Raw genomic sequence first — 57671 nt, 5'->3', positions numbered from 1 at the left:
TCCACTTTTTGGCACTTGGATTTGGTAGCGGACTCGCCGCTAAAGCGCCCGGAACCTTTGGTACCTTAGCTGCTATTCCCCTCTATTTATTGATGGCGCCCTTACCACTTACTTGGTATATCGGCTTAACCTTAGTGGGTGTATTCGCAGGATTCTATATCTGTGGTAAAGCGGCGCAAGACATGGGGGTTCACGATCACGGTGCTATTGTGTGGGATGAAGTGGTTGGACTACTGATCACTATGCTAGCTGCACCAAGTGGTTGGGGTTGGTTGTTAGTGGGCTTTGGTTTATTTCGCTTTTTCGACATCATCAAACCTTGGCCTATTCGATGGCTCGATGCCAAAGTTCATGGTGGCTTTGGCATTATGATTGACGATGTGTTAGCGGGCGTGTTTTCGTTTATTTGCCTGCAAGGGCTAGTCTGGTGTGTTAGCTAACATTTTCGCTAGTCTGACATGATAGCTAATTTAACTTGTTAGTTAACATGGGCAACAACTAACCCTTACTCTTGATTTTGCATTTTTCTGATTGAAGCTTGATTGAAGGAATTCGCTGCTTATCCCTTTTCTGTTTGATTCTACTATTGCAGCAGTTCCCTTGCGTTCGCTAGGGTATTGCTGGTGATAGTATCGCCACCTAACAGCCTTGCCAGCTCTTGAATACGTTGCTCACGATCGAGCGATTTCATTGTGGTCTCAGTACTGCCCGCCTTATTAAATTTATCGACGAACATGTGTTGATGACCATTGCCCGCAACTTGCGGCAAGTGAGTCACGCACAGTACTTGGGTCGATTCCCCTAAGCTACGTAACATGCGGCCCACCACTGCGGCGGTGGGGCCGGAAATCCCAACATCCACCTCATCGAAAATTAATGTCGGCGTGGCAACTTTCTTCGCGGTAATCACTTGGATACCTAAGCCTATCCGTGAAAGTTCACCGCCAGATGCGACTTTCGAAATCGGTTGCAAGGGTTGGCCAGGGTTAGTGGTGACCATAAATTCGATATTGTCACTGCCATTGGCTGACATTTGCTCTGGGTTGAAATTGACTTCGATAGTAAATTTACCCTTTGGCATATTCAGTTCGTGGATTGACTGAGTCACGAGTTTGTCGAGTTCTTTGGCATATCGAGCGCGGCTTTGACTGAGCTTTTGTGCGTTGCTAAGGTAAGCGGCTCTGCTGGCATCGACCTGCAATTGAATTTCTTCGAGCTTGCTTTCGTCACTGTCTAAGGTGCTCAGTTCTGCCTTTAATGCTAAATGATGTTCGGCCAGTTTATTTGGACTGACATGGTGCTTACGCGCCAGTTGCATGGCTTTTGATAGCCGTTCTTCTAAATAGGCAAAATGAGCTGGATCGAGTTCAAGCTTACTCAAATAGTGCTGTAATTCGCCTGCGCTTTCTTGCACTTGAATTAATGCATCATTGAGCATAGTGTTGATATTGCTTAATGCAGGATCGTAGCTTTGCAGGTCTTCGGCGAGGGAAACCACTCGGTTGAGCAGTGACTCTATGTTGTTTTCTTCGCCCTCAGTGAGTATATCTAGACTCGCTTGACAGGTATCAATCAACTCAGTGCCATTGGCCAGACGTTTGTGCTCTTGCTCAATTTCATCGAACTCATCGACTTTAAGATCAAACTCATCGAGTTCTTCTACTTGATATTGCACTAATTGCTTACGGGCAATACGTTCATGTTGGGAGGCTTCGAGTTGCTTTAGATCGGCCTCAATTTGTTTGCAGCGTTGAAAACTGGCGGCAACCGTATCGATAAGCAATCTGTGGTTGGCATAACTGTCGAGCAATGTGAGTTGGTGTTCACTCTTCAACATTGCATGGTGCGCATGTTGGCCGTGAATACCGATGAGTAACTGACCCAGTAATTTGAGTTGCGTCAGCGGTACTGGATTACCATTGATGTATGCGCGTGAACGGCCATCGCTACCAATAGTTCGACGTAGGATACACTCATCATCGAGTTCAAGATCGTTATCTTCTAACCAACGTTTTGCCAGTGGAATATCGTCCAAGGAAAAGCGGGCGCTGACCTCGGTTTTATTGGCTCCGGGGCGAACACTGCTGGCATCGGCGCGATTGCCTAGGCACAGGCCTAACGCATCGATGGCGATCGATTTACCTGCACCGGTTTCACCTGTGATGCTGGTCATACCGGGGCGAAAATCCAGTTCTAAAAAACGGACGATAGCGAAGTTATTAATGCTGAGTTGGCAAAGCATAGTGAATTCCTGTCGAAAAACTTACCAAACCACTGTATTGATAAACAGTATATACTGATTTTATATACAGTAAAGTGGCTTGGGTAAATAATCGGCATTATTGGCAGTAAATATTTTTAATTAACTGATTATGCGTGGGTTCTTACTAAGCTTTCTAAGATAGGCAAACTAAAGAAAGTAACTAAGGTGCCAAATAGAATGCCCTGAGCGCTGGTTGAAGCCTGAGTGTTATAACGCTGGGCGAGTAAGTACACGCTAGCGGCTGTGGGCAGTGCGCTCAAGATCACGCCCATGATCAGGTAGTCACCACTGACTCCAAAACGGTTAAGCATAAAGTAGACGAGTGCCGGTTGGATAGCCAGCTTGAAGAGATTGATAAGGCTCAGTTCGATAAAATTCTTGGGGCTAAATACGCTGCTATCTTTCTGGTAGCGCATCGCTTTGGCGAGTACCATGCCGATAGCAAATAGGGCGCAGGGGCTTGAGGTATTGCCAATTTGCTGGATCATTAGCGCCAGCCCAGAAGGTAGTTTTATCTCTAGCGCCGAAATGCTGACACCAATTAAGCTACCAATAACGATAGGGTTTTTACCGACCGCCATCGCCATTATGACTAAGGCGTGGTGTTGTCTTTGGGTGTTTGTGGCCAGTTCCATCGAGACTAAGGCGACGGCAAACATCAGCACGGATAATAAGCTGGCAATCGCAGCGGCGACTAAGGCGCTTTGCTGCTGCGGAAAGAGGATGATGAGTAGTGGAATACCAATAAATGCGGTATTACCAAAGGTGGCATTGAGGGCTCGAATAGCGGCAACCGCATGCTGTTTAGGGTTAGCAAGCAGCGAGAGCCCAAGGCAGACAAGATAAGTGATCACCATAGCCGTGCTGTAGCCCGCAATAAATCCCCATTGCAAAATTTCATCAATCGGCTGCTGGGCGAGGGCGATAAGCATGATCGCAGGGAATGCAATATAGTACACATATTGGTTTAGCACTTGGTCCGTATCAACGGGCAAGAGTTTTAATTTTTGCACTAGTGTGCCGAGCAACATGATCCCGAAGACGGCAAACAGAGGGGTTAAAATGGTCATTTCCCTCACTCATCCTTACGATTAAATTTGAATAAACTCAGCCATTACCGTCATTTCTACTATCGCTATGATTTTAGGTGGGCGCTTGCCTTTTTTATGCCACGTTAGAACCAGAACTAGCGCCAGCGCAGTAAAACTCGCCACAAAATAACATATCATTTCAGTCTAAGGCTATTGCGCTATGGTCGTATAAGTGGATTAATTGATGTTTAAAACACAATGACTTAGCGTACGCTGTGATTGTTGATGACTTTATATAGTGCCTAACTTGGGCTGCTAGAACAGAATTAGGACATGCAATGAGTGATGATTTAGGCGCTGAACTACAACTTGTCTATCTTTTTGTGCATTTAGTCAATGCGGGCAGTTTTTCGCAGGCGGCGAAGGAGCTTGATATGCCCATTGCCACAGTGAGTCGCAAGTTAGCGAAGTTGGAAGAAAAGCTCGATAAACAGCTCTTTATGCGCAGCACCCGCAAGTTGCGACTGACAGAGGAAGGGCTGGCACTCTTCCAACGCTACCAGAGTGTGGTTGCTCAATTTGATGAACTGAGTGGTGCGGGCAGCGATAAACCCGAGGGTACCCTGCGCATCGCCGCGCCGATTTCGATTATTTCCATCGTGTTTATTCAAGCTTTAAATGAATTTGGCCGCCTGTATCCCGATATCCGTTTGCACATTTCCCAGAGCAATGAGTTAGTGGATTTGATCGACAAGGGCATAGATGTGGCGATTGTCGGCGGGGCTCAGCCTGATTCTTCTTGGGTGTCGAGTACCTTAGGCGAGCTGGATTATTGCCTGTTTGCCACGCCAGAATATTTGGCTCAGGCACCTAAACTTGAGCATCCCGATGATCTCGAAGCCCATCAACTGATAAAAGTCTGGCCGCTGTTTAATTGGCATTTAAAGCATCCGAGCGGTGAGTCTTTCTATTTTAATGGCCCAACTAAGCTGACCCTCACGGATTTGCACGGTGCGATTCAGGCGACCTTAGGCCATGGCGGGATCTTGTATGGTCCCGAACTATTTGTAAAACAGCAGATTAAAGAAGGGAAACTTAAAGTATTATTGCCAGAATGGATTGGCGAGCAGAGGCGGATTTCGATTTTATATCATCAACGCAGCCAGCAGCCGCTAAAGGTCAGAGTCTTTATTGAGTTTATGCAGTCAAAGGCGCCGGAGTTATTCTCTATGCGTTGATTTAACTAGGGGAACGAATGCTTAACGTCTTTTAGGTTTTACCGTGTTTTTGCTCATGGTATTTTGCGTTTGTTTCGCGTCTTGCAGGCTGGAGCGTGTCGCGGGTAATATGCCGAGTTCTAAGAAGTATCCAACTAAACGCCGCAGTTCGAATAAAGAACCGATACGCTGTTGATCTTTGATGGTCAGTTTCCAACTGTCGGTTCGTCCTTCGCTATTGGTTAAGACAAATCCTTGATAAACAATCTTTCTCATTGGAATAACTCAATATTGGCTGATAGAACTTGCTAGCTTTGGTCTTACTCGTTTTGGGGCTTGCTTGAGCGTGATTGCAGTCGAGACTAGAGGTTTATTGTTTAGAAACATTGTTTAGACATATTGTTTAGACGTACTGTTTAGGAAGAATAAGGGTGCTTGAGTTGCCCCAAGCACCCATCAATTAAGCGACGCTGATGCCGATATTTGATACGCCAGCTTCGATAATGTCTTTGCGTAAACCTTTAACCAGTTCCGCTGTGATCTTGGGATTTTCTTCGATAATTTCCAGCAGAGAATTTTGTAACTCTTTTTCTTCTTCCATAACTTCATGGGCAAAAACGAAATCATCTAATGCTTCATCGACTAATTCGACATCGCTGATGGCTTCGATATAGTTAGCCACAGTGCTCGATGACAGTTTGCTGATATTGACTATATCTTCTTCAATCTTACCTTGAATCGCACCCAACAAGGTTGATATGGCGACCACAGCATCCATGGCTGGATAGACGCCATAAGCTTCAAAATCAGCGGGTTCTGGGGTGTTATCTTCAAGACGTTGCAAATGCACATCGATATTGAATTTAAGCTTAGGATCGTACAGGGATTGCCACAGTAGCTCTAATGCAGTGCTCAATACAGCAGGGTCACCAAACTCACAGACTTCGGAAAACAGTTGATAGTTGGGCAACATGCGTTGGCAAAGTGCAGTGGCGAAGAGTTGTTTTTGTGGCAGTGTTAACGCCTTAAGACGTTTAAAGAAGCCCGTTTTTTTGGTCATCTGTTATTTCCGCTGATAGCTGTGATATCACTTGATTTGCCGCAGATTCTACCTTAGTTAACTCATCAAGTAACTCTAGTATTTCGGGTTCGAGATCTTCGACCGCTGTTTCACGTTTTAGCGCCGATTCAATTTCTTGGCATAGTCTTTGGGTTGTAGGCACGCCGCAGTAGCAGCTCGCACCATGTAGTTTATGGATTGTACTGAGCATGACGGGATGATCGTTTTGACTCAGCGCCGTCTGAATCGTCGAAACGGTTTGTGGCAAGGAGTCGAGCAACATTCTCAGCATGTCTAAGGCGAGATCGGCCTTATGATTAGCTTGGGTTAAGCATAAATCCCAGTTCAGCGTATGTAGGTCAAAATGGGTGAATTTGGGGCGAGTGATCCAGCGATGGATCACGTCTTTGAGCGCAGCCTCATCAATAGGTTTAGGCAAATATCCATCCATACCACTGCCTAAAATCAGCTCGCGTTCTTCAGCAATCGCATGGGCCGTTACGGCAATAATTGGCGTGTTACGGTTCATTGAGCCTTGGCGAATTTGCTTAGTGGCGCTGATGCCATCTGTGCCTGGCATCTGAATATCCATAAAAATCAAATCGAAGGTGCGCGTCTTCGCCTGTTTAACCGCTTCATCGCCACTGTTGACCGCGATAACCGTCGTCACTAACTCACTGAGCAAGGTGTCGATTAGCTTTAAGTTGGCAAAGTTATCATCCACCGCCAGTACGGTTAAGGATTGGCGCGCCGCCGGCGTGGCTATGGTCACTGGGGCTATGATGTCGTATTCCATCGGTGGATAGAGTAAGTTGCGGGCAAGCTGTTGCTCACTCACGGGCAGAGACAACACCACATCGGCATTCGGGCGGATGAATTGGGTTAAGGCATCCTGTTCTTGGCAATCGTATAGCACCACAAGGCAATCGGTTTTGGTCTTCGCCAAGTTAAGTGTGCTTACCAGTTGTCCTGCATCGCTAAACCCATGGCAACTCAAGAGAACATAGTCGTATGGCGCTTCGGCCGTGTTGAGCGTGGTCAGCAAACTTGGGATATGCTGATGGTGGGTGACTTTGGTATCCCATTGATTCAATTGGCGACTCAAGACAGCATGAGTCAGCACGCGTGGCTCGTAAAACAGTATGGTTTTGTCTTTGAGTTTTTCGAGCGGCAGTGAGTCACCAATTTGGAACTGACCTAAGCCGAGCGGCAAACTGAACCAGAAGTTTGAGCCTTTCTCTGGGGATGAGGTAAAGCCGATTTGGCCGCCCATTTGATTTACTAAACGCTTAGTGATCACTAAACCTAAGCCTGTGCCACCAAAGCGGCGGGAAATCGAAGAATCGGCTTGGCCAAAGGCTTGAAATAAAAAGTCTTGCTGGCTTTCATCGATACCAATACCGGTATCTACTACATCACAGCGCAGTACTACCTGTTCTTCCGACTGGCTTTGCAGTTCGATTTTGACCATCACGCTGCCGGAGTCGGTGAATTTAATCGCGTTACCGACCAAGTTATTGATGATTTGGCACACGCGCATGGCATCGCCATTCACATTGTCGGGCACGTTAGGGGCGATATCGACAACCAGTTCTAGGCCCTTGGCTTGAGCACTGCCCGAAATCAAGGTGATGGTATCGCCTATGGTTTCCCTCAGACCGAAGGGCATGTTTTCCAACACCATTTTACCGGCTTCGAGTTTAGAAAAATCGAGAATGTCGTTGATGATACCCAGCAGGTTAGTGGCGCTGCGCTCAATGGTTTTGATGTAATCCACTTGGCTCGAATGCAAAGGGGTTTTCACCAATTGCCGCGCAAAACCGATAACGCCATTGAGCGGCGTACGTAACTCATGTGACATGTTGGCTAAGAATTCTGATTTAATTCGGCTGGCTTCTAGAGCGCGTTTTTTCGCTAAATCTAACTCGACGTTTTGGATTTCAATCTGTTCTAAGGTTTCCCGCAGATCCGAAGTCGCTTGGTCGATATTTTGTTGCATTTCATCATGATATTCCGATAGCGAACCTGCCATGGCATTGATGCCGCGTTTGAGTAAGTCGAGCTCACCAATCAAGTTGCCATCTAAGCGGGCGTCCAATTTACCTTCACGGATTTTAGCAACGACGCGCACCATTTCAGTAATGGGCTGAGTGACGTTTTTCACCAGCCGGAAAGTGAACAGCAGGTTCAATTGCACCCCGATCAACACGATAATAAAGGCGGCGACGGCGGCTCTATGTTGCTCGAGTAGGGCGCGTTCTTTATTGATGATGATGGAGATATAACCTAACAGCTGACCATCGTCTGTTTGGATATCGTAATTAGCGGGAGCGGCGCTGGGCCCGGTGGAGAAAATCGGTGTCCGTAAAATCAGGCTGTCGCCCACATGCTCTATTTCGGTTTTATGCAGTGTGTTAAGCGCTTCTTTGTAGCGCATAATTTCAAAGTCTTTGTGGTAGTGCGAGGTCACAAAGAGCTGATTGTTGGCATCGAAAATCGCGATGGATTTCACTAAGGTGGACTTGTTGAGCTGCGCCGCGGCGAGTAAGCGTTTGGTCGCCTCGCGATCATTAGCCACTAAACCGATTTCACTGGCAATCGACAGCGGCTCGATAATATTGCTGCCCTGTTCGACGAGCGTATCTTCGAGCTCATAAAAACGGTTTATGGTAAAGTAGCTGCCCAGAAGGATACCGACCAAGATTGTTGGCGCGAGCGCCAGTACAAGAACCCAAGAACGTAGGCTGTATTTGGTCATGTTGTTAACTGGGTTCATAGCAGCGGCGGTGTTTCCTGTGACAGAGACTAAGATAATTTTATAAGACTGCCAGAAAGAGGGCGGTCTTTGCCAGTATTTTATTGATTTAGAGGCCGAAATGGCGCAATTTTTTAAAGCAAAACCAAATAGTTCCAAACAGTTGTCGGCTAAGTTATCGCTGAGCGTCAATCAGCTCGATCACTTAGGGGCCGGTATAGCACAACATCAAGGTAAAGTCGTGTTTATCCCCGGCGCTTTGCCCGATGAAACCGTGACGGTACAGCTCACTGAGCAAAAGAAAAATTATGCCCGCGCCAAGTTAATTAAAGTCGATACACCTAGCTCTGAGCGCGTCGAGCCTGAGTGTCCACACTATCACACCTGCGGCGGCTGCGACTTACAGCATATGTCATTAGCGGGCCAGCGTGAGCATAAAGAAGCGGCGCTGCTGGATATTATGGCTAAGTTTGCCGGCGCCGAAGGCGGCACGTTATCACCCGCATTAACGGGTGAAGGGTGGCATTATCGTCGCCGCGCCCGTCTTGCGACCTTATTTGATAAAAATACCAAGCACTTAAGCTTAGGTTTTCGTGCTGCCAGTAGCAGCAATGTGGTGCCTATCAGCCAGTGTCAGGTGTTAGCTAAGCCGTTATCTGACTTGATCGTCCCCTTTGCTAAGTTGTTGAACCAATTGTCGGCTAAATCGAGCTTAGGCCATCTTGAGTTAATTGCCGCCGATAATGGTCATTTCGCCGTGCTGCGTATCACTAAGGCGCTCAACGATAAAGATCTGGCTAAGTTGTCAGCCTTTGCCGAGCAGCATCAGATCCATATTTGTTTGCAGGACAACGAAGGCCAATTCCAAGGCGTTGGCGCCGAGTTAGTGTTACCTGTTTATCAGCTGCTAGATGACAAAGCGCAGTCGGATACGGTGAGTTTAAGCTTTACACCCGGTAACTTTGTGCAAGTGAACGGACAGATTAACAAGGCCATGGTCGCCCAAGCGATGGATTGGTTAGCGCCAGCGCCTGATGAGCGCATTTTGGATTTGTTCTGCGGTATGGGGAATTTCAGTTTGCCCTTAGCGAAAATGGGCGCGGATGTGATTGGCGTCGAAGGGGTTGCCGAGATGGTAACTCAGGCACGGGTGAACGCTAAAGCTAACAATTTGGATAAACTGACCTTTTATCACGGCGACTTGAGTGCGGATTTATCCCTTGAGCCTTGGATGGGCAAAATTGATAAATTACTGCTCGATCCTGCCCGTGCTGGGGCATTTGAAAGCTTGCAATGGCTGAAGAAAATGAAGCCGCGCAAAGTCGTGTATGTTTCTTGTAATCCTGCGAGCTTGGCCCGCGATAGCGCTGTACTGTTAGAGCGCGGTTACCGATTACAGCAATTGGGACTTATCGACATGTTCCCACAAACACACCATATCGAAGCCATGGCACTGTTTGAATTAACCCAGTAATTTGCGCTGGCAAAGTAAGCAAAGCGTTTGAATAACGTAAAAAATGTGATTATTACGTCGGTTGGGTTTGACAAGTTCGCGCCAATGCTGAAGATAGGAGAGCTGAAGTGGTGCCCACTTTCTCTCTGAGCACGGATAAGGAAATAAATTAGATGGTCTCTGTTCGCGAAGCGCACTTTAATGATCCCGATTTTCAGTTAGAAGATTGGGTGGCTCGCTATGTCGGTCATGCCGATGAAGCGCAGATGCTGCTCTCCTTGATAGGGCAGATTGACGCCTTACCCGCCAAGAGTCCTGCGGCGAAGACAGAACTGCTCGAACGTGCTCGAGAGATGATTGAAATCCTCGCACCGCTGAACATGGACATTGAAACCCTGCAAGCGGCGATTCTGTTTGTGGTATTCGATGCTGGGTTACTGACCGAAGAGGCCATCAAAGAAAAGTTTGGTGAGCCGCTGGCGCGTTTAGTGGCGAGCGTTGTGACCATGAATGCGATTGGCGCCTTAAAAATCAATCCCAATAGTCGCTCCACCGAGCCGCAAATCGACAATATCCGCCGCATGTTACTGGCTATGGTTGAAGATGTGCGCGCCGTGGTGATTAAGCTTGCTGAGCGTGTGTGTTTGCTGCGGGCGGTGAAAAATGCCGATGAAGAAACTCGCGTGCTGTTGGCCCGCGAAATTGCCGATATTTATGCGCCGCTGGCTAACCGTTTAGGGATTGGGCAATTGAAGTGGGAGCTGGAAGATATTTCTTTTCGCTATCTACATCCTGATACCTATAAAGACATTGCTAAGCAATTAGATGGCAAACGACTGGACCGTGAAGTCTTTATCGACAAGTTTGTTAGTCAATTGCAACAAAGATTAGATGAAGATCAAATTCGCGCTAAGGTCTACGGCCGGCCGAAACATATCTACAGTATCTGGCGCAAGATGAAGGGCAAGCACCTCAAATTTGATGAGTTGTTTGACGTGCGCGCCGTGCGTATCGTGACTGAGCGTTTGCAGGATTGTTATGGTGCATTAGGTGTTGTGCATACGCTTTGGCACCATATTCCGCGGGAATTTGACGACTATGTCGCTAACCCTAAACCTAACGGTTATCAATCGATTCATACCGTAGTGGTGGGGCCTGAGGGCAAAACCGTTGAAATTCAAATTCGTACCCAAGACATGCATGAAGATGCAGAACTGGGTGTGGCCGCGCACTGGAAATATAAAGAAGGCAATAATCATTCCGGTAAGCAAAGTGGCTATGAAGAAAAAATTAACTGGCTGCGTAAAATTCTGCAATGGCAGGAAGACGTGGTCGAAAGTGGTAACTTGGTCGAAGAAGTGCGCAGCCAAGTGTTTGAAGACAGAGTCTATGTGTTCACCCCAAGCGGTGAAGTCGTTGACTTGCCACTAGGCTCAACCGTGCTCGACTTTGCCTATTACATTCACTCACAAGTGGGTCATAAATGTATTGGTGCTAAGGTCGATGGCCGTATTGTGCCGTTCACTTATCAGGTTGAAACGGGCGAGCGTATCGAGATCATCACCTCGAAACAGCCCAACCCCAAGCGCGACTGGCTTAACCCTAACTTAGGTTATATCCGTACCTCGCGGGCGCGTTCGAAAATCCAGCATTGGTTTAAGCAGCAGGACAGAGACAAGAATATTGTCGCCGGCAAAGAAATGCTCGAATCTGAATTGGCGCGGGTGAGCCTTAAAATTAAAGACGCCGCCATCGCGGTCGAGCGCTTTAATATGGCGAGCATGGATGACTTACTGGCGGCCATTGGCGGCGGTGATGTGCGTCTGCATCAAGTGGTTAACCATATTCAGAGTCGTCTGCGACTAGACGAAGTGTCAGAAGAAGATGCGGTCGAAGAATTAGTCAAGAAAGGCCAACATAAACCGACCTCCAGTGGCCGTGGTCAGGTTGAAGTCAACGGTGTGGGTAACTTGCTTAACCATATCGCCCGTTGTTGTCAGCCCGTTCCCGGTGATGAAATCTTAGGTTTTATCACTAAAGGCCGTGGCATTTCTGTGCATCGCGCTGATTGTGAACAAGTTAAAGAGTTAATGCGGGTTCACCCAGAGCGTGGTGTCGATGTGGTCTGGGGCGAAAATTACTCCGGCGGTTATCGCATGCGTCTGCGGGTATTAGCCCACGATCGCAGTGGCTTATTGCGTGACTTAACCTCAGTGCTGGCGGCCGAAAAATCCAATGTATTGGCCATGAGCTCCTCATCGGATACTAAAAACCAGACAGCCGCAATTGAGTTGGAACTGGAGCTTTATAACCTCGATGGTTTATCGCGGGTGTTATCTAAACTGACCCAAGTCGATAGCGTGATAGAGGCAAGACGGCTTTAAGGCTAGCAACGCCTTTCGAAGCGAGCGATATCTAGAAGCCATCTAGAAGCCATCTAGAAGCAAGAGATAAAGGATTGGGGCGGTAGGGAGGCTGTTCATCGTTTTGAGTAATGTTTTGCCATGGCATTTGCTCCCCGACGCGCAGCCAGTCCATCCGTGGATGCTCGACCGCCCCGTCCATGGGGCGGATGGTCGTCTCGCTAATCACCATGGCTCACCTTTTTGGCATTAGCGTTACGCAGCACGCTTTTGGACATTTCCGAGTTAAAGACTTAATTTTAACTCGTCAGTTTTGGATTAAGATTTCTATGGGTAAAGCCCACTTAAGCGGACAAAAATTGTTGGCTATAATGTGGAGCAAAATGAAACGTAACCAACTGTTTTTTTTGTTCAGTTTAAAGTGCTTGCTAGGTGAATTACGCATAATCTACTATATGACGGTAACGAGCTAAAATATCCGGATATTTGCGTAACCGATCTTCAACATCAAAAGCATTCCACCAAAGTATTGCATTCTGCTCTTTTCTATCTCTTTGACGTTCTAACATTTCTGTTAAATCACGTGTAGTTTGGGTATTTACAACCAACATATAACCATCAGGTCGATAATCAAATAACGTACTTGGCATGTCTACACCTGATTTACCAATTGAAGTAGTCTTAGAGTGTTTTAAATTTGTTTTACACTGAATAATCATTTTCCCGAGTTTGATAGATTCAGCTCCTTTAGAAACTCGATTTTCATGGTGGAGCATATTGTATTCACAAATCAAATCTCGACCATTGTCACCCTGATTCGTGGGGGCTACTTTCTTAACAGAAAATACCCATGGTTCACGATCTAGAAGTTCAAGAATTAGATCCTCAAATTCTCCACTGGCTTGCCGATCAATAATGTTCCATTCAAACTTTTGGTCACCAAATAGTAGAGAAATCTCTTTTTGTTGACGAAGTCTAATCAATTCTTTTTCTTCTGCGACAGACTCTAAACCACAGTTAGTGTACTTAATTACCACATGATGGTTGCTAATAAACAGAAGCTGATTTTCTTGTGATATAACCTTTAAATCTGATGCATCCCCTAACTCCACAAGAAGATCTTTAGCAAATTCCTCATCTTTAAATGAAATGGTTGTGCGTATGTCATTTATGATTTCAACATTTGAGGTAACTCCGATTATCGTCTCCGCAGTATCATTTTTGGCAGCAATCTCCTTAAGTAATCCAGATATATGTGTACTTTTAAACACTGAAAACTCTCCAGAAAAGCTGCGAAAAAATAGCCAGTCAGGATTCATACGGATATTGGCTACGTAAGATTCATCCTCACCAATAAAATCTCTTATTTTGTCTACCCAAACACTGAGTTCAGGAGAGTCAAAAGAGAAATCATCTGGGCAATAGCTAACAGCACCCAAGATATTTCCTTGATACATATGGAACATATAGAGATCCATTAAGATATTGAAGAAACACTCAAAGTCTTGTTTACTTTTTTTCTGATTCGTTCATTTAAAGGTTGAGCTGGAAACCAATACATCCCATATAATTCGTCTTCGATTTCACTGAAATCATTATGTTCACCTAGAAATCGAAATGAACTCAGTCCTCTAGATTTTGCAATAGCGGTAAAGACTGTTGGCACAATTACATGTAAATCAGTAACTTCTTCTATTCGTCGCTGCCGATAGTAGAAAACTGGAAACAGTTTTTCATCATCAATATCCTCAAGGAATATTCTCCATTGAGGACAACAATCTAACCCTATGAAAATTTTATTTTTATTGCGCCTTGTAACGCTAAATCCAACTTCTTCAATTCGCTCTAAAAATTCTTCTATCATAATTATCCAATATCAGCAGAACTATAAGATTCACCTAATGCCCGCAGCACGGGTAAATTTGAAGCACAGCGGAAAATTTATCCCTGTACCTGCGCTTGTTATATTTTCACCGAAAGTCCGTATGGCCATCCGGGTTAATGACGTATTCAAAAGTTAATTCATCTATCGAATCACTTCTGGTGTTGTCCTTGATATCGATAATTTTTACCGCAGCAAAATTCCCATAGGAATTTTCAAATACAACTATATCCCCTTCTTGCGGTGTTCTACTTCTCGATGAAAAGTCATAGGACTTTGCGTTAGAGATAAGATTGATTGCAGGAACTCCTTTGACTAAAGCTACCCCTTTAATCGAAGCAGGATCGTTGTATACATGAATTGATTCATCGCTTGCTTTTGACCATGCAGTTTCAAATAGAAGCTCATTGCTCCCGATGACAAAGCGTCCATTATTATTGCTATAGTTGAAAGTATTCCTGCCTTTAAGGCGATTCGAAGCATACTTTTCAGGTTTCTTTGGCCAGTAATTAGCAGCTAAGGCACCAATGCTCACAATAAAGCCAATTGCGGGTTCAAATGAAGGCTCATTGTAAAACCACGCTCCAAAGCCAACCAATGCTGATACAGAGCAAAACCCCACTACCTTAGTTTGCACAAAAACTCCTTGAAAATATAACGTCTTAGTATTTATGCGCTGCGCTGTTTGCAGGGCATAAATCGCTTGTTGGACTTGGCCGCTGCCACATCCGTGTAAATGGGTATAAATGATGCTATAGGAGTTTGCTTTTTTGCGGTAGAAGTTTTTTATACAGTTCGATGGGTAATCACTTGATATCGTTTTAGCTTTCTCATTCTTTTACGCTCACTTTCGACTGATAGTTGACCTTGGTTGACAGCATTTGGGCCCCGCATTCAGGCTGATATTCGCACCACATTTTCTCATTGGCTAACGTAATTGCGGTTGGATAACGGAAAAAGCCAGAACTTTGTAGCATTACTAAAATTGGGTCAATGTTCTTATGTAGGATTTAGCTAGGTGCCATTTTGCTAACGCGCAATGGGGGAATAGCTTTTTAGCTAAACGAGCCGCGAGAGGGTTAGTTAAGATTGGCATTGTTGCACTAGTGACCTTCTAAAACAGGATATGTTTTAGTAGAGCCCTCAGGGACGCTTTTTGTTAAACAAAAAGGTGGTGAGTCACTAGGGAAGTAATGACAATGTATCGCGCAACAGGTAATGCAACGAGCTTTGGGAAAATATGTGTAATCGGCTATTACAAGCCGGCTCTTGGAGAGCAAGCTCGACAATAATTGCAGCCCCGCGCTTTTCCCAATCCCAAGTTCAGGTTAATCCACAAAGCCATGCTAATTGATCATGAATATGGCTCATGTTGTATGTGAAATAAAACCGTTTTTGTTCATGTGCCGAACCACGTATAAATGACCCCAAGCGAAATATTAGACAAGCTTGAAGTTGCACCCTAGCTAAGCCATCAGGACTTAAGTCATCGGCACTTAAGGTAAATAGAACCTCAGACAGAACACGAATGATGTCTATCAGAGTCCGGTCTAGAAGCGAGAAGCGCAGGGCATAAACTCAGGTTTGAAATCAGACAATGGGATACTGGATCACTATGAATAAGCATTTTACATTTACGATTAACAGCATTTGTCTTGATGAAAATTATCATCCCTCAGACAAGACGCGTATCACCACCAACTTTGCTAATTTGGCCAGAGGCAGTCATCGCCAAGCCAACTTACGCAATGCGTTAAAGATGATTGATAACAGTTTTAATGCCTTAGCGCACTGGGATAACCCTAAAGGCGATCGTTATAGCGTCGAGCTGGAAATCATCTCAGTTAATCTGGATATTGACGGCAGTGGTCAAACTTTTCCATCGATTGAAGTTTTGAAAACCAATATTGTTGATCATAAAACCAATAAACGTATTGAAGGCATTGTCGGTAATAATTTTTCATCTTATGTACGCGATTATGACTTTAGCGTATTACTTGCAGAACATAATAAGGGCCAAGCCAAATTTAGTATTCCAGATGATTTTGGTCGTCTACATGGCAAGCTATTTCAGTCTTTTGTTAATTCTGATGCTTACAAACAGAATTTTAATAAGCCACCTGTTATCTGTCTCAGTGTGTCGGATAATAAAACCTACCATAGAATTGAGAATCAGCATCCCGTATTAGGGGTTGAATATCAGCCAAATGAATCGTCTTTAACTGAGCAATATTTCAAAAAAATGGGCTTACAGGTGCGCTATTTTATGCCGCCCAATAGTGTGGCGCCGTTAGCTTTTTATTTCTTTGGTGATTTACTCAATGATTACACCCATCTTGAGTTGATAAGCACCATCAGCACTATGGGAACTTTTCAAAAAATCTATCGCCCTGAGATTTATAACGCCAATGCTGTTGCAGGGAAATGCTATCAACCCAATTTGAAAAACTTGGATCATTCACTGACTCAAATTGTTTATGACCGAGCAGAACGCAGTCAACTGGCGAATGAGCAAGGCAAATTTGCAGCGGAGCACTTTATCAAGCCCTACCAAACGTTTTTTGAACAATGGTCTGCTAATTCCGTTTAGTCGCTTTGCGTTTAATCACTTTTCTTCGCAGAACGGCTTTAAAGCCACGTCCAATAATTAATTCAATACGGCATCATTATCATGACAACAAGACTTAATAAAAACCTGATTAACAACGGACTGCTACCGACTTCAACTGCGGGCAGTTTGCCTAAACCTTTATGGCTTGCAGAGCCTGAAACACTTTGGTCTCCATGGAAATTGCAAGGAGAGGAATTAATTACAGGTAAGCACGATGCACTGCGTTTGTCATTACAGGATCAACTACACGCAGGGATTGATATTGTCAGTGATGGCGAGCAAACGCGGCAGCATTTTGTCACTACGTTTATTGAGCACCTCAACGGCGTTGATTTTTCAAAACGTAAAACCGTGAAAATTCGTGATCGCTATGATGCGAGTGTGCCCACGGTTGTCGGCCCAGTGAGCCGCCAAAAGTCGGTGTTTGTTGAGGATGCCAAATTTTTACGCAAGCAAACCACGCAACGGATTAAATGGGCGCTGCCTGGCCCAATGACCATGATAGATACGCTTTATGATGACCATTATAAAAGTCGCGAAAAGCTTGCTTGGGAATTTGCCAAAATTCTTAATGAGGAAGCCAAAGAATTAGAAGCGGCCGGTGTTGATATTATCCAATTTGACGAGCCTGCTTTTAATGTGTTTTTTGATGAGGTAAACGATTGGGGAATTGCCTGTTTAGAAAGAGCCATTGAAGGCCTTAAATGCGAAACGGCGGTACATATTTGTTATGGCTACGGCATTAAAGCCAATACAGATTGGAAAAAAACTTTAGGCTCAGAGTGGCGTCAATATGAAGAAGTGTTTCCTAAACTGCAAAAATCGAATATCGATATTATCTCGCTTGAATGTCACAACTCCCATGTGCCAATGGAGCTACTTGAACTCATTCGCGGTAAGAAAGTCATGGTCGGCGCGATTGATGTTGCCACCGACACGATTGAAACTGCAGAGGAAGTGGCTGACACTCTACGAAAAGCCCTCAAATTTGTTGATGCCGACAAGCTCTATCCTTGTACCAACTGCGGCATGACGCCTTTATCCCATCAAGTCGCAAGAGGGAAACTCAATGCCTTGAGTGCAGGCGCAGAGATCATCAGAAAAGAACTCTTGGCGTTAAGATAAGACGCGTTAAGTGTTGCTGTATGTTTTACAGCAGTATGTTTTATAGCGGCATAAGTCTAGCTTTGTTGAAAGGGTATCGACGTCGGTATTAAAAAACGGGATTGGCAAATAGATGCCAATCCCGTTTTCATTTCTAAGCTAATGCATTTAGTGCTTACGGTTAGTGCTTACATTTAGTGCTTACATTTAGTGCTTAGGTTTATACATTGTCTTGGCGCTTATTCACCAAGCTTTGGCGTGCGTGGTGGGATCATGCGCTTGTCGCCTGTCGACTCAAATGCACCTGCAAATTTCAGCAGGTTATTATCGTCATAGGCACGGCCCGCGAAGGTTAACCCCACTGGCATACCAATATCGGCCATCACGCCCATAGGCACAGTCACAGTCGGCACGCCTAAGTGACGAATTGCTAGGTTACCGTTAGCGACCCAAACTCCATTGCTCCAAGCGATATCGGCTGAAGCCGGATTCACATGGGCATCGGCAGGGCCGACATCGGCCACGGTAGGGAACAGCACGGCATCAAGCTTAAGTCCGTCCATCCAGTCTTCGAGATCCAGCTTACGGGTCTTCTCTAAACCACGCAGACCATCGGGAATACTGTCGAGCTGGTCATAGGATTTAAGACCACGCTTAGCCATGTTGACATACTCTTCCATGCCTGCCGCTAAGTCACCTTCACGGTTTGGCAAGGTGCCGAGGTCATGGGGGAATATCAAATGTCCCACCACATCTTCAAGCTTGTTGAGTTTAGGGTCGTTGTTCGCCCGCAGGAATTCATCGAATGCCCAACCCGAGAGTTCCCATAATTCATCATGGAGGAACTGAGGCGTCACTATGCCACGGTTAAACACGGTCGGCGCGCCGGGGCGGTCGCCTTCGCAATTTGACACCAGCGGAAAATCGACTTCAATCACTTCCGCACCTGCAGCTTCTAGTGCTTTACGCGCCGCTTCCCATAAATCGATAACCGATTGGCGAGTATGAATACGTTGACCCGTTGGCCCCCCGATACCTGGGTTTTCGCTAGTGCCCGCCAATTCATCCTTATTGATGTACATGCGCGGCACACCAAAACGCTTACCTTTAAGCGTGTCGGCTTGAGCGGCAAGCTCCAGATAGGATTCTGGGCGAACGCTAGAAGCTTTAGGGATTTGAACCCAAGGTTGCAGACGCCAGAGATCGCCACGGGTGATAGGATCGTCGGCCACAATCACATCCAGCACTTCAAGCATATCGGCCATAGTGCGGGTATAAGGCACGACGACATCCATGGTCGGCGTTAACGGCCAGTTACCGCGCACGGAAATCACGCCGCGAGACGGTGTATAGGCACATAAACCATTATTGGACGCAGGGCCACGGCCACTCGACCAAGTTTCTTCGGCAAGACCGAAAGCCGAATAACTTGCCGCTGTGCCCGTGCCCGCCCCATTAGAAGAGCCCGAGGCAAAGGGCGCAGTCAGATAGTTCGCATTGTAGGGGCTTTCAGCGCGGCCATAGTGACCACGCTGCATGCCGCCATTCGCCATGGGTGGCATATTGGTTTTGCCTAAGCAAATGGCACCCGCGGCGCGTAGGCGCTCAACGGCAAAGGCATCATATTGCGCCACTAAATCCTTAAAGGCTGGGCTGCCAGACGCCGCCGTCAGTCCCTTCACCAAATAGCTATCCTTGGCGGTATACGTAATACCCTCAAGTGGGCTCAGTGTTTCACCACGGGCGCGGCGCGCATCTGACGCCTCAGCTTCTTTCAGCGCATCGGGATTGGGCACCACTAACGCATTGAGCTTAGTCTTTGTCGCAGGGCCGTCATACGCCTCAACCCGCGCGAGATACGACTTAACCAACTCCACTGCGGTGGTGCGGCCGGACTCGAGCGCAGCACGCAACTCGGCAATAGAAACTTCAGTGACTTCAAACATCTTACGTCCTCCCGCTGAAAGCTAATTGTGGTGTAATAACAGTGACATCAATCGTCATGCTGTTCTCCTTGGGTTACTTTCCAGCAGGGATTTGCTGAGTAATACAATGGATATTGCCGCCACCTAATAAAATCTCACGGGCTGGCACACCCACAATCTCATGCTCTGGGAAGATTTCCTGCAGTTTTTGGGCGGCGATATCATCGGTTGCAGGATCAAGCAACGGGAACACGATGCGATTATTGGTGATTAAAAAGTTCACATAAGAACCCGCTAAACGCTCACCCGCCGTGCGTGGCACGCCAGTGCCTTCGGTCACACCTTTTGATTCTTCTTCGGTGCAATACAGCGGCCCCGGTTGTGGCAATAGATGGATTTTTAACTTACGGCCTTTGGCATCCACGGTATTTTGCAACACCTCTAGCGCCGCTTTTGAGCGTGGATATTGTGGATCGGATTCATCATCAGTCCAGTGCAGAATGACTTCACCAGGACGGGCAAAACAGCACATATTGTCGATATGACCATCGGTCTCATCCATATACACGCCATCTTGCAACCAGATAAACTGCTTAACATTCAAATAGTCACGCAGTAAGTCTTCAATCTGTTCTTTTGTCAGTTCAGGGTTACGGTTGGCGTTAAGTAAACATTCTGCACTTGTCATACAGGTGCCTTCACCATCGACATGGATGGAGCCACCTTCGAGGATCAGCGGCGCGCTGTAACGGGCAAAACCATGCTGCGCAAGCATCTGCTGCGCGACTTGCTCGTCCTTATCCCATGGGAAGTACAAACCACCGTTATGGCCGCCCCAAGCATTAAAGCCCCAGTCAACACCACGGCATTCGCCATTGTCATTCACAACTACGGTTGGCCCAGTATCGCGAGCCCAGCAATCGTTACTGTCCATTTCAACCAAGGTAACGTGGGATGGCATTACCGTTTTGGCCTCGGCTAAAAAGGCTTTAGGGACACCCATATAAACAGGGGTTGCCGCACCAATGGCATCGGCTACCTTAGCGAAAGTCGCCTGAGCATAAGCACCAGCTGCACGCCAGTTATCAGGACGATAGGGCCAAATCATCCACACCGCTTGCTGCGCAGCCCATTCGCCAGGCATATAAAAACCATCTTGGGATGGCTTAGTCGTTAACTGCGTGGCATCCACTGTCACGTTTGTCATGAGTTTTGTCTCCAGTAATGCTTAAAAACGATAAGGGTGTGCGTCCTGACATCGGACGACAGAATCGAAATATACCTAACATCAATCAAATGAATAAATTGAAGGACCGCATTTATCATGTGCATAGTTTGGCCGAAATTGTCAGGTCTTCACTCGGTGAGTTTTAGCTTCATTGAAATATTGCTGCGTATCTTATCATTTAAGATGGCTTGCGCTAAATACTTGTATGCAGGACATAGATGAGAATTTATTGGGGAGGAAGGTTGTCAATTTATTGCTCACGAGATGAGTGAATTACGAAATGGAGCGAACGCTCTTTAGTTAAAATAAGTCTTAGTTGAAATACGTCACTAAAATCTGATCTCAGCATCAAAATAGCACTTTTATTTTACCTAGCTTATCATCATCGCTTTATTGTAGCCTTTTGCTAAAAAACACTGCGGAGGCGTATTTTTTGTTCTTTCTCAATATTCGCCCGTTGCAGTATTTATCTTTAAAGGATATCAGCATGACTTCCCACACGGCGCCATTAACCTCATTTTCTACTACTGAACCTTCTCTCACTGAAACTTCTCTCACTGAAACTTCTACAATGGGATTTTCTATAACAGATGTTGAGCCGCTGCTTAACATTATGGAAAAACTGCGCGACCCACAAACAGGTTGCCCGTGGGATAAAGCGCAAACGTTTCAAACCATAGTGCCTTTTACTTTAGAGGAGGCCTATGAAGTTGCCGATACCATAGAGCGTTTAGCCTGGGATGAGTTACCCGATGAACTCGGGGATTTGTTATTTCAAATCGTATTCTATTGTCAGCTTGGTAAAGAGCAAGGCAAGTTTGATTTTGCTACTGTGATTGAGAAAATCAGCGACAAGTTGACGCGCCGTCATCCCCATGTGTTTGGCGAGCAAAATCCGCAAATAGGCGATAGCGCCCAAGCGATGAAAGCCAATTGGGAGGCGATTAAAGCGACTGAACGCGAACAAAAGGCGCAGCAAGTGGCGGGTGAAACTCAAGCTGATACTCTGGTTTCTGCGTTAGACAATATTCCGCGTACCCAACCTGCGCTGTCGCGCTCAATCAAAATTCAGCAAAGGGTGGCGCGAGTTGGGTTTGATTGGGCAGAGCTTGAACCCGTGGTCGCTAAAATTCACGAAGAAATCGATGAAGTCTTGCATGAAGTGAATCAACCCGAGCAAGACCAAGCTAAAGTGCAGTCCGAAATGGGCGACTTGCTGTTTGCCGTGGTGAATTTAGCTCGCCATCTTAAGGTCGATCCAGAACAAGCGTTGCGACAAGCCAATCTTAAATTTGAACGCCGTTTTCGCGGCGTTGAACAGTTGGCGAGTGACAGCGGTAAAAGCATGGAAGAGCACACATTAATGGAGCTCGATGCCTATTGGGACCAAGTAAAAGCGACAGAGACGAGATAAACGGCAAATTATCCCGATTGGTGTTTGTCGAATCGCGCCGCCTTTGGTATACTACTGCCCCGTCCTAGTGCTTTCTTACAAGCACGTATTTTCAAACTCATTTTCTCAGGTTCAGCATGACTACAAGGTATATCTTCGTTACTGGTGGCGTGGTTTCATCACTAGGTAAAGGCATTGCAGCAGCATCATTAGCTGCAATTTTAGAGGCCCGCGGTCTCAATGTAACCATCATGAAACTGGACCCTTACATTAACGTTGATCCGGGTACCATGAGCCCAACCCAACATGGCGAAGTATTTGTTACTGAAGACGGTGCAGAAACAGATCTCGACTTGGGTCACTACGAGCGTTTCATCCGTACTAAGATGAATCGTCGTAACAACTTCACTACCGGTCGTATTTACGAAGAAGTATTACGTAAAGAACGTCGTGGCGATTATTTGGGCGCAACCATTCAGGTTATCCCACACATCACTAATGCGATTAAAGAAAAAGTATTAGCAGGTGGCGAAGGCCATGATGTGGCTATCGTCGAAATCGGCGGTACTGTGGGTGATATCGAATCTTTGCCGTTCCTAGAGTCTATCCGTCAGCTCGGTGTTGAGCTGGGTCGTGATCGTACTCTGTTCATGCATTTAACCTTAGTGCCTTTCTTAGGTGCTGCAGGCGAAGTGAAAACTAAGCCAACTCAACACTCAGTGAAAGAGCTGCGTTCTATCGGTATTGCACCAGATGTGCTGGTTTGCCGTGGTGATCGTGCTATTCCTGCGAATGAAAAAGCCAAAATTTCGCTGTTCTGTAACGTCGAAGAGCGTGCGGTTATTTCATTAAAAGATGTTGATAGTATTTATAAAATCCCAGCTTTGTTACGTTCGCAAGGTTTGGATGACCTAGTGGTTAAGCGTTTCGGCTTAGAATGCCGTGAAGCGGATCTGTCTGAGTGGGAAAATGTGATTTATCAAGAAGCTAATCCAAACGGCGAAGTCGTTATTGGTATGGTGGGTAAATACATCGAACTGCCAGATGCCTATAAGTCAGTTAACGAAGCATTAAAACACGCTGGCCTTAAAAACCGCGTATCAGTGACCATCAAGTACATTGATTCACAAACCGTAGAAGCCAAAGGCGAAGAAGTCTTACAGGGCTTAGACGGTATCTTAGTACCAGGCGGTTTTGGCGAGCGTGGTGTTGAAGGTAAGATACTGGCGGCAAAATTTGCCCGTGAAAACAATCTACCTTATTTTGGTATTTGTTTAGGTATGCAAGTTGCCCTGATTGAATTTGCGCGTAATGTTGCCGGCATGGCTGATGCACATTCAACTGAATTCAATAAAGAAACACCATTCCCAGTCGTGGGTTTGATCACTGAATGGATTGACGAAGAAGGTAACGTCGAGCAGCGCCATGAAGCGTCTGACTTAGGTGGTACTATGCGTTTAGGCGCTCAATTGTGTCATTTACTCGATGGTTCGAAAGCGGCCCAAGCCTACAAAGGGACTAGCTGTGTAGAACGTCACCGTCATCGTTACGAAGTGAACAACAAATACAGAGAGCGTTTAGAACAAGCTGGCATGATCTTCAGCGGTTTGTCTTCTGATCGTAAGCTGGTGGAAATGATCGAATTAAAAGATCACCCATGGTTTGTAGCAGGTCAATTCCATCCTGAATTCACCTCAACTCCACGCGATGGTCACCCATTGTTCGAAGGGTTTATTGCTGCGGCAAGTGCGCATCAAAAACGTGATCTGAAGTAAGAATATTTGAGGCCGGACCCGCGACAGTGGGGCCGGCCTTTTGCTACACTCATCGCTACTTGAAACATAAGAACTTAATACCTCTGGGTATAAACAGCATGCGTATCAGTTGCATCTGTATGGACGCAAACCGTAAATGGAATTTTGTTATTTTCTGCGGTATGTGACTTCCATTTATTCCCATAGGTATTGGTTTTTTCTTTTATCTTTAAACTTAAATCGAGGGTGTTATGGCTAAGATTATTAACGTGATTGGTCGCGAGATTATGGATTCTCGTGGTAACCCAACTGTTGAAGCCGAAGTGCATTTAGAAGGTGGTTTTGTCGGTATGGCTGCGGCACCTTCTGGCGCATCGACCGGTAGCCGCGAAGCGTTAGAATTACGTGATGGCGATAAGAGCCGTTATTTAGGCAAAGGCGTATTAACGGCTGTTGCTAACGTAAACGGCGTCATCCGCGCTGCATTATTAGGCAAAGATGCCACTGCACAAGCTGAGCTTGATCAAATCATGATCGACTTAGATGGCACAGAAAACAAAGACAAGTTAGGCGCAAACGCGATTCTGGCAGTGTCTTTAGCAGCTGCCAAAGCGGCCGCAGCATTTAAAGGTATTCCTTTATACGCGCACATCGCTGAATTAAACGGTACACCAGGCCAATATTCTATGCCTGTGCCTATGATGAACATCTTAAACGGTGGCGAGCACGCGGATAACAACGTTGATATCCAAGAGTTTATGGTGCAACCCGTTGGCGCGAAAACCTTCCGTGAAGCACTGCGCATGGGCGCTGAAATCTTCCATACGCTGAAAAAAGTATTGCACGACAAAGGTCTCAGCACTTCTGTAGGTGACGAAGGTGGTTTTGCACCTAACTTAGCCTCAAACGCTGATGCGTTAGCTGTTATTAAAGAAGCGGTTGAATTGGCTGGTTATAAGTTAGGTACGGATGTGACCTTAGCGCTAGATTGCGCTGCATCTGAATTCTACAAAGACGGCAAATACGATTTAGCGGGCGAAGGCAAAGTATTCGACTCGAACGGTTTCTCTGATTTCTTAAAATCATTGGCTGATCAATACCCAATCGTGTCTATCGAAGACGGCTTAGACGAATCAGATTGGGATGGTTGGGCTTATCAAACTCAAATCATGGGTGACAAGATCCAATTAGTGGGCGACGATTTATTCGTTACTAACACTAAAATCTTAACACGTGGTATTGAAAACGGTATTGCTAACTCAATCCTTATCAAGTTCAACCAAATCGGTTCATTGACTGAGACTTTAGCGGCCATTCGCATGGCGAAAGAAGCGGGTTACACAGCGGTGATTTCACACCGTAGTGGTGAAACTGAAGATTCAACTATTGCTGACTTAGCCGTAGGTACTGCTGCTGGCCAAATCAAAACCGGTTCACTGTGTCGTTCTGACCGTGTTGCTAAATACAACCAATTGCTGCGCATCGAAGAGCAATTAGGTGAAAAAGCGCCATACCGTGGTTTGAAAGAGATCAAAGGTCAGGCGTAATTTAAACTTTGATGTAAAAAGGCCACCACTTGGTGGCCTTTTTTGTTGTACTATCTGCTGTATATTTTTTTAATCCAAGATACTGACGCTAATTCCTCCATGAAATTTTTTGTCATTGCACTCATAGTGCTACTCGGTTTGCTGCAATTTCGTCTTTGGTCGGGAGATAATAGTCTTCCTGAATATTTCGTGCTGCAAAAACAAATTGCCGTGCAGCAAGAAGGTAACGCCAAACTCAATGAGCGTAACCAAGTGCTGAAGGAAGAAATCATCGATTTGAAAAGTGGTACCGAAGCCATAGAAGAACGTGCGCGTAACGAACTTGGCATGGTCAAAGAAGGTGAAACCTTCTATCGCGTCGTGGGTGGTGATCGCTCAGTATCGAGTCCATCCCAGTAATATGGAGTTAGGATGTCAGAGCTAGGACATTTAGATCTTGGATTAAGCGAACAATCCAATCCAGGCAGTCAATCTGAGCCGGTAATGCAAACTGAATTGCAGCGCCAAGCTGAGCATAGCACTCAAGCTGTGGTGGCTATCGTTCCCGCTGCGGGCATTGGTAGTCGCATGGGCGCCGACAGACCTAAACAATATCTTGAAGTGTGCGGCCAGAGTATTCTCGGCCATACTTTAGATAAGCTGTTGTCTCACAAGCACATTTCCCACGTCATCGTTGCCTTACATCCGAATGATACTATCTTCAATACCCTGTCACAGGCCGCACATCCTAAATTGACCACAGTATTAGGTGGCGGTGAGCGCGCAGATTCTGTGTTGGCGGCGCTGCAAATTGCGCCCGAGCACAGTTGGGCCTTAGTGCATGATGCGGCAAGACCTTGTTTAACCGCGACGGATATCGACAAGCTACTCGCATCCAGAGTGCAATTTCCCCAAGGCGCTATTTTGGCCATGCCGGTGCGCGATACCATGAAGCGCGCCAATAAACAGGGTGAAATCAGTGCCACTGTCTGCCGAGATAATTTATGGCATGCATTGACGCCGCAGTTATTTCAGGCCGCGCAACTCAAAGATTACCTCAATGCCGCTCTGGCGGCAGGTGCGGTAGTCACAGATGAGGCTTCGGCGATGGAATGGGCAGGCATTTCACCTGGACTCGTTTCGGGCCGTGCTGACAATATAAAAGTGACGCACCCCGATGATTTGGGATTGGCCGAACTGTTTTTAATGCGTGCCGCAAAATAGTCATAATCAAAGTAAAATAATACGTTAGGAATATTAAATGAAAATCCGTATCGGCCATGGTTTCGATGTGCATAAATTTGGCGAAACACGCCCGTTAATTTTGTGTGGTGTGGAAGTGCCCTATGAAACAGGTCTCGTTGCTCACTCCGATGGTGATGTGGTATTGCATGCTATTTCCGATGCGATCCTCGGTGCGCTAGCGCTGGGCGATATAGGTAAACATTTCCCCGACACAGATACCGCCTATAAAGGTGCCGATAGCCGCGTATTGTTACGTCATTGCTATGCTTTAGCGAGGGCAAAAGGCTTTGTGCTAGGGAATCTTGACGTCACTATCATAGCGCAAGCCCCTAAAATGGCGCCGCACATTGAGGCTATGCGCCAGATATTGGCCGCCGATTTAACCGCGGAACTTGACGATATTAATGTCAAAGCGACCACGACAGAAAAGCTAGGATTTACCGGGCGTAAAGAAGGTATTGCGGTAGAAGCCGTGGTATTGATGACCCGTAAACACGATTAACTTAAGAGTAAAAAAGTCCCATGAGCGAATTACATTATCTGTATGGCAAGCCTTTAGGTACAGCAGATCTAAGAACCCACAATAGCGATTTTATCGTGAAAGAGATTTTGCCTTTTAGCCCTACGGGTGAAGGTGAACATCACATGCTGCATGTACGCAAAGAAGGGCTAAATACAGTACAAGTCGCTGAAATGATCGCTAAGTTCGCTAAGGTGCATCCAAAGGAAGTGACCTACGCTGGGCAAAAAGATAAAAATGCCATCACAGAACAATGGTTCGGTGTGCGTATTCCGGGCAAAGAAACGCCTACTTGGAAAGATCTCAATAGTGAGCGCTTGACTATATTGTCGAGCAGCCGTCACAGCAAAAAACTGCGAATTGGTGCTTTAGTCGGTAACCGTTTTATTCTTACCCTTAGAAATGTCACCCAAGTCGAAGACATTATCAGCCGCATCGAAAAGGTCGCTCAAGTGGGCGTGCCCAATTACTTTGGTGAGCAACGCTTTGGTCACGATGGTAAAAACTTAGTATTTGGTCGCCAAATGATGGCGGGTAAAAAAGTCAAAGACAGAAATAAGCGCAGCATGTACCTGTCTGCGGTGCGCTCAAATCTGTTTAACACTGTGGTGTCATACCGTTTGGCCAACCATTGCACTAAGCCGCTAGCAGGTGATTGTGTGATGTTGGCGGGCAGTAAAAGCTTCTTTGTTACGCCTGAATGGGATCTCATCGTGTTGAAACGTCTGATTGAAAAAGACATTCAACTGTCAGCACCTTTATGGGGCCGTGGCATGATGCTACCCCAAGGTGAAGCTGCAGCAGTGGAAACCTTGGCCATGAGTGAATTGGCCGACGATTGCTATGGCCTTGAACATGCGGGATTAGAACAAGAGCGTCGTCCGTTACTGCTTGAGCCCCAAGGTCTGAAATACGAACAAACCGCCGATGGCTTAGTGCTGGAGTTTGTGTTGCCTGCGGGCAGTTTTGCAACATCATTATTGAGAGAGTTAGTCAATTATCAAGATGTTAAAGAGCAGCAATGGCAAGCGACACTAGTGCAAGAGCCTGCGCCCGAGGTAACGAATACCCACGTCGTAGCAGAGACTAACCCTGTAGCTGCGCCTAACACTGAAGCAGAGTCATGATCCGCATTTTAGTGAGTAACGATGACGGGGTTAATGCGCCGGGGATCAAAGCCTTAACCGAGGCGTTGACCGAAATTGCGACTGTATTAACAGTAGGGCCTGATCGCAACTGCTCCGGCGCGAGTAATTCATTAACCTTGACTAATCCATTAAGAATTAATAGGTTAGATAACGGTTACATTTCAGTTCACGGTACACCGACCGATTGTGTGCATTTGGCTATCCGAGAATTGTACGATGGTGAACCCGATATGGTGGTGTCTGGCATCAATGCGGGCGCGAACATGGGCGATGATACCTTGTATTCGGGGACGGTTGCTGCCGCGATGGAAGGGCGCTTTTTAGGTTTTCCTGCGGTAGCGATTTCGCTCAATGGCCGTAAATTCGAACATTATCAATCGGCGGCGATTTATGCTCGGCGGATAGTTCAAGGTTTGTTGGCCCAGCCTTTGGCAAAGGATCAGATCTTAAATGTGAATGTGCCGGACTTGCCGCTTGAGCAAATTAAAGGCATTAAAGTGACCCGTCTCGGCGCTCGTCATAAGGCTGAAGGCATAGTACGAACCCAAGATCCCGCAGGACGCGAGATCTTCTGGCTCGGCCCACCGGGACAAGAGCAGGATGCCACTGAGGGCACTGATTTTCATGCTGTCGCCAATGGCTATGTGTCAATTACGCCTTTGACGGTTGATTTAACTGCCTACGGACAACTAACGGCATTGCAAAATTGGGTAGATAAAATATGACTCGAGTTGCCTTAACATCGGCGGTGAACTTAGCTAAAAAGCTTCATGATGCGGGGATCCGCAATCAAGCCGTGTTAAAGGCGATATCGCATACGCCGCGGGAAATGTTTCTCGATAATGCGCTAGCCCATAAAGCCTATGAAAATACCGCTTTACCGATTGGCCAAGGGCAAACTATCTCTCAGCCTTATATCGTCGCCCGTATGACCGAACTCTTACTGCATAAGATGCCCCAGCGCGTATTAGAAGTGGGTACAGGTTCGGGTTATCAGGCAGCCATTTTAGCGCAATTGGTGCCGCAGCTTTGTACTATCGAGCGAATAAAAGGCTTACAAATTCAAGCAAGACAGCGCTTAAAACGCTTAGATTTACATAATGTGTCGTTTAAATATGGCGATGGCTGGTTAGGTTGGGCGAATCGTAGTCCGTTCGATGCCATTATGGTGACCGCTGCCGCTTCAACCATACCTGAGGCCTTGTTGTCTCAGTTAGCGGAGGGCGGAGTCTTAGTCCTGCCTGTCGGCGAAGACACCCAACAATTGATGCGAATCACTCGTACAGGGGAACGTTTTAGTTCGGAAACAATTGAAACGGTTAAATTTGTCCCTTTGATCAATGGAGAGTTAGCTTAACCTTGTGTTGTGCTAGTGTCCTTACTGAATAGCTTGTCTTGCATCGAGGGCATTGTTTTTTCATCATAAACAGTAATACAGCCTCACCAAGGAGTTTTTATTGTTGAATGCGGGTTTAGTCTTAAACCTCTGCTTTATATTTCTGCTTGCAGGCTGCAGCTTTCAGGCCAGCCGACCCGCGCCCGTCGAAAACATTTCCCATAGCTACTCTAAAAACAACAAAGGCCACATTAAATCTAATTCATATAAAGTTAAGAAAGGTGACACGCTTTACTCTATTTCGTGGGGGGCTGGAAAGGATTTTTCTGAAATAGCTAAACTTAATCAATTAGATAACCCTTATACAATTTACCCCGGACAGATTTTATATTTAACGAATGCTAAGTCGAGCAGTCAGTCCAAATCTACGACTTTAGATGGAAAGAAAACGAGTTCCTCGGGTAATAATTCTAGTAAAACTGATAAAAAACAATCAGATAATCGAGTTTCTCAAACAGACGCTAAGTCAAGTAATGATCTGAAAAAAACACTTGATCAGAAAGCTAAGCCCGCGTACCTTGTAACAAGTTCCCAACAAAACGTTAACTCAATTATGGTTCCACCGACTTCGACACTACCAACCAGTGTGAGTCAGTGGGAGTGGCCAGTAAGAGGGAAGTTAATCGGGACTTACTCTGCCAATGAGCAGGGAAATAAAGGCATTAAGATCGCGGGAAATCGGGGAGATATCATCAAAGCTGCTGCAGATGGGCGGGTGGTATATGCAGGAAGTGCTCTTAGGGGTTACGGTAATTTAGTGATTATTAAACATAGTGACGATTACCTTAGTGCTTATGCTCATACGGACAAGATCTTAGTCAAAGAAAAGCAACATGTCCTCGCAGGGCAGACAGTTGCGAAAATGGGTAGTACAGGTGCCAATCGGGTAATGTTACATTTTGAAATTCGTTACCATGGACAGTCTGTAAACCCACTTACTTATTTACCCAAACAATGATTGCTTGGGGCCTTGTTGGCAAATGGAGGATAGGAAATTGCACTAATTCAGCAGTTTAATCAGGTTTGGGAGATTTAATCATGAGCCGCATAAAAAGCACTGCCGCAGAAGCACTAGTAGATTTTTCCGTAGAAACCGTTGACTTCGATCTTGAAAAAGAAGAAGTTGCATCCGACTTAGTTCAAGAGCTAGGAATAGAACAACAGGTTCAAGATGACCTGCAAAAAAATCTTGATGCCACTCAACTTTACCTTGGTGAGATTGGTTTTTCCCCACTGCTTAGCGCAGAAGAAGAAGTTTACTTTTCCCGTAAAGCCTTAAAAGGCTGCGCAAAATCCCGTAATCGCATGATTGAAAGTAATTTACGTTTGGTCGTAAAGATTGCCCGTCGTTACAACAATCGTGGTTTAGCACTGCTTGATCTTATCGAAGAAGGCAACTTAGGTTTAATTCGTGCCGTTGAAAAGTTTGATCCAGAAAGAGGTTTCCGTTTTTCAACCTATGCGACTTGGTGGATTAGACAAACCATTGAGCGCGCTATTATGAATCAGACTCGTACGATTCGTTTACCTATTCATGTTGTTAAAGAACTTAACGTTTACTTGCGTACCGCTCGCGAGTTAGCACAAAAACTCGATCACGAACCAACGGCCGAAGAAATTGCCGAAAAACTACAAGTGTCGAGTGCAGATGTCAGCCGTATGCTTAAGCTGAATGAGAAAATCACCTCTGTTGATACGCCTTTGGGGGGCGATAATGACAAGGCGCTGCTGGATATTTTAGCCGATGACGATAACGTTGGCCCTGACTATAAAGTGCAAGATGAAGATATTTCTAATTCAGTGGTTAAATGGCTCAATGAGTTAAACACTAAACAAAGAGAAGTGTTAGCCCGCCGTTTTGGTCTGTTAGGTTATGAACCTTCTACACTCGAAGATGTGGGGGCTGAAATCGGTTTAACCCGTGAGCGTGTACGTCAAATCCAAGTGGAAGCATTGAAACGTTTACGTGACTTATTAGGATCTCAAGGTTTATCTGTTGAAGCGTTATTTAGAAACTAATACCGCATCTTTGTTACTCAAGATGTCTAGCTAAGGTTTTAAGTCTAGTGGTTAGGTCTAGTCTATAAAAGTAAAACGCCCACTCAAGAGTGGGCGTTGTTGTTTCTAGTCATTTATTACTGATCATATTGTTTAGCGAATATCACCCACTCGCAGAGCTTTAGCTCAGACGTTTCAGCTCATAGAGCAAATCAAGTGCCTGTTTTGGCGTTAAGTTATCGGGATTAATACTACTTAACTTAGTCAAGGCCGGATTTTCAATTGGTTCAGGTAACGCGAGTAAGCTTTGAATAGGCGTCCTCGTTCCTTCAGCTTGATGATCGCGGCTTTCTAATTGCTGCAACTTATGCTTAGCGGCTTTAATTACCTTATTTGGCACACCGGCAAGTGCCGCAACTTGTAAACCGTAGCTTTTACTGGCGGCGCCTTCTTGTACCGCATGCATAAAGGCGATGGTATCATCGTGCTCTATGGCATCAAGGTGCACATTGTAAACACCTGCCATTAATTCAGGTAACTGAGTTAGTTCAAAATAATGGGTGGCGAATAGGGTCATAGCGCCGACTTGCTGGGCTAAATACTCTGCTGCCGACCAAGCGAGCGATAAACCATCATAGGTGGATGTGCCGCGGCCGATTTCATCCATTAACACTAAGCTACTGGCGGTGGCGTTGTGTAGAATGTTGGCGGTTTCTGTCATTTCGACCATAAAGGTTGAACGGCCAGAGGCCAGATCGTCAGAGGCGCCAATACGGGTAAAGATGCGATCGATAGGGCCGATCAGTGCGCGATCTGCTGGCACGAAACAGCCAATGTGGGCCATCAGCGTGATCAAAGCGACTTGACGCATGTAAGTCGATTTACCGCCCATGTTGGGTCCGGTGACAATCAACATACGTCTTTGATTGTGCAAGGTCACTGGGTTAGCAATAAACGGTGTTTGACTCACACGCTCCACCACGGGGTGGCGACCAGCCTCTATCTGTACGCCGATATCTTGGCTCAGCTCTGGGCAAGTGTAACCTAAGGTTTCGGCGCGCTCGGCAAAGTTACTCAACACATCAAGCTCAGCTGCCGCACGAGCAAAAGCTTGTAATTCATGCAACTTAGGTAGAATAAGATCGAACAACTGTTCCCATAACTGCTTTTCGAGTGCCAGCGCTTTACCTTGGCTCGAGAGCACTTTTTCTTCGTACTCCTTAAGTTCGGGCGTGATATAACGCTCCATATTCTTAAGGGTTTGACGTCGTTGGTAATTGAGTGGTACCTGCGATGATTGCAAGCGGCTCACTTCAATGTAATAGCCGTGTACACGGTTATAGCCGACTTTAAGGGTGTTGATACCAGTACGTTCTTTTTCTCTGGCTTCGAGTTGTACTAAGTAATCGCTTGCACCTTCGCTCAGACCGCGCCATTCATCTAATTCGCTGTTGTAGCCTTCACGGATCACTCCGCCATCGCGAATAAGCATGGGAGGATTATCGACTATCGCGCGCTCAAGCAGGGCTTGTTCAACGGGGAACTCACCTAAGTATTGACGTAATTGAGTCGTGTGCGGCGCGCTTAGGGTACTTAAACTCTGTTGTAATTCAGGTAGTAAGCCCAGCGCTTGACGTAAACGGGCAAAGTCCCTAGGTCGAGCGGTACGCAGCGCGAGTCTTGCCATGATACGTTCAATATCGCCAAGTGCCTTTAATTGCTCATGCAAACCTTCGTGGGCGGCAGTATCGAGCAGTTCAGTCACCGCCTGTTGGCGTGCTTTGATGTGTTTTGGATCTCGCAGCGGCTGATGGATCCAGCGTTGCAACATGCGGCTGCCCATAGGCGTTGCCGTGTTATCCAATACTGCGGCTAAGGTATTATCGCGACCTCCGGCAAGGTTTTGAGTGAGTTCTAAATTACGGCGAGTTGCCGCATCGAGCACTATGCTATCGGTTTGATTAAAGCGGGTAATGGCATTGATGTGGGGCAGGGCAGTGCGCTGAGTGTCTTTGACATATTGCATCAAACACCCCGCTGCCTGCAGTGATAAACGCGCATCTGCAATACCAAAACCATGCAAGTCTTTCGTGCCAAACTGGGCTAGCAGTAACTTAATGCTAGTATCGTAATCAAATTCCCATTCAGGGCGACGGCGTTTGCCTTTAAAACCGTTTAGCAGAGCAAGTTCACCAAAGTCTTCACTGTAGAGAATTTCAACGGGATTAGTGCGTTGCAATTCAGCTTCTAATGACTCTCGCGTCTCGAGTTCGGCAATCACAAAACGTCCAGATGAAACATCTAGAGTGGCATAACCAAAACCGACTTTACCTTGATAAACTGCGGCCAACAGATTGTCTTGGCGTTCCTGTAGCAGGGCTTCATCGGTTAAGGTGCCAGGCGTGACGATACGCACCACTTTACGTTCAACAGGCCCTTTAGAGGTTGCGGGGTCGCCAATTTGTTCGCATATTGCAACTGATTGACCAATTTGAACTAATTTCGCTAGATAGCCTTCCACAGCATGGTAAGGCAGTCCTGCCATCGGAATAGGATCGCCACCACTTTTACCGCGTGCCGTAAGTGAAATGCCTAACAGCTCAGAAGCACGTTTAGCATCGTCATAAAACAACTCGTAGAAGTCACCCATGCGATAAAACAGCAACATGTCATGATGTTCTGCTTTCATGGTCAAGTACTGACGCATCATAGGAGTATGTTTTTCTAAATCATCGGTATCAATTACATTCATTAAATCGTTATCGTCCGTTGTGACTGCCTAAAGGCGATACAGTTTGTGTGGTTACAGGGGATTAAGCGCTAGAGAAGCAGAAGACTGCTATACAATTTTCAGCCAAAAAGACCACGCAAAATTTGCTGCGCCAATCTTAGCAATAATTTACCGAAAATTGAGCCCTTGATGACGGATATTCGTCAAAGGGATGCGATATCAGATTTGATATTCGCTAAAACCTTGGCCATATTAAAAATCCCATGAGCTAAAAATAATTCAGTCACAGGTCTTGATACTGTATGATTGTACAGTATACTAGTCAGCAGAATTAAGACGAAAAGCGCGGCTTTTTGAATTACCCGTTTGTAAATTGAATATTACTTTTGACAGCTTAAGGCATGTCTTGATGAGGGAACTGGAATGAAGGTCGATCCAAATAAAGAGAAAGCACTTGCTGCGGTATTGAGCCAAATTGAGAAGCAATTTGGTAAAGGCTCCATCATGAAGCTGGGCGAAGATCGCTCTATGGATGTTGAGACCATTTCTACCGGTTCTCTGTCTCTGGACGTTGCTTTAGGTGCTGGCGGTTTGCCAATGGGTCGTATCGTTGAGATCTATGGTCCTGAATCATCAGGTAAAACGACACTGACTTTAGAAGTCATTGCCGCAGCGCAACGTGAAGGCAAAACCTGTGCCTTTATCGATGCCGAGCATGCACTTGACCCTATCTATGCTAAAAAATTGGGTGTAGATATTGATAACCTGCTGTGTTCACAACCGGATACTGGCGAGCAAGCGCTTGAGATTTGTGATGCATTAACGCGCTCAGGCGCAGTTGACGTTATCGTAGTCGACTCAGTGGCAGCATTAACGCCTAAAGCTGAAATCGAAGGCGAAATTGGTGATTCTCACATGGGCTTAGCGGCACGTATGATGAGCCAAGCCATGCGTAAACTTGCAGGTAACTTGAAGCAATCTAACACTTTGCTTATCTTCATCAACCAAATCCGGATGAAGATTGGTGTGATGTTCGGTAACCCTGAAACCACAACCGGCGGCAACGCACTGAAGTTCTATGCTTCTGTCCGTTTAGACATTCGCCGTACTGGTGCCATTAAAGACGGCGATGAAGTTGTCGGTAACGAAACTCGTGTTAAAGTGGTGAAAAACAAGGTTGCAGCACCGTTCAAACAAGCCGAATTCCAAATCCTTTATGGCCAAGGCATTAACCGTACTGGTGAGTTAGTTGACTTAGGTGTAGCGCATAAGTTGATTGAAAAAGCGGGCGCTTGGTACAGCTATAAAGGCGATAAAATCGGCCAAGGCCGTGCCAATGCGGGTAAATATCTGACTGAAAATCCAGCGATTGCCGCTGAAATTGACAAGACATTACGTGAATTATTGTTAAGCAATCCAAGTGCACTTGCGGCATCGGATACTGATAGCACGGAAGATAATGTTGATTTAGAAACAGGCGAAGTATTCTGAGTCAGTCAGCCCGTCAAATCGCGGTCGCGCTGTTAGCGCGCCGCGATTATTCCCGCTTACAAATCCGCGATAAATTGCTCGAGAAAGGCTTCGACCTTAACGATATCGAACCTGTACTTGATGCTTGTGAATCCTCCGGTTTTATCAATGATAATCGCTATGCTGAATTATTGGTGCGTAGCCACATTAGTCGAGGGCACGGTGCTATCCGTATCCGCCAAGCGATAGCGCAAAAAGGCTTGTCTAAAGATTGTATTGAAGCGGCGATAACCAATAGTGATTGTGACTGGTTTGAGCTAGCAAAAGATAAAGCCACCAAAAAATATGGTGTTCCCCGCGTAACAGAAGTGAAGGGCTCTAAAGCTCGGGATCTTATCGCGAAGGAAAAGGCCAAACGAGTGCGCTTTTTAATGGGCCAAGGCTTTAGCTACGATCAAATCACTTACGCATTAGATTCAGATCCCAATGATCTCGACGACGATGTTTAACCGCCATAATTCATCGATTTCGATTAAACCTTAAGACTGCAAAGCTTCTTTAAATATCACTCAATAGGCTTAGTACAATTAGGTTTGATAGCGAGTTAAATTCACTCGACACTGCCTTAATCGCGCAAAATTCATATCGTCATCAATTACTCTTTACCTTGCCATTTTGACTCTAGCCACTCTTACGTGGGCTTTAACGCACTTTATGCTGCGTTGGTTATTTTTAACTTAGCCCACTAGGTCTACAAATAACCGTCTTGCCTAAAGTGCGTTAAATCTCCGCTGAATTCTGTATCTTGAGGTTGTTTGGGTATATATCACCAATCAAGGCTGGTCGTCCTTCCTCAGTCTGCTTATAATGCTGGGCAAATAGAAATACGGCTAGCCTAAGGCGTAGCTGGTAATGCTTACCCAATTCAGGATGATTTCATGTATCAAACTACAGCAGAGCTTAGAAGCGCTTTCCTCGAATTTTTCCGCAGCAATGGTCATCAAGTTGTGGACAGTAGTTCATTAGTGCCAGGCAACGATCCCACACTTTTATTTACCAATGCAGGCATGAACCAGTTCAAGGACGTGTTTCTTGGCATGGACAAACGCAATTATACGCGTGCGACCACTGCTCAACGTTGTGTACGCGCCGGTGGTAAGCATAACGATTTAGATAACGTCGGTTATACAGCACGTCATCACACCTTTTTCGAAATGTTGGGTAACTTCAGTTTTGGTGATTATTTCAAGGAAGAAGCGATTCGTTTTGGCTGGACATTCTTAACTGAAACGTTAAAGCTGCCGAAAGAACGTCTGTGCGTCACTATTTATCAAACAGACGATGAAGCCTTTGAAATTTGGAATAAAAAGATTGGTGTTGCCGCCGAGAATATTATCCGTATCGGCGATAATAAAGGTGCAGCTTATGCGTCAGATAACTTCTGGCAAATGGGTGATACTGGTCCTTGTGGCCCTTGTACTGAAATTTTCTATGACCATGGCGATCACATTTGGGGTGGCCGTCCTGGCAGTCCTGAAGAAGATGGCGACCGTTTCATCGAAATCTGGAACATCGTTTTCATGCAGTACAACCGTCAAACATCAGGTGAAATGCTGCCTTTGCCTAAGCCATCGGTAGATACTGGCATGGGGATTGAGCGTATCGCCGCGATTATGCAAGGCGTACATTCTAACTACGAAATCGATATATTCCGTACTTTGATCGCTAAAGCGGCAGAAATCATCGGCGTAAGCGATTTAACCGAGAAGTCACTGCGCGTCATTGCCGACCATATCCGTTCATGTGCATTCCTTATTGCCGATGGCGTTATGCCGTCGAACGAAGGCCGCGGTTATGTGCTGCGCCGCATTATCCGTCGCGCAGTTCGCCATGGTAACAAGTTGGGCGCGACCGAAGCTTTCTTCTATAAGTTGGTTCCATCTTTGATTGCGGTGATGGGCGATGCGGCTAAAGGGTTAGCTGAGACGCAAGTCATTGTTGAAAAAGCGCTGAAAGCGGAAGAGGAGCAATTTGCCCGTACGCTTGAACGTGGTTTAGGTATTTTAGATACGGCCTTAAACGAGTTGAAAGGTGACACTTTAGACGGCGAAACCGTATTTAAGCTGTATGACACCTATGGCTTCCCAATGGATTTGACCGCTGACGTCTGCCGTGAGCGCAATATCATTGTCGATGAAGCAGGTTTTGAAGTCGCCATGGCTGAACAACGTAGCCGCGCCCAAGCTGCCGGTAACTTTGGTGCAGATTACAACGCAGCGCTGAAAATCGATGCTGAAACCGCATTCACTGGTTACACCGAATTAGCGGGCCAAGCTAAGGTCACCGCGATTTATCTAAACGGTGAGTCAGTGACGGCTATCAAGGCGGGTGACGAAGCGGTTGTCGTACTCGATGTCACACCTTTCTACGCTGAATCTGGCGGTCAAGTGGGCGATAAAGGCCAACTGGTCGCGAGCGGTGTTGAGTTTACGGTAAACGATACGCAAAAGTATGGTCAAGCAACGGGCCATCAAGGTGTGTTGGCTACAGGTAGCTTGAGTGTTGGCCAAGTTGTTGAGGCGAAAGTCGACAAAAAACTGCGTCACCGTACTCAGTTAAACCATTCTGTTACACATTTATTGCATGCTGCACTGCGTCAAGTGCTCGGTACTCATGTCTCGCAAAAAGGTTCATTGGTTGATCCTGAGCGTTTACGTTTTGACTTCTCACATTTCGAAGGCGTAAAAGCCGCTGAATTAAAAGAAGTTGAAGAATTAGTTAACACTCAAATTCGTCGTAACCATGAACTTAAAACCGCTGAAATGGGCATAGATGAAGCTAAAGAGAAAGGCGCTATGGCACTCTTTGGTGAGAAATATGACTCACAAGTGCGTGTTGTGACTATGGGCGATTTCTCTATCGAATTGTGTGGCGGTACCCATGTGGGCCGCACGGGCGATATCGGTTTATTCAAAATTACCTCTGAAGCGGGTATTGCAGCAGGTGTACGTCGTATCGAAGCCGTGACTGGCGCCGCAGCTATGGCTTATGTTGCCCAGCAACAAGCTGAACTGGAAGAAGCAGCAGCCTTATTGAAAGGCGATGCCAACTCAGTGGTCGCTAAGTTAAAAGCCCAGCTCGACAAAATGAAGCAACTTGAAAAAGAAATGGCGCAGCTGAAAGACAAGCTAGCTGCCGCAGCGAGTGCAGATTTAGTGGGCGATGCCGTTGTAGTTAATGGCGTTAACGTGCTTATCAAAAAATTAGACGGCGTTGAGGCAAGTTCATTACGCGGCTTGCAAGATGAATTAAAACAGAAATTGAAATCGGCCATTATCGTACTTGGCACCGCGCAGGAAGGGAAAGTTAACCTGATCGCAGGTGTGAGTAACGATCTGATCGGTAAAGTCAAAGCGGGTGAGCTCGTCGCTATGGTCGCTGCACAAGTGGGCGGTAAAGGCGGTGGTCGTCCTGATATGGCTCAAGCGGGCGGTAGCCAGCCAGAAAATCTGGATGCGGCATTGGCTCAAGTATTACCTTGGATTACTGAGCGTCTAGCTTAAGAGGTTGCTGTGCCCCAAAAACGAAAGCTTAGTGGTAGCAAGCTTTTTGTGAAAAAGTTCGGCGGCACTTCGGTGGGTTCTATTGAACGTATCGAAGCGGTCGCTGAGCAGATTACAAAGTCAGCTCACAATGGTGAGCAGCAAGTCTTAGTTTTATCCGCGATGGCGGGTGAGACGAATCGCTTGTTTGCACTGGCAGCACAAATTAATCCGCTGGCCTCGGCGCGCGAATTAGACATGTTAGTGTCAACGGGTGAGCAAGTGAGCATTGCCTTAATGTCGATGGCGTTACAGCGCCGCGGCATAAAGGCGAAATCCCTTACAGGCGATCAGGTACAAATTCATACTAATAGTCAATTCGGCCGCGCCAGCATCGAGCGGGTGGATACTGAGTATTTGCAATCCCTGCTAGCCGATGGTGTTGTGCCTATCGTTGCAGGGTTTCAAGGCATCGATCCTCAAGGCGAAGTGACCACCTTAGGGCGCGGTGGTTCAGATACCACAGCAGTAGCCTTAGCGGCAGCGTTAGAAGCCGATGAATGCCAGATTTTTACTGACGTGGCAGGGGTATTTACCACAGATCCGAATATTGATAGCAGTGCCCGTCGCCTCGATGTGATTGGGTTTGATGTGATGCTCGAAATGGCAAAGCTCGGCGCTAAAGTACTGCATCCCGATTCTGTCGAATACGCAGAGCGTTTTCGTGTGCCATTGCGAGTCTTGTCGAGTTTTGAAGCTGGGCAGGGGACGTTAATCCAATTTGGCGACGAGTCAGAACTCTCTATCGCCTCGCTAGTCCAAGGTATTGCGATTAATAAGTCACTGGCAACGCTGACGATTGAAGGGCTGTTTACTACCAGTGAACGCTATCAAGCGCTGTTAGGCTGTTTAACGCGATTGGAAATCGATGTGGAATTTATTTCTCCATTGAGGATCCACGAGGATGATCCTTCGGGTCGAGTCAGTTTTATGCTCGCTGAAGCTAAGGTCGATACTTTGCTTAATGAGCTCGAAGGCTTAAGCGAAAGCCTCGCACTCGGGCCATTGATTATCGAACGGCAACGTGCAAAAGTATCTTTAGTTGGCAAAGGTTTACAGGCAAAAATGGGATTATTGACTAAGATGTTAGAAGTCTTGGGTAATGAAACTATTCATGCTAAGTTACTCACGACGTCAGAGAGTAAATTGTCAACCGTTATCGATGAAAGGGACTTACACAAGGCGGTTCGGGCGTTACATCACGCTTTCGAGCTAAATAAGGTGTAATTAAATAACCGTTTGAGTATTGAATACTATTAATTTGTACTAAGCTGACCTTATAATAAGCCCATCTACCGGATGAGTGCCGTGTGTAAGCTGAATTAAGAAATAAAGGAGCTATCGAATGCTGATTTTGACTCGTCGTGTTGGCGAAACACTGATGATTGGTGATGAAGTCACAGTTACAGTGCTAGGGGTAAAAGGCAATCAAGTGCGTATTGGTGTGAATGCACCAAAAGAGGTTTCTGTTCATCGCGAAGAAATCTACCAACGCATTCAATCTGAAAAATCAGGTACACCATCGGAAGGTGGTAACTTTTAGTACCTTGTTTTGGCAAGCGTACTACGGCAACAGAAGAGTCAGTTTTTTAACTGGCTTTTTTATTTTTTAGGCCGAAAGATTGGCGTAAATCAATACATTGGCTTGATATAACAGCAATGTGATTAAAAACAGTTCAAATGGAATCTGTTTCGGAAAAAGGGTTTGACTTATTTTCGTCAAACAGTAATATGTGCGCCAAGAAAACGGAGAGGTGGCCGAGTGGCCGAAGGCGCTCCCCTGCTAAGGGAGTATGGGCTTTAACTCCCATCGAGGGTTCGAATCCCTCCTTCTCCGCCATTTCTTACCGATAGAAAACAGTGCGCGTGTAGCTCAGCTGGATAGAGTACCTGGCTACGAACCAGGCGGTCGGAGGTTCGACTCCTTCCACGCGCACCATTTTTTATTGGAAAAGTAAACTTAGATACAAGTCGCGCGTGTAGCTCAGCTGGATAGAGTACCTGGCTACGAACCAGGCGGTCGGAGGTTCGACTCCTTCCACGCGCACCATTTCTGCATTAGTTAATCTTTAACTCATCAGTTTTGAATTTCAGTTAGAAATTTTGTAGATAATTGCTTATAGCAAAATGTTAAAATGCGCGTGTAGCTCAGCTGGATAGAGTACCTGGCTACGAACCAGGCGGTCGGAGGTTCGACTCCTTCCACGCGCACCAATTTAGATTAATATGATTTCGGTCGTATTAATGTTTACCGTTTTAAATGCGCGTGTAGCTCAGCTGGATAGAGTACCTGGCTACGAACCAGGCGGTCGGAGGTTCGACTCCTTCCACGCGCACCAATTTAAGCTAATATGATTGTGATTTTTTCAATTAAATTAGTGTTTTACCGTTTAACATGCGCGTGTAGCTCAGCTGGATAGAGTACCTGGCTACGAACCAGGCGGTCGGAGGTTCGACTCCTTCCACGCGCACCAATATAGTTAACAAGACACGTCTTGTTGATTTAAAGCGTTAAACGCGGAGAGGTGGCCGAGTGGCCGAAGGCGCTCCCCTGCTAAGGGAGTATGGGCTTTAACTCCCATCGAGGGTTCGAATCCCTCCTTCTCCGCCATTCTATTCTCTTAGTCGAGGGGAATAGAATAAATTTGCGAGATAAAAGTGCTTATCCTAGACTCAATCATGATTGGATCTATTAGAAGTACAAAAATGAATTTGCGCGTGTAGCTCAGCTGGATAGAGTACCTGGCTACGAACCAGGCGGTCGGAGGTTCGACTCCTTCCACGCGCACCAAATAGATAAGCCCTGCAAGCAATTGCAGGGCTTTTTTATTTTTAAATCTGTGGCGGTTTGACCCGTTTTGGCTTTCTCCGCTTCTGCCTAATTCTCTTGGTATCACCATCTTTTGCTTTATACCAATCACATGAAGTATTTAATCAGTTCAGAGCCTCACAGCCATCTCAATCCAAGGCGCATTGGCGTAGAAATGGAAGTCAATGCTGCACGGGAGTGGTATGTCTATGAGGCATCCTAAGGGCGGCAGATGTTAACGGCATGGCAACGCGCCTCATGCTGCGTTCAAGGCTTTCGACAGAGACCACTATGCTTTCAAGCCTTCGCCTTGTCTAAAGCGCGTTGAACTCCCAATGAATGAATAGATATTTAATATTATTGGTGTTAGATATGCGTGTAGGTGTCACAGTGTCAGTATTGAGCGTCTTAGCTGTGGTTTAGTATCCGTTTGAGGAGAGCTATCAAGTAGACCGTGCTGGACAGTTTAAGGGCTTTACCTGTAATAGCACGTTCACTATAGACTTAAAGCGATTAGTTTATAAATCCATCAAGGCTGCCGAATTGAACACATCATTTATTATAGGAGTATCGTGGTCCATTATCCTGAGGCGATATTTAGTAGTGGCACTGCAATATTAGTTGAATTATCAGGATAGAAATTCTTGGTGATAATTTTGAGCCGCTTACGTTTTTGACTGAATGATTCTGTTCATATCATAAGTCCAAATGACTATGCTAACGATTACATAACTTATTAAGTATAAGTTGTTTTACTTCCATGGATAACTTGAAATTTACAATTCTAATTAACCATAGGCTGCTGCAAGATTAGGAATTTTTCGAATGGATCATTATTAGGGTATTGGTGAATTTTTTTATTCGAATTCAGGTAGTTTGAGTTAAATCTGTTAGACTGGAAATGTAATGCTTGAACAGTATTTATGAGGGTTATTATGCGAGCAAACTGGGATCTAGTATTAGAAAAGATTTTGAGCCACAGCAATTATGAAGATCTTTCTGTGTTGTTTCATTTACTGTTAACCGAAGAAGAGCGTAGTGCCATTGCCGGACGCTTAAAGGTATTTCAGTTGTTATTGGATGGGGATATGAGCCAAAGGCACATAGCTGCAGAATATGAAGTGAGTATTGCGACGATCACCCGTTGCTCTAATTACTTGAAAAATATGTCTCCCGACCATAGAGCGAAAGTTCAAAAATTGATTGGTTAGTACTCTTATGAAAACAAGCCCTGTGTACATTATTTGCTGCTTGTTTCGGTGAATAGAACTCAGCCTTAAGGCGTGATGGGCAGCTTATGGCGACGATAGAGTGAACGACGCACCAGAATATATAAGCCATAACTAAGTAAGCAGATGGCCAGAATTGGGTAAAGGTCTTTGGGAAGGAATTTAAAGATAGCCAATGCCGCTATGAGATAGATAAAAGGTAAGAAGTTATAAATCATCTCGGGAAGATAGCCCGACTTACGACGTCTTACCGAGTCAGTTCGACGGTTTTGAGAACGCATAACATAGATCCTCGCACCTAAGACGAACACTACTGTAGCCGCAACTAGGGCATAGTTGATGTCGAGTGCAATAAAACTCGAACTGCCGAGCGCCATGTAGCCAAAAGGCAAAATCTCGTAAAGGGGTTTGGTTAACATAAGCACTCCGTCGCTTAACTCAGGTTGATATCAATATCTAATTGAAAATATTCATATAAAATTTGAATACTTCAATTTACCAGTCAGTTATTTATCTATTACGAATATTATAAACGCTTGCGTATAAAAAATGCACGACCTTAAATTAAGGGCGTGCATCTTCAAAGTTTAAACTATGGCAGTTCAATCGCTTAGGGGTGAGCTATTTCTAGCTCACCTTGGGCAACAATCTGTATTTAACCGCGGCAACCACAGCCGCCATTGCCGTCACAACCTGTTTTAGGTGTGTCACAGGCTTCGTGCTCTTCATGGTGATGTCCATGATCGTGGTCTGACCCACCACAACAGCCGCCAGCTTCTTCTTTGCCTGAACCGCCACAGCATCCACCGCCGTGATCGTGATCATGTCCATGGCTTCCACAACCGCCTTGGGCATGAATGTGGCCATGGGCGATTTCTTCGGCTGAGGCTTCGCGAACGTCAACGATTTCGACGCTGAAATTGAGCGATTGGCCCGCTAAAGGATGGTTGCCATCGACGATAACCACATCGTCTTTCACTTCCATGACTTGAACTGGGCGTTGACCCATTTCAGTTTCGGCGATAAAGCGCATACCTGGAACGATATCTTCGATATCACCAAAGGCTTCTAATGGCACGGCTTGACGTAGGCCATCGTGGTAAGGGCCATAGGCTTCTTCGGCACTAATAGTGACATCGAGTTTTTCGCCTTTGGTTTTACCATCTAATGCGGCTTCTAAACCTGGGATCAGGTTTTCAGTGCCGTGCAGATATAGCATAGGTTCAGAGTCGAAAGAGTCTTCTAATAGTCTGCCTTCTTGATCTGATAAACGGTAATGAATGGTTACCGCGCTGTGTTGAGTGATCTTCATATCGCCTCCGGTTCGGAATGTGCGCGCATAATAACGTGCTTTTTTAGTGCTGGCGATAATTTGAAGTGGCTTATGTTAGATATCGCACAGCTTTTTTTTCGGCAGATTAAAGCCAGTTTTACGCGGTGCAGCATGTGTAATGTGATTTTTGCGCGTTAGCCTGTCAATTTGGTCTGAGTGATGAGGTAGAACAAATAACGCATTAGTTAAAAGTGAACTATAAATAATTATCTGAAAAAATAAGTGATTATCTAATAGCTTTCTCGCTTTATTACGTTAACGTCAACAGTTATCTATTGCATAAATCGCATTTTTACCCCTAGAAAACTTTATATTAACTAATCTTGATACAGTATTTTATCGAGTGTGAAGATTTGCTGATAAATAATCCATTTTAGGGGTTGACAAGCGCGGGTAAAAAAAGCAATTCTGTTTATCAAGAAATTAACATGGATTAGCCCAAACACATGCATAGCCTAGGTTTCGTAGTAACTACCATTATTACAACCACCACTACAACAACAGTGGGGGCGGGCTGATACACCCTAAAGAATTTTAACAATGAGCCCGCTTCCCACAAAGAAGCGGGCTTTTTTGTTTATAGCTCTTATTTCTAAGTCGGGCGCGGTACAGGAGAACAAGATGAAAGTAATGAAATTTGGTGGTACCTCGCTTGCAAATTGGCAGCGATTCTCGATGGCTGCGGATATCGTTGCCAAGTCATCTAAGCTAGAACCCGTAGCCACAGTGCTATCGGCCCCTGCAACTGTGACGAATGCTTTATTAGAAATGGTCGACGTAGCCGTTAAAGGTGAAGAATATTTACCTGTGCTACAGCACGTTGAGCGGGTATTTACTTCGCTGTACCAAGACGCCGTTAACTCAGTGTTGTCGAGTGAGCAAAGCGAACAGCTTTTTTCTGGACTCAATGCCCAGCTAGTGATCTGGCAGGATAGATTACGTGGTATCGGATTACTGCAAGAGTGTCCCGATGGCATCCGCGCCGAAATCGTGGTCGCAGGTGAGCGTTTATCAGCTGCCTTGATGGAACAAGTGATGATATCTAAGGGGATCACTTCGGCTCAGCTTGACCCACGCGCCTTATTTTTAGGTCGTGGTCGTCCGTTAGAATCTGTCGTTGATATCGCTGTGAGTAAGCCAAGGTTTCGCGCGTTGGCATTAGGTGAAAAACGCGTATGGGTGATGCCGGGATTCACCGCCGCCGATGAGCAGGGCAAAGTGGTGACGTTAGGCCGTAATGGTTCTGACTATTCTGCTGCCGTGCTCGCCGCCTGTTTGGATGCTTCAAGTTGTGAAATCTGGACCGATGTTGACGGTGTTTATAATACTGATCCTCGGGTGGTAGCTGACGCTAAGTTATTATCACAACTCAGCTACCAAGAGGCGATGGAGCTGTCCTATTTTGGTGCTAAGGTATTGCACCCTAAGACGATTGCCCCTATTGCTCAGTTCCATATTCCCTGTTATATCAAAAACAGTTTTAACCCCGATGCCCCCGGCACTCTGGTTTCAAACCAAGCCGATGAAACCGGCTTGCAGGTTAAAGCTATCTCCAATTTAGATAACCAGACCATGTTTGATATTTCAGGCCCAGGTATGAAGGGCATGGTTGGGATGGCGAGCCGTACTTTAGCTGCGATTTCCCGCAGCGGCGTGTCAGTGTCTTTAATCACCCAAAGTTCTTCTGAATACAGTATTAGTTTCTGTGTGGCTACATCTGACTCGGCCAAAGTGAAGTGGGCCTTAGAGCAAGAGTTCGAATTAGAAATAAAAAGTGACTTGCTTGAACCTATCGCTATGCGTCATGAGCTGGCAATTGTTTCATTGATTGGTGATGGCATGCGCACCCACAAAGGGGTAGCGGCGCGTTTCTTCCAAGCGTTAGCGCAGGCAAGCGTGAACATTATCGCCATCGCCCAAGGATCGTCCGAGCGCTCGATTTCGACTGTGATCGAGCAGCGTAAGACTAAGCATGCGGTGGCGGCTTGTCATCAAGGCTTTTTCGATGTGCAGCAATATTTAGATGTGTTTTTAGTCGGTTGCGGCAATGTGGGCGCGGGCCTGCTCGAACAGATAAAACAACAATCCGCCATGCTCAAAGAGCAGCACATCAGTATCCGTGTTTGCGGCATAGTGAATTCGAACAAGATGTTACTCGACAGTGCGGGTATCGATTTAAGCAACTGGTCTAGCTTGCTTGCCGATAGTCAGCAAGCCTGCGATATCCCAGCGTTACTGGCATGGGTGAAAGAGCAACAATTGCTTAATCCAGTGCTGGTGGATTGCACTTCGAGCGAGCAAGTATCGGATCTGTATTTGGATGTGATGAACTCAGGTTTGCATGTGGTCACGCCGAACAAAAAGTCGAACACTCGCGATTATGCTTATTACCAAGCGCTTCGCCAAACAGCCTTAAAACAGCGCCGCCAATTTTTATACGAAACCACAGTCGGCGCGGGTTTACCTGTGATCGATAACCTGAAAAAACTGTTATTTGCGGGTGATAAACTGCATAAGTTTAACGGTATTTTATCGGGCTCTTTATCCTTTATCTTCGGCATGCTCGATGAAGGTATGACGCTTTCCGAGGCGACAGGTCTTGCGCGGGAAAAATGTTTTACTGAGCCCGATCCCCGTGATGATTTGAGTGGTATGGATGTGGCGCGTAAGGTGCTCATCCTTGCCCGTGAAGTGGGACTAAAGCTAGAGCTCAGTGACGTGCAGGTTGAATCTGTATTGCCAGCTGAGTTTGATGATTCAGGCGATGTCGAAAGCTTTATGGCGCGTTTGCCGCAGGTTGATGCTGCTATTGCCGCTAAAGTGGCGCAGGCCAAAGCCCAAGGCAAAGTGCTGCGTTATGTGGGGCAAATTGAAGATGGCGTCTGCCGTGTGCGTATCGCTGAAGTCGATGCAAATGATCCGCTTTACAGCGTTAAAGGCGGTGAAAATGCCTTGGCATTCTATAGCCGTTATTATCAGCCCATTCCGTTTGTGCTGCGCGGTTATGGCGCGGGAACGGAAGTGACCGCCGCTGGTGCCTTTGCCGATGTATTAAGAACCTTGAATTGGACTCGTGAGGTGAGTGTATGAATTTGACGGTTTACGCTCCAGCCTCTATGGGTAACGTGGGAGTCGGATTTGATTTATTGGGCGCCGCTTTGGCGCCGATAGACGGCAGTTTACTCGGCGATAGAGTGACTATCGCGGCGGCAGAATCGGGTGTGAGCCTGACACAAACCGGCGCTTGGGCCCATAAACTGCCAGATAATCCAAAAGACAATATTGTGTACCAATGTGCTGAGTTCTTCTTAACCGACCTGAGTAAGGAGTATTTAGAAGCACAGGGTAAAGCAGGTGAAGGCGTGGCACTGACACTGGAAAAGAACCTGCCCGTCGGCAGTGGTTTAGGGTCTAGTGCCAGTTCAGTCGTGGCGGCGTTATATGCCTTGAATGAACATTTTAACCAGCCCTATAACGAGCAAGCCCTGCTGGAACTGATGGGCGAGTTTGAAGGTAAGATCAGCGGCAGTGTGCACTATGACAACGTCGCCCCCTGTTACTTGGGCGGTATGCAATTGATGCTCAATGTGCCGGGGACAGTTTGCGAAGCAATACCGAGTTTTAAAGAATGGTATTGGGTTGTAGCCTATCCAGGGATTTCACTCTCGACGGCGATGATGCGTAAACTCATGCCCGATCAATACGATAAAAGCGTCACTATCGATTTTGGCCGTTATTTAAGTGCCTTTGTACATGCCTCTTACCAGCAAAATGCCAAGCTTGCGATCAGCGTATTAAAAGATGTGTTAGCCGAGCCTTACCGCGCCGCCGCTATTCCCTGTTACGACAATGCTAGAGCCGCGTTAGCCGATTTAGGAATGTTGACTACGGGGATTTCTGGCAGCGGCCCAACGCTGTTTTCTATAACCGATGATTTAGCCACGGCAAATACCGCTAAAGCTTGGTTAGAACTGCATTATCTCACCGAGGAGGGTGGCTTTGCCCACGTGTGTCGCCTCGATGAGCAAGGCACGCGTAGAGTCGATTAATCGTTAATTTAGCTACGACTAAGTACCCCAAATTAGCATTTAAGTTTTAGCATCAAAAGGTTGAGTTGAGCATGGAACTATATAATTTAAAACACCCTTCGCAGAAAGTGAGCTTTAAAGAAGCGGTACAACTGGGGTTAGGTAAAGACAGAGGTTTGTTCTTTCCTAGTCAAATACCCGTACTAGACGATATTGAAGGGCTGCTGGCGTTGCCATTCGTTGAGCGCAGTAAAAAAGTGCTCGGTGCATGGCTTGCCTCTGAACTAGGGCAAGATGCGGTTGATGAACTGGTTGAGCGTGCCTTTAACTTCGATTTACCTTTGGTTGCCGTCGATGAGCAGCGCGCTTGCCTCGAATTATTCCACGGTCCAACACTGGCGTTTAAAGATTTTGGGGCGCGTTTTATGGCGCAATGCGTTAATGCCTTTGTGGGTGACACACGCTTAACCATTTTGACTGCGACCTCGGGCGACACTGGCGCAGCGGTTGCCGATGCCTTCTATGGGCTTGAGAAAGTCAATGTGGTGGTGCTCTATCCCAAGGGTAAGATCAGTGAACTACAGGAAAAGATGTTCACGACGTTGGGCAAGAATATCCATACAGTTGCCGTCTCGTCCGATTTCGATGCCTGCCAAGATCTCGTTAAGCACGCCTTTGATGATCCCGAAGTCCGCGATGGGCTGAGCTTAAACTCGGCGAACTCTATCAACATCAGCCGCTTACTCGCGCAAATTTGCTATTACTTTGAAGCGGTTGCCCAGTCTAAGCAGCGCCACAGTGCCGATCCTGTGATTTCAGTGCCAAGCGGTAACTTTGGCAACCTCACCGCAGGTTTATTTGCCAAAGCCATGGGATTACCGGTTAAACGCTTTATCGCCGCCACCAATGCTAACGATACTGTGCCGCGTTACTTAGACAATGGTCAATGGCAGCCCAATCCGACTCAAGCGACCATGTCCAATGCGATGGATGTGAGTGAGCCCAGTAACTGGCCGCGGGTGGAAGCGATTTGTGAGAAGTTAGGCTGGCCACTGAGTAACTTAGTGGGGATCCGTTTATCCGAGGAGCAAACCTCACAGGCATTAGCCGAGTTATATGCTCAAGGTTATGTGTCTGAGCCCCATGCGGCGATCGCGGCTAAGGCATTATCTTTAACCTTAGTGCCCGACGAAGTGGGCATATTTCTAGGGACGGCGCATCCCGCTAAGTTTAAGGATGTCGTAGATAGGGAGCTAAAGCTAGACTTACCCTTACCGGCCGAGCTTGAGGCGGTGGCGACTAAGACAATTTTATCTGCAGAGTTACCCGCAGATTTTGCTAGACTGAAAGCGCACTTGTTCAAAATCTTAACCTAAGCTGCTTGTACTTAACGTATCAGCCTATCGGTGAGATAACATAACGTTACAGAAGAGAAGGGAGCTTAGCTCCCTTTTTTATCAGCACAATTTTGATAAATACGTTTTTATAAATACATTGCCAATAAGTACACTTTTTACAAATGCATTTTTTATAAGTGCACTCTTTACAGGTGTAAGCAAGATAACGATAAATTGATGAAACTGTGTTGCAGGCAAGCATAAAAAAACTTTTGTTTAACTACATGATATTAAATTAATATTTGTAACTTATTGTATTGCATTTGGTTATGCAAGTGTGATCTGGTTCACGATTTTATCGGTTTTAATTGTTTATGTTCACCCGCGTGTTTAATCAGTGGGTTGAGTGATTTGTCTAGATTTTTCTTATTAAGTGTCTGTGTTTGCGTTTTAGTCTCTGGGTGCGCAACCGAGCAACGGGAGTTATATCGGCGCATAAATGTGGCCTACGATTTTGAAGTGACCCACTGCGACAGTTTTGCCATCGTCACTGGAGTGAGCTGGCGCGAGAATAATCTAGATGAAGCCAAAGATTCTGCCATAGCTCAGGGAGAGCAATTGGGCGGCACGCACATCGTTTGGTTACAGACTGATATGGGCGATCCCACTAAGGTTGTTGCTGTTATTTATAAGTGTCAGATTTAGCGAGCTTAAATTTTAACTTTAACTTGAGCTTATTTATTCAGTCTGAGTTTTTAGACTAAGTGAATTAAATCGATGACATTGAACGCCCTAGCTATAGTTCATATTTGTTGCTATTCTCCGCGCCCTATTTAGGTTAATTACTATGTTCTGACTGGTGTTTATGGCGCGCTGTCTAAGTGCCAACTACGCTTATTTAGGTATTAAAACACTGTGGAAGCTTGACGTTGAACCGTTTTGCTTCATCTTCATCAGGAGAGGATCGCCAACTTAAGGGGCAAGTAACTTAGCCTATGTCACTGTTTAAATACGTTCCTGTCTTATTTTTGCTTTCTTTAGCCTTGCCTGCTCAAAGTACATTGCAGGTTAATAGTCCTTTACCTTGTCAAAAAACCATTAAAGTCGGTTATAACGACTGGCCTCCCTATGCCTGGCAAGATCCCCAAGGAGAAGCACAAGGTTTAGATGTGGATCTGATGCGGGCATTTGCCGTGTATCTTGGTTGCAAAATCAATTTTATTAATGTGCCTGCTAAGCGATCGCACCAGATGTTGAAAGCTGGGCAATTAGATGTGTTGATGGGAGCGACAATGACGGATGAACGTCAGGCTTATGCACATTTTTCCAGTTATTATCGAGACGAAGAACTGCGCTTATTCGTGCTCGATGAGCAAAAAGATCAGATTAATGTCGATAAGTGGGAAGACATTTTTACCAAGAAATTACGTCTGCTTGTGCCTTCAAGCGGTTGGTATGGCGTTGATTATCAAGAGTCTCAATATCGATTAGAGCAGGAGCACTTATTGGTATTGAGCCCTGACTCAGATAAGTCGGTACAAATGCTCACCTATGGCCGCGGGGATATGATCGTCGGCGATACTATGGCCATGCCCTATATTGCCAGTCAGCATCAGCACATTAAGCTAGTGCCACTTAAATTAGTGTTAGATCAAAACCATATCCATTTAATGCTCAGTAAAGCGAGTATGACGCCAAGCCAGTTAGAGCAGTTTAATCATGCGATTAAGGCCATGATGGATAACGGTGAAATTGCACGAGTAATCAATAAATGGCAACAAATGTCACTAGCGAAACAATCCAATATGAGCCGCCTAAGCAGTCCATTAAAGACGCTGTACGTCAGCCCGTAATCAGGCCTAACGTTAGCCCTTAACATTCGTTCTTAATATTAGTCCTTAACACTTGCCCTTCAACTACGCCAATCACGTCTCACTTTTAATGATTTTTATCGTGGTGCAACAGGGTAACGCTATGATTTTTGGTTATTTGCACTAAAGAATATTGTTTTTTACTCAGTTGTTTTCCCGCGATTTAAGATGTGACACATTTGCTAAAACTTCTCTGGCTCGAAGTTACTGAACTCTCTATTAAATTCTGCTAGTTTGGTGAGCTAAATTGTCATGCTTTGGGTTTGATTGCGTTTTTTACAAAAGCCCATGGCAAGAATGTCTTCGCTCACTCTGCTAGCAAAATCTCGTCGTTAAAGAGTCCATTGCTAAAAATAACAATAGGATAGAGGTCATACATGAAACTTCGCCATTCTGTCGCCTGCTGTATGCTTGCTCTAGGTACATTCACTGCGGCTCAAGCCATCGCTGCCACTGCAGTGAGTAATCAAGGCTATTACCGCGCGCCAGCCCTGCACGATCAAACCTTAGTCTTTACCGCTGAAGGGGATTTATGGACTCAGACCTTAGGCCAAAAAGCGGCGACGCGCTTAACGAGTTTACCCGCAGAGGAGCTAGGTGCGACCATTTCAGCCGATGGTAAGTGGGTTGCTTACGTGGCCAATTATGAAGGCGCGAGCGAAGTGTATGTGATCCCAGTTGCGGGTGGTGTGGCCAAACGGGTGAGTTTCGAGAATAGCCGTGTGCGTGTTCAGGGTTGGACCGCTAAAGGCGAGATTTTATATTCTACCGACAGTGGTTTTGGTCCTGCGAATAATTGGATGCTGCGCAGCGTCGATCCTAAAACCCTCACGACTACAGATTTACCCTTAGCCGATGCGGTCGAAGGTGTGATTGATGATCGCAACGAATACGTGTACTTCACCCGCTTTGGTCTACAAGTCACTGGGGATAACGCCAAAGTGTACCGTGGCGGCGCAAAGGGCGAATTATGGCGCTTTAAACTTGGTAGCAAAACCGAAGCTCAGTTGCTCAGCGGTCAGCACGACGGCTCAGTGCGTCAACCTATGCTATGGCAAGACAGGCTGTATTTTATCAGCGACAGTGATGGTAACGACAACCTCTGGTCGATGGCGCTCGATGGTTCAGACGCAAAACAGTTGACCCAATTTAAAGATTGGCAAGTCCGCGGCGCGCGGATGGATCAAGGCAAAGTGGTCTTCCAGTTAGGTGCGGATATCCATGTGTTTGATATTGCGGCCGCGAAAGACGCATTACTCAATATCGAACTCACGTCCGATTTTGCCCAGCGCCGTGAGCACTGGGTGAAAGATCCTATGGATTATGCATCCTCTACCGATTTAGCCCTCACTGGCGATAAAGTGGTGATCACCGCCCGCAGCCATGTGGCTATTGCGGGTGTTGATGGTTCGCGCTTAGTGCAAGTTGCGCTGCCGGGGACTTATCGAGTTAGAAACGCGATTATGAGTCAAGATGGCAAGTCGGTTTATGCGCTTAGCGATATGACAGGCCAACAGGAAATTTGGCAATTCCCCGCCGATGGCAGCAGTGGCGCTAAGCAGCTGACGAAGGACGGCCATACCCTAAGAATGAGCTTGAATCTGTCCAATGACGGTCGATTTATCGCCCACGACGATAACGATGGCAATGTTTGGTTGCTCGACTTAAAGAAAAATACCAATCAGAAAATCATCACTAACGGCGAGGGACTTGGGCCTTATGCTGATATTCGCTGGTCCGGCGACAGCCGTTTTATCGCATTAACTAAGTCAGAAATCGGTAAACAAAGACCACAAATTGTTCTTTACTCTGTGGATGAAAATAAGGTCGAGACGCTCACCAGCGACAAATACGAGTCCTATTCGCCAACCTTTAGCAGTGACGGTCAGTGGCTATATTTCCTGTCAAATCGCCAATTTAGCGCCACGCCAAGTTCTCCTTGGGGCGATAGAAACATGGGCCCAGTGTTTGATAAACGCAGCCAAATTTTTGCCATCGCCTTAGTTAGCAATGCCAAATTTCCCTTTAGTAAGCCCAATGAACTTAGTGTTAACCAAGCCGACAAAACCGATGCTAAAGATAAGCCGGAACCGGTGAAAATTGATTGGTCAGGTATTTCGCAGCGCTTATGGCAAGTACCTGTCGATTCAGGCAATTACAGTGAACTGCGCGCCGTCGATGGCAGACTTTATGTGCTTGACCAAGCAATGGGTGATGACGCGGAACCAAGCCTGATGACCATCAAGTTTGATCCATTGAGACCTAAGGCCGAGGTTTTTGCCGAAGATATTGGTCATTATGCGGTTTCTGCCGATGGCAAAAAGCTGATGCTAAGAAAGTTCAGCAATGACAAGGCGCTGATGATTGTTGACGGTGGCGATAAGCTTGGCGATACAGATAATGCCAAAGTGCAAACGGATCAATGGCAATTAGCGATTTCTCCCCAGCTTGAATGGCAACAAATGTTTGAAGATGCTTGGTTGATGCACAGGGAATCTTTCTTCGATAAGAAGATGCGCGGCCTCGATTGGCAAGCGACCAAAGCTAAGTATCAACCTCTGCTTGACCGCCTGACTGACCGTAATGAACTGAACGATATCTTTATGCAAATGATGGGCGAATTAGATTCATTGCATTCACAGGTTCGCGGCGGTGATTTACCTAAAGATCCCGATGCGGCTAAAGCGGCAAGTCTTGGTGCGCGCCTACAGCAAACTGCAGATGGCGTTAAAATTGCGCACATTTACAGTAACGATCCTGAGTTACCTGCCAACGCATCACCGTTAAATCGTATCGAAGTCGATGCCAAAGAAGGCGATGTGTTGCTAGCTATCAATGGCACGCCAGTGGCGAACGTGGCCGATGTCACGCGTCTGTTACGTAATCAACAGGACAAGCAAGTATTGCTGCAACTTAAGCGTGGCAGCAAAACCCATAAAACTATCGTCATGCCTGTTAGCGCTATGGTGGATGGCCAGTTACGTTACTTAGATTGGGTGAGCCATAACGCGGCTGTGGTCGAGGATGCGAGTAAGAGCAAGATTGGCTATTTGCACTTATATGCGATGGGCGGCGGCGATATAGAAAGTTTTGCCCGTGAGTTTTATACCAATTATGATAAAGACGGGTTGATTATCGACGTTCGCCGTAACCGCGGCGGCAATATCGACAGTTGGATTATTGAGAAGTTATTGCGCCGCGCTTGGGCGTTTTGGCAACCGACCCACGGCACGCCAAACACCAATATGCAGCAAACCTTCCGCGGCCATTTAGTGGTGTTAACCGATGAGCTGACTTATTCCGACGGTGAGACTTTCTCCGCTGGGATTAAAGCGCTGGGTATTGCACCGCTAATTGGCAAGCAAACGGCAGGGGCGGGCGTGTGGTTATCTGGGCGAAACTCGCTGACCGATAAAGGAATGGCGCGGGTGGCGGAGTATCCACAGTATGCAATGGATGGTCGCTGGGTGCTGGAAGGACATGGCGTAACGCCGGATATCGAAGTTGATAACTTACCTTTTGCGACCTTTAACGGTAAAGATGCACAGCTTGAGACGGCAATAAACTATTTAAAGGATGAATTGGTTAAGCAGCCCGTTCCAGCCTTAAAAGCGCAGCCTATGCCGGCAAAAGGAATGGCACAGGATATAAAAGCTAAGTAATTGATATTTAAATTCAGTATTTAACTGAAATTTAAGGTATCTCAGTTAACATAGTCGCGTACAAAGTTAGGGTGTTGTCTCTTAGTTCCCGAGACAACACCCATTTTTATGCCCATTCATTAATATTCTTACTCGTTTCTGCGTAGTTCTGCATAGTGTTCACTTGCTGTTGTTGGGCAAGCTGATTGACTGTCATTGCTCTCGCGTCTTCGTTTTGGCTTAGGTAATAGGCCGTTGACGCCGAAATTCCTTGGCTCGTTCCTGTCGCTATATTAGTCATATCGGCGATCACTTGATATTTCATCTTCGCGTGTTTCAATTCGACTAAGGTTTCTATGTTATCCCTCAGAGCTGGCATTTCTGCTGGTTTTTCAGCTGATTTTTGCGCATTTGCCGCCAACTGTTTTGCATTGCGAGAAAGCGTTACTGTATCCGTTGATGTTGGGGCGCTGGTTTGAACGGCATTTTTGATCTGTGCAAATTCAGCGTTGGAGACATTTTTTTGTGGGCTGACAGACGGGGAATGTCGCAGTGGTTGAATGTGCATGGTTTAACTCCAACAGTTAGCTCTAAGTTATACCAATCGTACGGTTTAAAAGCTGGATATGAGCTGAACCATGGAGAAATTTCGGGGGTGCGAATGGTAAGACTCAGTGGAGGGCCGGCGGAGATTTGGTGATGGCGATGAGCTGCGGTGTGGCAATAAAAAAGCCCGCTTAGGAATCCATTAGCGGGCCGTAGATATCAGCACAAATCTTAAAATTTGATATGGATATCTGTCGCTAAGCTATTGGCGATAAAGCAATTTACATGTGCTTTTTCGTGAATTTTCTCAAGGGTTTCTTGGCTGACTTCAACCCCTTCAGCGAAAATGACCTTAGGATTGAGCACCATCTTAGTGACGGCCAACTTGCCCGCGTCGTTTTTACCCAGCTCTGCAGTGGCATTGTCCACATAGGACGTCACCGGTAAGCGCTTAAGATGTGCAATCGCGAGAAAGGTCAACATATGGCATGAGGATAACGCCGCCAGCAGGCTTTCCTCAGGGTTTACATTCTGCCCATTGCCTTTGTATTCCGGCGCCGACGAGGCTTGAATCGTCTGGCCGCTGCCAAATGTAATGCTGTGATCTCGACAAAATTCGCCTTCTTCGGCGGGCGAGGTTTGCCAGTTAACCGTTAAGTTAAAGCCCATTATTTTCTCCTATCTGAAGGACATCAGGGCACTATAGCCTAGCGGTGCGCACTTAGCCATGACCTGTGGCTCACTGCAGCAGGAAGTTATAGCTTAGTGCAACGAAAATTATAGCCCAGCGCTCAGTAATAGACTGCTTGTGAGTACGCTACCAGCGACAATACCAATCGGCAAATGGCGCGGACTGTAGCTTAACGTCAGTATGACCAGCATGGCCGCGAGGGAAATGATCCCCATAAACAAAATGCTACCGTAGGCCCAGCCTTGATCGCTCGCGCAGGCACTTAAGCTAAATGCCAGTAATAACCAAGCAAACAAGGTGAGTAAATGGCTTTGCCATTGTGCTGGTGGACGGTTAAACACATCCTTAAAATGGCCAAACTTAGCTAAGGCGAACAGAGCAAGTGAGAGATAACTCAAGCCTAAGATCCCAAGTACGGGGATAAATTCTGGCATCATGATTTGGCTTCCTCCAATGAAGACGGCGAGGTAAGTTCGTTGGCGAGAGATGTTTTTGGCTCGCTGCGGCGAGC

General features: G+C 46.1%; 47 protein-coding genes and 8 tRNA genes (2 of these 55 cut by a window edge). 37 read left to right on the top strand and 18 right to left on the bottom strand.

Going from position 1 to position 57671, the window contains the following annotated elements:
• On the top strand, nucleotides 1-440 hold the 3' portion of the coding sequence (locus AYJ58_RS18485; protein ID WP_106651242.1) for a phosphatidylglycerophosphatase A family protein. The gene continues 55 nt to the left of window position 1, outside the view; only the last 440 of its 495 coding nucleotides appear in the window; the start codon falls outside the window, past its left edge; the stop codon is at nucleotides 438-440.
• Nucleotides 441-583: 143 nt separating this feature from the next.
• Here the strand turns inward: AYJ58_RS18485 and recN are convergent, their stop codons facing one another.
• Both recN and AYJ58_RS18475 read right to left on the bottom strand, forming a co-directional pair.
• A complete protein-coding gene (recN, locus tag AYJ58_RS18480) occupies nucleotides 584-2242 on the bottom strand; it encodes a DNA repair protein RecN (protein ID WP_106651241.1) in 1659 nt (552 codons plus the stop codon).
• A 128-nt stretch (nucleotides 2243-2370) separates the two neighbouring features.
• Nucleotides 2371-3333, bottom strand: a complete 963-nt coding sequence (locus AYJ58_RS18475) for an AEC family transporter (RefSeq protein ID WP_106651240.1) — start codon at nucleotides 3331-3333, stop codon at nucleotides 2371-2373.
• A gap of 299 nt (nucleotides 3334-3632) precedes the next feature.
• Here AYJ58_RS18475 and lldR point away from each other — a divergent pair, with 299 nt between their 5' ends.
• Nucleotides 3633-4532, top strand: coding sequence for a LysR family transcriptional regulator LldR (gene lldR / locus AYJ58_RS18470; protein WP_006082633.1), 900 nt, complete (start codon nucleotides 3633-3635; stop codon nucleotides 4530-4532).
• Between the two features lie 21 nt (nucleotides 4533-4553).
• Here the strand turns inward: lldR and AYJ58_RS18465 are convergent, their stop codons facing one another.
• From AYJ58_RS18465 to barA, 3 genes are all read right to left on the bottom strand, one after another.
• Nucleotides 4554-4787, bottom strand: coding sequence for a DUF3319 domain-containing protein (locus tag AYJ58_RS18465; RefSeq protein WP_106651239.1), 234 nt, complete (start codon nucleotides 4785-4787; stop codon nucleotides 4554-4556).
• Nucleotides 4788-4971: 184 nt separating this feature from the next.
• Entirely contained in the window at nucleotides 4972-5571 is a 600-nt protein-coding gene (locus AYJ58_RS18460) for a YjaG family protein (RefSeq protein WP_106651238.1), read from the bottom strand.
• Entirely contained in the window at nucleotides 5546-8347 is a 2802-nt protein-coding gene (gene barA, locus AYJ58_RS18455) for a two-component sensor histidine kinase BarA (RefSeq protein WP_106651237.1), read from the bottom strand. The genes AYJ58_RS18460 and barA overlap by 26 nt, the downstream gene beginning before the upstream one ends.
• Nucleotides 8348-8447: 100 nt before the next feature.
• Between barA and rlmD the strand changes: the two genes are divergently transcribed.
• Nucleotides 8448-9800: a 23S rRNA (uracil(1939)-C(5))-methyltransferase RlmD gene (gene rlmD, locus AYJ58_RS18450; protein ID WP_106651236.1), complete on the top strand. Its 1353-nt coding sequence runs from the start codon at nucleotides 8448-8450 to the stop codon at nucleotides 9798-9800.
• Nucleotides 9801-9952: 152 nt separating this feature from the next.
• Entirely contained in the window at nucleotides 9953-12163 is a 2211-nt protein-coding gene (gene relA / locus AYJ58_RS18445; protein WP_106651235.1) for a GTP diphosphokinase, read from the top strand.
• 31 nt (nucleotides 12164-12194) lie between these two features.
• Here the strand turns inward: relA and AYJ58_RS22240 are convergent, their stop codons facing one another.
• From AYJ58_RS22240 to AYJ58_RS18425, 4 genes are all read right to left on the bottom strand, one after another.
• Nucleotides 12195-12374, bottom strand: a complete 180-nt coding sequence (locus tag AYJ58_RS22240) for a hypothetical protein (protein ID WP_106651234.1) — start codon at nucleotides 12372-12374, stop codon at nucleotides 12195-12197.
• A 205-nt stretch (nucleotides 12375-12579) separates the two neighbouring features.
• Nucleotides 12580-13608, bottom strand: a complete 1029-nt coding sequence (locus tag AYJ58_RS18435) for a hypothetical protein (protein WP_106651233.1) — start codon at nucleotides 13606-13608, stop codon at nucleotides 12580-12582.
• 11 nt (nucleotides 13609-13619) lie between these two features.
• Nucleotides 13620-14006, bottom strand: coding sequence for a hypothetical protein (locus tag AYJ58_RS18430; protein ID WP_106651232.1), 387 nt, complete (start codon nucleotides 14004-14006; stop codon nucleotides 13620-13622).
• A 106-nt stretch (nucleotides 14007-14112) separates the two neighbouring features.
• Nucleotides 14113-14661, bottom strand: a complete 549-nt coding sequence (locus AYJ58_RS18425; protein ID WP_106651231.1) for a hypothetical protein — start codon at nucleotides 14659-14661, stop codon at nucleotides 14113-14115.
• Between the two features lie 978 nt (nucleotides 14662-15639).
• Between AYJ58_RS18425 and AYJ58_RS18420 the strand changes: the two genes are divergently transcribed.
• Together AYJ58_RS18420 and AYJ58_RS18415 are read left to right on the top strand one after the other, a co-directional pair.
• Nucleotides 15640-16614 (top strand): DUF1852 domain-containing protein, encoded by a 975-nt coding sequence (locus tag AYJ58_RS18420; protein ID WP_106651230.1) that lies wholly within the window; start codon nucleotides 15640-15642, stop codon nucleotides 16612-16614.
• Between the two features lie 81 nt (nucleotides 16615-16695).
• Nucleotides 16696-17760, top strand: coding sequence for a methionine synthase (locus AYJ58_RS18415; RefSeq protein ID WP_106651229.1), 1065 nt, complete (start codon nucleotides 16696-16698; stop codon nucleotides 17758-17760).
• 218 nt (nucleotides 17761-17978) lie between these two features.
• Here AYJ58_RS18415 and AYJ58_RS18410 read toward each other — a convergent pair whose 3' ends face one another.
• Both AYJ58_RS18410 and aguA read right to left on the bottom strand, forming a co-directional pair.
• On the bottom strand, nucleotides 17979-19685 hold the full coding sequence (locus AYJ58_RS18410; RefSeq protein ID WP_106651228.1) for an amidase: 1707 nt from the start codon (nucleotides 19683-19685) through the stop codon (nucleotides 17979-17981).
• A gap of 73 nt (nucleotides 19686-19758) precedes the next feature.
• The gene (aguA, locus tag AYJ58_RS18405) at nucleotides 19759-20871 is read right to left on the bottom strand and encodes an agmatine deiminase (RefSeq protein ID WP_106651227.1); all 1113 of its coding nucleotides are present in this window, start codon (nucleotides 20869-20871) and stop codon (nucleotides 19759-19761) included.
• 508 nt (nucleotides 20872-21379) lie between these two features.
• Between aguA and mazG the strand changes: the two genes are divergently transcribed.
• From mazG to rpoS, 11 genes are all read left to right on the top strand, one after another.
• Nucleotides 21380-22306, top strand: a complete 927-nt coding sequence (gene mazG / locus AYJ58_RS18400; protein WP_106651226.1) for a nucleoside triphosphate pyrophosphohydrolase — start codon at nucleotides 21380-21382, stop codon at nucleotides 22304-22306.
• Nucleotides 22307-22422: 116 nt separating this feature from the next.
• Nucleotides 22423-24060: a CTP synthase gene (locus tag AYJ58_RS18395; RefSeq protein ID WP_106651225.1), complete on the top strand. Its 1638-nt coding sequence runs from the start codon at nucleotides 22423-22425 to the stop codon at nucleotides 24058-24060.
• Between the two features lie 230 nt (nucleotides 24061-24290).
• Nucleotides 24291-25586 carry a phosphopyruvate hydratase gene (gene eno / locus AYJ58_RS18390; RefSeq protein ID WP_106651224.1) on the top strand — a complete coding sequence of 432 codons (1296 nt, stop codon included), beginning with the start codon at nucleotides 24291-24293 and terminating at the stop codon, nucleotides 25584-25586.
• A 99-nt stretch (nucleotides 25587-25685) separates the two neighbouring features.
• Nucleotides 25686-25985, top strand: coding sequence for a cell division protein FtsB (ftsB, locus tag AYJ58_RS18385; protein WP_106651866.1), 300 nt, complete (start codon nucleotides 25686-25688; stop codon nucleotides 25983-25985).
• Between the two features lie 12 nt (nucleotides 25986-25997).
• Nucleotides 25998-26789, top strand: a complete 792-nt coding sequence (gene ispD, locus AYJ58_RS18380) for a 2-C-methyl-D-erythritol 4-phosphate cytidylyltransferase (RefSeq protein WP_106651223.1) — start codon at nucleotides 25998-26000, stop codon at nucleotides 26787-26789.
• 37 nt (nucleotides 26790-26826) lie between these two features.
• Nucleotides 26827-27312 (top strand): 2-C-methyl-D-erythritol 2,4-cyclodiphosphate synthase, encoded by a 486-nt coding sequence (gene ispF / locus AYJ58_RS18375; protein WP_106651222.1) that lies wholly within the window; start codon nucleotides 26827-26829, stop codon nucleotides 27310-27312.
• Nucleotides 27313-27332: 20 nt separating this feature from the next.
• Complete coding sequence (gene truD / locus AYJ58_RS18370) at nucleotides 27333-28457, top strand: tRNA pseudouridine(13) synthase TruD (protein WP_106651221.1); 1125 nt, start codon at nucleotides 27333-27335, stop codon at nucleotides 28455-28457.
• A complete protein-coding gene (surE, locus tag AYJ58_RS18365; RefSeq protein WP_106651220.1) occupies nucleotides 28454-29203 on the top strand; it encodes a 5'/3'-nucleotidase SurE in 750 nt (249 codons plus the stop codon). The genes truD and surE overlap by 4 nt, the downstream gene beginning before the upstream one ends.
• Nucleotides 29200-29835 (top strand): protein-L-isoaspartate(D-aspartate) O-methyltransferase, encoded by a 636-nt coding sequence (locus tag AYJ58_RS18360; protein ID WP_012197442.1) that lies wholly within the window; start codon nucleotides 29200-29202, stop codon nucleotides 29833-29835. The genes surE and AYJ58_RS18360 overlap by 4 nt, the downstream gene beginning before the upstream one ends.
• A 100-nt stretch (nucleotides 29836-29935) precedes the next feature.
• Nucleotides 29936-30832, top strand: coding sequence for a peptidoglycan DD-metalloendopeptidase family protein (locus AYJ58_RS18355; protein WP_106651219.1), 897 nt, complete (start codon nucleotides 29936-29938; stop codon nucleotides 30830-30832).
• Nucleotides 30833-30912: 80 nt separating this feature from the next.
• The gene (gene rpoS / locus AYJ58_RS18350; RefSeq protein ID WP_106651218.1) at nucleotides 30913-31893 is read left to right on the top strand and encodes an RNA polymerase sigma factor RpoS; all 981 of its coding nucleotides are present in this window, start codon (nucleotides 30913-30915) and stop codon (nucleotides 31891-31893) included.
• 160 nt (nucleotides 31894-32053) lie between these two features.
• Here rpoS and mutS read toward each other — a convergent pair whose 3' ends face one another.
• Nucleotides 32054-34624, bottom strand: coding sequence for a DNA mismatch repair protein MutS (gene mutS / locus AYJ58_RS18345; protein ID WP_106651217.1), 2571 nt, complete (start codon nucleotides 34622-34624; stop codon nucleotides 32054-32056).
• 402 nt (nucleotides 34625-35026) lie between these two features.
• Between mutS and recA the strand changes: the two genes are divergently transcribed.
• The 14 genes from recA (at nucleotide 35027) to trpR (ending at nucleotide 43695) form a co-directional block, all read left to right on the top strand.
• The gene (gene recA, locus AYJ58_RS18340; protein ID WP_106651216.1) at nucleotides 35027-36094 is read left to right on the top strand and encodes a recombinase RecA; all 1068 of its coding nucleotides are present in this window, start codon (nucleotides 35027-35029) and stop codon (nucleotides 36092-36094) included.
• Nucleotides 36095-36156: 62 nt separating this feature from the next.
• Nucleotides 36157-36582: a regulatory protein RecX gene (locus AYJ58_RS18335; protein ID WP_443019246.1), complete on the top strand. Its 426-nt coding sequence runs from the start codon at nucleotides 36157-36159 to the stop codon at nucleotides 36580-36582.
• Between the two features lie 429 nt (nucleotides 36583-37011).
• Nucleotides 37012-39636 (top strand): alanine--tRNA ligase, encoded by a 2625-nt coding sequence (gene alaS / locus AYJ58_RS18330; protein ID WP_106651214.1) that lies wholly within the window; start codon nucleotides 37012-37014, stop codon nucleotides 39634-39636.
• Nucleotides 39637-39645: 9 nt separating this feature from the next.
• Nucleotides 39646-40902, top strand: coding sequence for an aspartate kinase (locus tag AYJ58_RS18325; RefSeq protein WP_106651213.1), 1257 nt, complete (start codon nucleotides 39646-39648; stop codon nucleotides 40900-40902).
• Nucleotides 40903-41020: 118 nt separating this feature from the next.
• Nucleotides 41021-41218 carry a carbon storage regulator CsrA gene (gene csrA, locus AYJ58_RS18320; RefSeq protein ID WP_006082602.1) on the top strand — a complete coding sequence of 66 codons (198 nt, stop codon included), beginning with the start codon at nucleotides 41021-41023 and terminating at the stop codon, nucleotides 41216-41218.
• A 205-nt stretch (nucleotides 41219-41423) separates the two neighbouring features.
• A tRNA-Ser gene (locus AYJ58_RS18315) sits at nucleotides 41424-41515 on the top strand.
• 22 nt (nucleotides 41516-41537) lie between these two features.
• Nucleotides 41538-41614 (top strand) — tRNA-Arg (locus AYJ58_RS18310).
• Nucleotides 41615-41648: 34 nt separating this feature from the next.
• Nucleotides 41649-41725: transfer RNA gene (locus AYJ58_RS18305), tRNA-Arg, on the top strand.
• 87 nt (nucleotides 41726-41812) lie between these two features.
• Nucleotides 41813-41889: transfer RNA gene (locus AYJ58_RS18300), tRNA-Arg, on the top strand.
• A 48-nt stretch (nucleotides 41890-41937) separates the two neighbouring features.
• Nucleotides 41938-42014, top strand: a tRNA-Arg gene (locus AYJ58_RS18295).
• 58 nt (nucleotides 42015-42072) lie between these two features.
• Nucleotides 42073-42149, top strand: a tRNA-Arg gene (locus AYJ58_RS18290).
• A 45-nt stretch (nucleotides 42150-42194) separates the two neighbouring features.
• Nucleotides 42195-42286: transfer RNA gene (locus tag AYJ58_RS18285), tRNA-Ser, on the top strand.
• A gap of 103 nt (nucleotides 42287-42389) precedes the next feature.
• Nucleotides 42390-42466 (top strand) — tRNA-Arg (locus tag AYJ58_RS18280).
• A gap of 953 nt (nucleotides 42467-43419) precedes the next feature.
• Nucleotides 43420-43695, top strand: coding sequence for a trp operon repressor (gene trpR, locus AYJ58_RS18275; protein ID WP_106651212.1), 276 nt, complete (start codon nucleotides 43420-43422; stop codon nucleotides 43693-43695).
• 65 nt (nucleotides 43696-43760) lie between these two features.
• Here the strand turns inward: trpR and AYJ58_RS18270 are convergent, their stop codons facing one another.
• Both AYJ58_RS18270 and slyD read right to left on the bottom strand, forming a co-directional pair.
• Nucleotides 43761-44132, bottom strand: coding sequence for a hypothetical protein (locus AYJ58_RS18270; RefSeq protein ID WP_063882755.1), 372 nt, complete (start codon nucleotides 44130-44132; stop codon nucleotides 43761-43763).
• Between the two features lie 236 nt (nucleotides 44133-44368).
• The gene (gene slyD, locus AYJ58_RS18265; protein ID WP_006085085.1) at nucleotides 44369-45025 is read right to left on the bottom strand and encodes a peptidylprolyl isomerase; all 657 of its coding nucleotides are present in this window, start codon (nucleotides 45023-45025) and stop codon (nucleotides 44369-44371) included.
• A gap of 642 nt (nucleotides 45026-45667) precedes the next feature.
• On the opposite strand from slyD, the gene thrA reads away from it, so the two are divergent.
• From thrA to AYJ58_RS18230, 6 genes are all read left to right on the top strand, one after another.
• A complete protein-coding gene (gene thrA / locus AYJ58_RS18255) occupies nucleotides 45668-48136 on the top strand; it encodes a bifunctional aspartate kinase/homoserine dehydrogenase I (protein WP_106651211.1) in 2469 nt (822 codons plus the stop codon).
• A complete protein-coding gene (gene thrB / locus AYJ58_RS18250; protein WP_106651210.1) occupies nucleotides 48133-49095 on the top strand; it encodes a homoserine kinase in 963 nt (320 codons plus the stop codon). Before thrA ends, thrB begins: the two co-directional genes overlap by 4 nt.
• 71 nt (nucleotides 49096-49166) lie before the next feature.
• The gene (gene thrC / locus AYJ58_RS18245; protein ID WP_106651209.1) at nucleotides 49167-50450 is read left to right on the top strand and encodes a threonine synthase; all 1284 of its coding nucleotides are present in this window, start codon (nucleotides 49167-49169) and stop codon (nucleotides 50448-50450) included.
• A 363-nt stretch (nucleotides 50451-50813) separates the two neighbouring features.
• On the top strand, nucleotides 50814-51116 hold the full coding sequence (locus AYJ58_RS18240) for a hypothetical protein (protein WP_198555508.1): 303 nt from the start codon (nucleotides 50814-50816) through the stop codon (nucleotides 51114-51116).
• Nucleotides 51117-51406: 290 nt separating this feature from the next.
• Nucleotides 51407-52264 (top strand): substrate-binding periplasmic protein, encoded by an 858-nt coding sequence (locus AYJ58_RS18235; protein ID WP_106651207.1) that lies wholly within the window; start codon nucleotides 51407-51409, stop codon nucleotides 52262-52264.
• A 395-nt stretch (nucleotides 52265-52659) separates the two neighbouring features.
• Nucleotides 52660-55944 (top strand): S41 family peptidase, encoded by a 3285-nt coding sequence (locus AYJ58_RS18230; protein ID WP_106651206.1) that lies wholly within the window; start codon nucleotides 52660-52662, stop codon nucleotides 55942-55944.
• A 106-nt stretch (nucleotides 55945-56050) separates the two neighbouring features.
• Here AYJ58_RS18230 and AYJ58_RS18225 read toward each other — a convergent pair whose 3' ends face one another.
• From AYJ58_RS18225 to AYJ58_RS18210, 4 genes are all read right to left on the bottom strand, one after another.
• Complete coding sequence (locus AYJ58_RS18225; RefSeq protein WP_106651205.1) at nucleotides 56051-56491, bottom strand: hypothetical protein; 441 nt, start codon at nucleotides 56489-56491, stop codon at nucleotides 56051-56053.
• Nucleotides 56492-56700: 209 nt separating this feature from the next.
• Nucleotides 56701-57138 carry an OsmC family protein gene (locus tag AYJ58_RS18220; RefSeq protein WP_106651204.1) on the bottom strand — a complete coding sequence of 146 codons (438 nt, stop codon included), beginning with the start codon at nucleotides 57136-57138 and terminating at the stop codon, nucleotides 56701-56703.
• Nucleotides 57139-57246: 108 nt separating this feature from the next.
• On the bottom strand, nucleotides 57247-57597 hold the full coding sequence (locus tag AYJ58_RS18215) for a DUF3325 domain-containing protein (protein WP_006080813.1): 351 nt from the start codon (nucleotides 57595-57597) through the stop codon (nucleotides 57247-57249).
• Nucleotides 57594-57671, bottom strand: the end of a protein-coding gene (locus AYJ58_RS18210) for a PepSY-associated TM helix domain-containing protein (protein WP_106651203.1). It continues 1620 nt past the right edge of the window; the window shows 78 of its 1698 coding nt (coding positions 1621-1698); its start codon lies beyond the right edge, outside the window — the gene reads right to left on this strand; it ends in the stop codon at nucleotides 57594-57596. Before AYJ58_RS18210 ends, AYJ58_RS18215 begins: the two co-directional genes overlap by 4 nt.

The sequence above is a fragment of the Shewanella sp. Pdp11 genome (genome assembly GCF_002838165.1).
Taxonomy (GTDB): Bacteria; Pseudomonadota; Gammaproteobacteria; order Enterobacterales; family Shewanellaceae; genus Shewanella; species Shewanella hafniensis.
This window is presented reverse-complemented; position numbering and strand designations above follow the sequence as displayed.

Coding starts and splice junctions, on each gene's coding strand:
- surE (WP_106651220.1), top strand. CDS start 28,454: ATGATCCGCATTTTAGTGAGTAACGATGACGGGGTTAATGCGCCGGGG.
- recN (WP_106651241.1), bottom strand. CDS start 2,242: ATGCTTTGCCAACTCAGCATTAATAACTTCGCTATCGTCCGTTTTTTA.
- trpR (WP_106651212.1), top strand. CDS start 43,420: ATGCGAGCAAACTGGGATCTAGTATTAGAAAAGATTTTGAGCCACAGC.
- AYJ58_RS18235 (WP_106651207.1), top strand. CDS start 51,407: ATGTCACTGTTTAAATACGTTCCTGTCTTATTTTTGCTTTCTTTAGCC.
- AYJ58_RS18415 (WP_106651229.1), top strand. CDS start 16,696: ATGACAACAAGACTTAATAAAAACCTGATTAACAACGGACTGCTACCG.
- rlmD (WP_106651236.1), top strand. CDS start 8,448: ATGGCGCAATTTTTTAAAGCAAAACCAAATAGTTCCAAACAGTTGTCG.
- eno (WP_106651224.1), top strand. CDS start 24,291: ATGGCTAAGATTATTAACGTGATTGGTCGCGAGATTATGGATTCTCGT.
- rpoS (WP_106651218.1), top strand. CDS start 30,913: ATGAGCCGCATAAAAAGCACTGCCGCAGAAGCACTAGTAGATTTTTCC.
- AYJ58_RS18225 (WP_106651205.1), bottom strand. CDS start 56,491: ATGCACATTCAACCACTGCGACATTCCCCGTCTGTCAGCCCACAAAAA.
- AYJ58_RS18435 (WP_106651233.1), bottom strand. CDS start 13,608: ATGTTCCATATGTATCAAGGAAATATCTTGGGTGCTGTTAGCTATTGC.
- AYJ58_RS18430 (WP_106651232.1), bottom strand. CDS start 14,006: ATGATAGAAGAATTTTTAGAGCGAATTGAAGAAGTTGGATTTAGCGTT.
- AYJ58_RS22240 (WP_106651234.1), bottom strand. CDS start 12,374: ATGGTGATTAGCGAGACGACCATCCGCCCCATGGACGGGGCGGTCGAG.
- AYJ58_RS18475 (WP_106651240.1), bottom strand. CDS start 3,333: ATGACCATTTTAACCCCTCTGTTTGCCGTCTTCGGGATCATGTTGCTC.
- AYJ58_RS18460 (WP_106651238.1), bottom strand. CDS start 5,571: ATGACCAAAAAAACGGGCTTCTTTAAACGTCTTAAGGCGTTAACACTG.
- ispF (WP_106651222.1), top strand. CDS start 26,827: ATGAAAATCCGTATCGGCCATGGTTTCGATGTGCATAAATTTGGCGAA.
- ftsB (WP_106651866.1), top strand. CDS start 25,686: ATGAAATTTTTTGTCATTGCACTCATAGTGCTACTCGGTTTGCTGCAA.
- csrA (WP_006082602.1), top strand. CDS start 41,021: ATGCTGATTTTGACTCGTCGTGTTGGCGAAACACTGATGATTGGTGAT.
- mazG (WP_106651226.1), top strand. CDS start 21,380: ATGACTTCCCACACGGCGCCATTAACCTCATTTTCTACTACTGAACCT.
- alaS (WP_106651214.1), top strand. CDS start 37,012: ATGTATCAAACTACAGCAGAGCTTAGAAGCGCTTTCCTCGAATTTTTC.
- AYJ58_RS18360 (WP_012197442.1), top strand. CDS start 29,200: ATGACTCGAGTTGCCTTAACATCGGCGGTGAACTTAGCTAAAAAGCTT.
- thrA (WP_106651211.1), top strand. CDS start 45,668: ATGAAAGTAATGAAATTTGGTGGTACCTCGCTTGCAAATTGGCAGCGA.
- AYJ58_RS18395 (WP_106651225.1), top strand. CDS start 22,423: ATGACTACAAGGTATATCTTCGTTACTGGTGGCGTGGTTTCATCACTA.
- AYJ58_RS18230 (WP_106651206.1), top strand. CDS start 52,660: ATGAAACTTCGCCATTCTGTCGCCTGCTGTATGCTTGCTCTAGGTACA.
- ispD (WP_106651223.1), top strand. CDS start 25,998: ATGTCAGAGCTAGGACATTTAGATCTTGGATTAAGCGAACAATCCAAT.
- lldR (WP_006082633.1), top strand. CDS start 3,633: ATGAGTGATGATTTAGGCGCTGAACTACAACTTGTCTATCTTTTTGTG.
- recA (WP_106651216.1), top strand. CDS start 35,027: ATGAAGGTCGATCCAAATAAAGAGAAAGCACTTGCTGCGGTATTGAGC.
- aguA (WP_106651227.1), bottom strand. CDS start 20,871: ATGACAAACGTGACAGTGGATGCCACGCAGTTAACGACTAAGCCATCC.
- thrC (WP_106651209.1), top strand. CDS start 49,167: ATGGAACTATATAATTTAAAACACCCTTCGCAGAAAGTGAGCTTTAAA.
- mutS (WP_106651217.1), bottom strand. CDS start 34,624: ATGAATGTAATTGATACCGATGATTTAGAAAAACATACTCCTATGATG.
- thrB (WP_106651210.1), top strand. CDS start 48,133: ATGAATTTGACGGTTTACGCTCCAGCCTCTATGGGTAACGTGGGAGTC.
- relA (WP_106651235.1), top strand. CDS start 9,953: ATGGTCTCTGTTCGCGAAGCGCACTTTAATGATCCCGATTTTCAGTTA.
- truD (WP_106651221.1), top strand. CDS start 27,333: ATGAGCGAATTACATTATCTGTATGGCAAGCCTTTAGGTACAGCAGAT.
- AYJ58_RS18215 (WP_006080813.1), bottom strand. CDS start 57,597: ATGATGCCAGAATTTATCCCCGTACTTGGGATCTTAGGCTTGAGTTAT.
- AYJ58_RS18410 (WP_106651228.1), bottom strand. CDS start 19,685: ATGTTTGAAGTCACTGAAGTTTCTATTGCCGAGTTGCGTGCTGCGCTC.
- AYJ58_RS18270 (WP_063882755.1), bottom strand. CDS start 44,132: ATGTTAACCAAACCCCTTTACGAGATTTTGCCTTTTGGCTACATGGCG.
- slyD (WP_006085085.1), bottom strand. CDS start 45,025: ATGAAGATCACTCAACACAGCGCGGTAACCATTCATTACCGTTTATCA.
- barA (WP_106651237.1), bottom strand. CDS start 8,347: ATGAACCCAGTTAACAACATGACCAAATACAGCCTACGTTCTTGGGTT.
- AYJ58_RS18465 (WP_106651239.1), bottom strand. CDS start 4,787: ATGAGAAAGATTGTTTATCAAGGATTTGTCTTAACCAATAGCGAAGGA.
- AYJ58_RS18420 (WP_106651230.1), top strand. CDS start 15,640: ATGAATAAGCATTTTACATTTACGATTAACAGCATTTGTCTTGATGAA.
- AYJ58_RS18220 (WP_106651204.1), bottom strand. CDS start 57,138: ATGGGCTTTAACTTAACGGTTAACTGGCAAACCTCGCCCGCCGAAGAA.